Genomic DNA, 42,391 nt, shown 5'->3' with positions numbered 1-42,391 from the left:
TGGCAACAGCATCGATACCAAACCCAACAGTACCTGGGGTATAACCGGATTTGAAATTAAGAATGAAGCCTTGAGCCCACTCTTCAGCCTTGGGTTTCTCGGTCCCACGAATATCTAAGTAGTTGCGTTGAAAGTAGTAATTTCTGGCTTGCAGTGTAGCGGTTGAATCTTTAAAAAAATCCGAATCCTCAGCCCATGCCAAGCCCGGCGCACAAAAATACAGTAACGCCGGCCACACGAGTGGCGCGCAATTTTTGTTGTTCACGATTTCACCCTTTTTATTTTTATAGAATGATCATTGCGTGCAGCTGAAAGCGACGATCAACCCGGCAACTGAGCACCGTTGAATAATTGATCGTCACTGGATTTCTAAATTACCGCGTCATACAACCAAGAGAGACCGGCATACGCCTGTTCAGGAGTACGGGTGCCGAGCATGTTGTTACGTAGTTCGGCCGCAACTCCCTCGGCGTGGTAGAACTCACCATGAACACGTGCCATGACCTGACAACGGCCCGTGCGAAGGTATCGGCGAGCCTGATAGGCTTTAAAAGCCGACTCAAAATCACCCTGACACTTTTCGATCTCCTGTGCGAGTACGACGCCATCCTCCATCGCCATACACGCCCCTTGTGCAAGGTATTGCAACATGGGATGCGCTGCATCGCCCAGAAGTGTGGTACGTCCCTGACTCCAGTTTTTCACGGGTTCACGATCGCACAATACCCACATCCGCCAGCTTTCAATTTTGGACAGGAGCGTTTGTACGGTGTCACACGTGCCGGCAAACCGACGGCGTAATTCTTCAGGGTCGCCCTCGGTGTTCCAACCCTCTACATAGCGGTCGCTGTGGAAGACTGCCACCAGGTTGAATAGTTTTCCACCTCGAAGCGGGTACTGGACCAGGTGGGACTTTGGCCCCCCCCAAAGAATCATCGAGTTGCGTCGAAACTCAAGCGGCACGTCCTCAATGGGCAACACCGCCCGGTACGCAATGTGCCCGGAGACCACAGGCGCACCGTCACCGACAATTTTCTCTCTGACTTTCGACCACAATCCATCTGCGCCAATCAGTGCGCAACCCCGAATGGTTTCACCTTGGTCAGTGGTCACGCATACGGACAGGCCATCATCTTCGTAGCCCACCACTTTTGTGGCGATCCTGAATTCGACATCAGCGGACTCGCGACACGCGGCCAGAAGAACCGAATGCAGGTCCGCACGATGCACCAAGGCGTAGGGATACTTGAAACGTTCCCGAAACGCTGCGCCTGTCGGGATGGTGGTAACCATCTCAGCGCTGACACTGTCCATGAAGATCAAATCATCGGGTAACACGGTCAGTTCGCGTACTTGATCAGCAACGCCGAGCGTCTCCAACACGCGAAAACCGTTAGGGCCCACCTGGATCCCCGCACCGACTTCGCGAAACTCTTCGGCCTGTTCGATCAAGAGCGTTTTGAAGCCCTTATGTGAGAGTGCCAGCGCTGCTGCCAGACCACCAATGCCCCCCCCAATGATTACAATTGGATCTTGTAGGCTCATGACGACACGACCTCGACAACAATTTCACCAATCCCTTCAATTCGTGCTTTGATCTGATCACCGTGAACAATGGGACCCACACCTTCGGGCGTTCCGGTGTACAACAAATCACCCGGCTCAAGTGTGTAATAGGTCGAGGCGAATTCGATCAGCTCTGCCACGTTCATGATCAAATCCCGAGTATTGGCGTGCTGGCGTTTCTCACCATTAACCTCCAGCAGCAACTCCAAGCCCTGTGGGTCGCTGAGCTCATCAGCCGTGACAAGCCATGGCCCCAACACCGAGTAAGTGTCCAACGATTTGCGCAAGCTTCGCTCTTCAGGCCCGCGGATCGTGATGTCCAGGCCAATGCTGTATCCGGCAACATAGGCCAGTGCGTCTTTCGCCTTCACATCCTTGGCACGCTTGCCAATAACAGCGACTAGCTCGATTTCGTGATCGGTACGGCGCTCTGGAAGATTAATCACAATCGGTTTACTGACACCGATCAGCGAGCTGGTAGCTTTCAGGAAGAGGCCCGTCTCCTGGATTTTTCGGACATTGGCACGTGTAAACGTCTCCGTGTCTGCGATGGCTTCATCAAGGTGAGCTTGATAGTTGACAGGCGCAGCCACAATTTTGCCTGGGTTACCGACGGGGCTAAGCAGCTCGACATCGCTTAACTTGAAGACCGCTGCGCTTCCCTTGGCAAGCGAGATTTCGGGGCGTAGCTCGGCCAGGTTAGCGATCAGCAGGTCATGGCGCGGAAACGGATAACGGGCAGGTGACAAAATACGCAGTGCTTGGGAAACGTCATAGACAATGTCGCCCTCAATCAGGCCCAAACGGTTATCGTTAAACAGACAAATTTTCATGGTTTTTCTCCTGGTGTAGTAGTTGCGCTCGGATTGATTTCGCTGCGCCAAAAACCGAGGTGTTCTTGCAACGGTCGATCGGAAAAGCTGAACAGTACGCATTGCTCGTCCGCCTCAAAACAACGCCATGCCCAACCCGGAACAACAAATACGTCGTCCTTGCAGGCTGTCCACGTTTGGTCACCGACCTGAACGCGCAGGCTGCCTTCAACCACGCAGCAAACAGCTCCGTCGGTTTCACGAAAGCTCGTGCCCTTGAACCCTGCTGGGAACATCTGCATAAAGGCACCCATCGAGCGAATCGGGGACAGCCCATTCGTTGGGTTGGTAAACATCAGTTTGAAACCGTTGCACGCGTCCCACTCATCGACGAGCGACAACTGTTCAAGCGCTGCACGCGTGCGCGAATAGGGGTAGTGAAAAAGTGGGCTGACGGGGCCGCCGTGGGTGTCGCCTACAGGTCTCAGGCCAGCGGCGAATCGCGCATTGGAGTCGCCTGTCGGGCGTGTCAGGGCCTGACGTAGATTCGGGTCATCAGCAGAGAAACCGGCGTTGAGCATTTGCACAACAGGCACATCCAGGCCGTCCAGCCACATCACAGGTTCCGTGCCCTGCGCACCATGGTCATGAAAAACGTTCGTGGGCGTGATGACAAAGTCACCCGGGTTCATTAGTACCTTTTCGCCATGCACCGTAGTGAACCCACCCTGGCCACTTAAAATCAGTCTTAGCGCAGACGCCGTATGGCGATGACTGGGGGCGACCTCCCCGGGCAGGATCATTTGAATACCCGCATAGAGGGATGACGTTATCTGCGACTTGCCCCGAAACTTAGGGTTTTCTAGGACAAGCACACGGCGCTCCGCATCTTCGGCGGAGATGACCTCACAGGCCATTTTCATATTTTGGCGAATGGTTTCGGCGCGCCAGATTACGGGGTCCGCCGTCTGCTTGGGCTCGCGCGGGGTAAGCCCGCGCAATACCTCCCAGAGGGGCGTCATGTTGTCATGGGCAATGTGATCTCTAAAGGCATTGTTACTCACAAATATCTCCTTACCTATCTATCGAACTTCGTTCAGCCGTGCATCGCTACGGTCTTGGTTTGCGGTCCGTGCGATGTGGCGACGGACGAGGGTCAGCGCGACAAAAAGAATCAACATCATGGCTGCTATAAAACCGAAGAACCGAGTGCCTGTGCTGGCAAGAATCCAGGGGCCGATGAAAGCGCTCAGCACCGCGCCCAGCCGTCCGAAAGCTGCGGGCAAACCGACGCCACTTGCACGCATTGAGGTAGGGAATATCTGCGCCGCCAGCACGAATAGGATTGCTTGTGTGCCCGGTACGCAGAGGCCGAGCAGCAGCAGGCTAACGGTGATGATAGGGAGCGAATTCGCAGCAGGTTGCAACGGCGTTACCATCAGCGCAGCGCAGCAGGCCAACGCCCCCGCCGCCATGCAGAGCATGGTTTTGCGCGAACCGAAGCGACTGAACAGCCAGCCGCCGCCCACCCCTCCAATCAGGCCACCGAGGCTGAACAACGCCATACTTGCGCTGGACATACTGACGCTGTAACCGGCCTCGACGAACAGGGAGGGGGACCAGGTAAACATGAGGTAGCTAGACAGAATCACGGTAAAGAAAGCGACCGCCAGAACCCGTGTGTCGCCGGCATATTCGCTGGCCATTAACGTTCGCACCGAAGCCTTCTTGACTGCAGCCGCTTCGCCGCTGTCCTCCAACGTGGTGGTCAATGACACCGCATGCCCCAGGTGGCGAATGATGTTCAGGCACGCTGCCGGCTTGATGCCGCGCGCCACCAGAAATCTCAGCGACTCTGGGACGCCAATGATCAGCGTCAGCGCGACGATCAACGGCGCACACCCCGCAATCACGAAAAAACTGCGCCAGCCAAGGGCAGGAAGAATTTGCGCCCCTAACAGGCCAACGACAATACCGCCAAAAGGCAACGCGCTCATCCCGATGGCGAGGGCAAGGCTGCGCCGGCGCAAAGGTGTGTACTCAGCCAGCATTGCCGTGACGTTAGGCATGGCTGCTCCCATGCCCAACGATGCAATCACTCGGCAGACGCCCAGAAAGACGATGTCATCGGCGAGCGCGCCCAATAACGTCATCAGGCCAAACGTTACGCTGGACGCGATGAGGGTCCATTTTCTGCCGATGCGGTCGCCCAACAGGCCCCCGAGGGCCGTCCCCAGTGCCATGGCCACGAAACTGAATCCAAGCACCGGTGCAAAGGCTGCGCGGCTGATACCCCATTCGGCTGAAATGGAGGACAGCGACAGGCTAAGCACCTGCGCGTCCACGCCATCGAACACCATGACGAGGGCGACCAAGAAGAGAATTCGCTTTTGATAGGACGTCCACTCTCCGTGATCGAGAATAGGGGCGATGTCGAGGACGGGGGACGATGGCTGCGCTAGCTGGCTCATGATGGAACCCTCACACCTTAAGGTGTTTTGTATTATTTGTTGTAATACGATAATTATGTTTTTTCCAAAAAGTGTCAACGCTTTTATCTTATGGCGCTATTTTTGTTTTTACTCACCTCGTGGTCGAGCTTGGCGGTAACATGCGGGCTCCGTCAAGCACACCTTTCTAAGGGGGCAGGGTTGATAAAGCAGCAGGTAACCGGCGCGTCAGCCATGCAAGTCTCAGGCGCAGAAGATCCCAAAGGCAGCTCCCAGGATCGCTTGATGCGCCTGCTCGAATTGTTCAGTGGAGACAGCAAATCTGATTGGTCTGTGGACGAAGCGGCGATCGAGTTAGGACTATCGGCGAGCCATACGTACCGTTACTTTCGAACCCTGTCGGGTGCCGGATACATCAGCGCCTTTACCCCGGGGCGCTACGTGCTGGGCCCAGCAATCATCGCGTTGGATAGAAAAATGCGGTTGGGTGATCCGATGATCCAGGCTGCAAGGTTGGTCATGGGTGACATGCTGAATGCGGCCCCCGCTGACAGCATCGCGATTTTATGCCGGTACTTCCAAGAGCACGTCATGTGCGTGCATGAGGAGTTCACCACCCGTTTCAAGCAAGACATCAGCTATGAGCGCGGCCTCCCAAGGCCCCTTTACCAAGGCGCAGCCTCAAAGGTCATCCTGGCGCACCTGCCATTGCGCCAGGTCAAACCCTACTACGAAGGCGTAACGGGCGAATTCGAGCGCTTTGGCCTTGGGGCCAATTGGGCGCAAGTCAAGCAGACACTGAGATCGCTGAGAAACGAGTCCGTAGTCATCACTTCAGGCGAATTGGGCAATAGCGCTGCGGGTATTTCAGCCGCCGTTTTTGACGATAAACGGGTGATCGGCAGCATCAGCATCGTGATACCCGTCGTCGATGCCTCCCCGGAAGTCAGAACACTGCTCGCGCCTATTGTTGCGAAGGCCGGGGCCGAGATGACGCAGAAAATGACGGTGTTGGCGTCTTCTGGATCATGAAATACACAACGCCGTCAGCTCTCTGGAAACAGCCAAGGCTCGGTGGCGCGTCGCTTGCTTTCGTATAAGCGCACGTCGTCGGCTTGAGCGAGCGTCAGGCTGATTTCATCGAGCCCCAACATCACGCATTTTTTGCGGAATGCATCGATCTCGAAACGGTAGATCACGCCCTCAGGCTGGGAAACGGTTTGGTCCGCTAGATTGATCTCAAGTTGCAACGCAGCATCACGGGCCGCGAGTGAGAACAGGTGATCCATTTCATCCTTGGTCAACACGATGGGCAGCACGCCGTTCTTAAGGCAGTTGCCATAAAAAATATCTGCGAAACTGGTGCTGAGCAGCGCTTTGAACCCGAAATCACGCAAGGCCCACGGCGCGTGCTCGCGGCTCGAACCACAACCGAAATTATCTCGGCACAGCAGGATTTGCGCTGACTTGAACCGGGGCTGGTTGAGCATGAACTGCTCGTTGAGCGGTCGTACCGAGCAGTCGTCCCCAGGTTGGCCTTGGTCTAGATAACGCCAGTTATCGAACAGGTAATCGCCATAGCCATATTTGCTGATCAATTTCATGAATTGCTTCGGCAAAATGGCGTCCGTGTCCACATTGATTCGATCAAGCGGCGCCGCTACTGCACAAAACTGCTTGAATGGTTTCACGGCCTTTCAACTCCTTATCTGGGCAGCGGTTATATCAACGAAATGTCCTGCCAGGGCCGCCGCTGCTGCAGTGACCGGGCTCACGAGGTGAGTTCTGCCACCCTGCCCCTGACGCCCCTCGAAATTGCGATTGGACGTAGATGCACAACGCTCCCCAGGGAGCAGCCGGTCCTCGTTCATTCCCAAGCACATCGAACAACCGGGCTCGCGCCATTCAAACCCAGCGTCGATGAATATCCTGTCCAAGCCCTCGGCTTCAGCCATGGCTTTGACCTGTCCTGATCCCGGCACCACCAATGCTTGTTTGATACGCGTGGATACTTTTTGACCGACTACAACCTGGGCAGCTGCCCGCAGGTCCTCGATGCGTGCATTGGTGCAGGAGCCTATGAAAATCTTGTCGAGTTCGATTGAAACGATGGCTGTGCCCGCTGTAATCCCCATATAGTCGAGCGCGCTGACCAAGGCCTGACGTTTAGCGGGGTCTACTTCGTCCGCGGGGTCGGGCACCTTTTCTAGAACATCGCACACCATTTGCGGAGAAGTTCCCCATGAAACTTGAGGGGCAACTTTTGCTGCATCCAGGTTCACCACCTGTTGGAAAATTGCCCCAGGGTCGCTGTGAAGCGTGCGCCAAAACGTAGCGGCGGCCTCCCAGCCTGCGTCTCGCGGCGCATGAGGTCGGCCGTGCAGGTAGGCCAGTGTGGTCTCGTCTACACCGATCAGCCCGACGCGAGCTCCGGCTTCGATTGCCATATTGCAAAGGGTCATCCGCGCTTCCATGGACATGCTACTGACCGTGCTGCCCGTGAACTCGATTGCATGACCGGTGGCCCCCGCAGTACCGATTTTGCGAATCAAGCTCAGGGCCAAGTCTTTTGCGGTCACGAACGGCTGCAATTCGCCGTCGATCTGAACCTTCATCGCCGCCATGGGTGAAACACGCAGGCACTGGGTGGCGAGAACGTGCTCGATCTCGGAAGTGCCGATGCCAAATGCCAAGGCCGCGAAAGCACCATGGGTACTGGTATGAGAGTCGCCACAGACGATGGTCATTCCCGGAAGACTGGCGCCAGATTCAGGCGCGATGACATGCAAAATGCCCTGCCTTTGATCACCCATTTTAAAGTGGCGCAGGTTCAGGTCATCGCAGTTACGCTCAAGCGTCTGAACCTGAATTTTCGCTACCGGATCCTGAATGCCCAGAGCCAAGTCCCTAGTCGGCACATTGTGGTCCGAGGTGGCGATGATCGTGCCGCTTCGCCAAGGGTTCAGCCCCGCTGCCGATAAACCTTCAAAAGCCTGGGGGCTGGTGACTTCATTGATCAACTGCAGATCGATGTAAAGCATCGCCGAACCGTCCGGGTCATGACGTACGACGTGCGTTTCCCAGAGTTTTTGCAGCAGCGTTTTGGGCACTGGAGGCTCCTCTTGTCAGATCGATCATTACGGACCTGCCTGGCCGGATTGTAGGCAAGCTTGCTCAGACAATATAGAGCGCTTTTATCGTAATGCGCTATTTTTGATTTTTAAAGAGTGGCAAAGTACTATGTGTTGTCCAACTGTACTGTTCAGATTTGTAAAATCTGAACAGCGAAAGCGCCCGCTTAAACGATTCCTGATCTCGGCTTTTGATAGCGATGTCTGATAGGCAGTGCGCTATCCCCCCTCAATACTCATCCGTTCAAGAGCGATCCGCAGTGGGTAAATATGACAACTAAAAGCTTTGACGTGCTGATTGTAGGAAGTGGTGCAGCCGGATGCGTGGTGGCCAGTTATCTGGCCGAGAACAGTCGGGCCAGCATTGCCGTGATCGAAGCCGGCGGCAAGGATTCCGACCCGCTGATCCATATTCCAGCCGGCTTCGGCACCATCCTGGCCAAGGATAAACACGTGTGGACCCATTCCACCGTCGCCCAGCATGGTACTGAGCGACGCTTTCGCTCCGGCAAGGTGTTGGGGGGAGGCACGTCGGTAAATGCCATGGCGTATGTGCGTGGCCAAAAACGCGACTTCGATGCGTGGGACGAAGCCACCGCAGGCGACGGGGACTGGAATCACGCCAGCATGTGGCGTGCCTTCATCGAGCAAGAAAAAAACGACACGTTCCATGATGAACATCATGGCACCCAAGGCAATCTGGCCGTGCAGCTGCCCAAAGGGATCAACGAACTGAACCAGTATTGCCTGAAGGCATTTCAGGAATACGGCCTGCCCTACAATCCGGATTACAACGGCGCCAGCCAGATCGGTGTGTCACCGGTGCAATCGAACATCGAGAACAGTCGCCGTTGCAGTGCCGTAGTCGCGCACCTGCGCCGTCATCTGGAGAGTGGCCGCGTCACCTTGCTGGCGAACACAACGGTCACTCGGGTGCTGATCGATAGCCACCGCGCGGTAGGGGTCGAAATACTCCAGGGCGGGACTACGCAGCAAATCCAGGGCAAGCAGGTCATACTCAGCGCCGGGGCGGTACACAGCCCGAAGATTCTCATGCATTCCGGCATAGGCCCCAAGACCCAGTTGCAGGAATTCGGCATTGAGGTGATGGTCGATTCCCCCGGCGTGGGCGAAAACCTACATGACCACCCTATCGTACCGCTCAGCGCCTATGTGAAAGGGAACTTGGGCTATCAAAGCGTTGCCCAGGGCCTTGGGACGCTGAAGGCAGGGATCCGCTACATCCTGACCAAAGACGGCCCGGCCGCAGGCAGCGGTATCGAGACGGTCAGCTATTGGGATCCCCTGAACTTACAGGGCGACCCTACCGTTCAGTGCTATCACGTACCAATCATTTCCAAAGACGGCTTGAGCCCTACCGGTACGCGCCCCGGCGTGACCTTCGAGTTAGTGGTGCTTCAGCCTAAAAGCCGCGGCTGGGTACGTTTGGCTGACGCTGACCCTACCTCTATGCCGCTGATCAACCCAAATTTCATCGGCCACGAATACGATTTGAAAGTGGCCGTTGAGTCGGTGAAAGCCATGCGCCATGTCCTGACTCAGGAATCGCTAGCGCCGGTGATCGACGAAGAGGTCTCACCGGGTCCCAGCGTGCAATCCGATGAGCAGATTGGCGAATGGGTCAAACGCGTCGCCACCACCATGTGGCACCCGGTCGGCACCTGTCGCATGGGCAAGGACGAAGGTGCCGTCGTTGATGGTCGCCTGCGTGTGAAAGGCGTGGAGCATCTGCGTGTCATCGATGCCTCGATCATGCCCAACATTACTAGCGGCAACACCAACGCGCCCACTCAGGCGCTGGCCCTGCACGCTGCCAAAATGCTCTGTGAAGATTACTTTCGCTGATCTGCGTGACGCTCATAAACATCCACTGAATTCGATAAGGTGACAACCCATGAACTATCCAAGCTCCGAGTCCATCGATGCAGTATTCGAGTCGCAGCGTGCCTATTTCGCCTCCCGCCAAACCCACCCCATCGAGTTTCGCAAACACAGCCTGGAGCGCCTGAAACAGGCAGTGCTCAATCACAAAGAGGCGCTGTACGTCGCACTGGACGAAGATTTAGGAAAACCCAAGGCCGATGTGGACCTCGCGGAGATCGGCGCAGTCCTCCACGAAATCGATTTCGCCCTCGCCCACCTTGACGAGTGGGCGACACCAGAAACGGTACCCACCGCAGACCTGATTGCGCCGTCCCAGTGCTATGTCACGCAAGAGCCCTTTGGCGTTACTTACATCATCGGGCCGTTTAACTACCCCGTAAACCTGACGCTGACGCCGCTGATAGGCGCAATCATTGGCGGCAACACTTGCATCCTTAAGCCCTCCGAAACCACCCCCAACACTTCACTGGTCCTCGAGAAAATCATTCAGGAAGCGTTCTCTCCCAACTACATAGCTGTGGTTCAGGGTGGACGCGATGAGAATACTCACCTGCTGAGCTTGCCGTTCGATTTCATCTTTTTCACGGGCAGCCCTAACGTCGGCAAGATAGTGATGCAGGCAGCCGCCGCGCACCTCACACCAGTGATCCTGGAACTAGGCGGCAAGTGCCCTTTGATTGCCCTGGCCGATGCCGATGTCGATCTGGTGGTGTCGCAGCTGATGTTTGGCAAGTTCATCAACAGCGGCCAGACCTGCATCGCACCGGATTACTTGTACGTCCACAGCAGCATCAAGGATGAACTGCTAACTCGCCTGACGCAGCGCATTCAGCAGGACCTGCCCGACATAGGTTCCACGGGAAAAGTCGTCACGAGCCAACAAGTATCGCGTCTTCAAAACTTGTTGAGCAAGAGCGCGGGCAAGGTGCTGGTCGGCGGCGATGCAGACCCAGAACGGCGCGTATTCAGCGCCACCGTGGTCGACCAAGTGCAATGGGACGATGCGCTGATGGCCGAAGAGCTGTTTGGGCCCATTTTGCCGGTGCTGACTTTTGATTCGGTGGATAATGCAGTCGATCTCATCAATCAACATCACTCCAAACCACTGGCCGTGTATGTGTTCACAGGCCACACAGCCAATGCCAACCCCGTCATCGACCACATTCAAGCCGGCGATGCTCAGGTCAACGGCGTGCTGGTGCACGCGTTTTCGCCATACCTGCCGTTCGGTGGGGTGGGCGGTTCAGGGATGGGCGAATATCACGGCCGATACAGCTACCTGGCATTTACCCACAAAAAGTCTGTACGGATAGTTGAGTCTGGCAAGCCGGTATAAATAAAACACCAACTCCGCGAACCTGAGGCAGGTCAACGGCAGGTATTCTTTGCAATCCTGCCTTGATCGCGCGACCACATAAACCGTGACGAGCTCAACATAAACAACTGCATGCACCTCAGTACCAACACTCCATAAGAATTCGTACTCACAACCCGGAGACAGCAATAACACCAAAGGCTAGCATTCTATTAACCCTTAATAAGACACCCCTATTAGCCTTCGGGAGATACATCATGTGGAACAATAGCAGCCCCTTTTTACAAGGTATTCGCCAACCCCTCTCCAACGAAATCATCGCCAATGAACTTCGCATAGAAGGTACTGTGCCGCCTGAACTTGAGGGCGTGCTTTTTCGAACCGGATCCAACCAGCGTTGGGAGCCTGCTCGCCCTGACCGATACCACTGGTTCGACGGAGATGGCATGGTTCATGGGTTTTATATCAGCAACGGCGCTGTCAACTACCGCAATAAATGGGTGCGCACCGAGGGTTTCAAGGAAGAAGAAGCAGCCGGTAGATCGCTCTACAACGGTATTTACGGGTCTTACGAAGTAGCTCAACCACAGCTTGAAAAGGGGCCGGCTGCCGTCAAGCAAGTAGCCAACGTCAATGTCGTGGAAATCGACGGACGCGTATTGGCTCTGCAAGAGGCGGGTAGACACTATTATGAACTTGACCGAAACACCCTGGAAACCATTGGTACCTTTGATTTCCACGGCGCAATTGATGCACTGGTTACCGCGCATATCCATACCGACGCCGCAAAAAATGAACTACTATTGTATACGGTCGAACCCGAAACCCGCCGATTCGTCTGTGCACTGGCTGACAAACAAGGGAACATCCTGAAACAGCACGTCGTTACACTTGACGCCCCCGCCTATATTCACGACTTCATGTTCACTGAAAATCATTTTGTCTTCTTCTTTGGGCCCATCAACTGGCGTCCAGAATCACCCGACCGAGTTCCTGCAGGCAAATCTGCGTGGACGTTTGACCCAAAGCAGAGCAATCGAACCCTGGTGGTCCATCGGCAGACCGGTGCAACTCAATGGTTCACCGATGAAGCTTACCAAACCACACACTTCGTCAACGCCTACGAGGAAGATGGCAAAATAATCGTCGACGGCTGCGTCAGTGACCTCCAGTTTGTCGATGATATAAAAGTCGAGAATTTCTTTCCGTTTCCTTTTCCTGACGCTGGACGCTCGCCGTTCACACCTCCCGCGCTGTACCGCTGGACCCTGGATCTCGATGCCGGTCAGATGACACGAGCACGGGTCGGAAATTTCTCCGTCGAATTTCCTAGGATCAATGAAAAACTCCTGGGTGCAAAACACCAATACGGCTACTTTGCCGGTGTACACCAGCCCAAAAGTGACAGCCACGATTTCAATTGCCTGATAAAGCACGATTTTATTTCAGGCAAAACCGAGTACCAAACACTGGAAGGTGACAGGGACGTGTCCCCTGCCGAGCCGATATTCGTGGCCAAACCCGATGCGGTGAGTGAAGACGATGGTTGGTTGCTGGTCGTCTGGTGGGATCCCCAGACAAACAAAAGCGAACTGGTGATCCACGACGCGAGCGACTTCACGGGCGCACCATTGGCACGGGTAAAGCTGGATCATCATATACCGCTGGGTTTTCATGGGAACTGGATCCCATAACCCACCGGTAGAGGTCTAGCCGAGCGTTCTGGCAACAGCAACGCACAACTGACTGCCCTGCAAATAACGTATCGCTGCAGGGCAGTCTTTGTATGAAGGAACGCCCCTTTCAAGGGGCATTCATGCCATACGATCAGTCCACTAAAACCCTGACCTTAAAACGGATAAGCGCGACGTTTGTGTTGCACCGAGTTCCAGTGATCGCTGGTCAGCTCCGCGATGATCCAATCGCTGTTGAATCGCCCGATACCACTGTTTTTCTCGCCGCCAAACATGTTGTTCGGATCATCATTGACCGAGATGTCGTTGATGTGAGTCATGCCGGCTCCAGCGCATGTGCCTCGTCACGCGCAGTGATGATCGGCGCTACAGGACAAAATTGCTCAGCCTGGGCCAAGTCACTCATATTATCGACATTGACGAACACATGAGGCGGCAGTACCTACCCGTGTGCAGCGCCACCGAGCAACAACTCGATGCTTTCGGCTTTCGCCGCCTCGATCCGGGCCACTGCGCCCTCCAACTGGCGACGGTTGATCAGCGGGCCAATGACTGTATCTGCAAGGTCAGGATCGCCGACTTTCAACTGGCGAACGCGCTCGACAAACGCTTCGACGAAATCCTTTTGCAACGAGGCGTCGACGATAATCCGGTTACTGCTCATGCAGATTTGACCTTGGTGCAGGAAGCGCCCCACAACGGCGGCGTGCACCGCCAGATCGAGGTCCGCGTCATCAAGCACCACACACGGAGCATTCCCACCCAACTCCAACCCGACTCGCTTGAGCGTCGGGCCTGTGACTGCCAACGCGCCCAATGTGCCGCCCGACCCGAGTCGATCCCGTGAAGAAGATGAATTTTGGAATCGGGTGCAGGGTAAAGGCATCACCCAAATCAGCCACGTCTCCCACGACCACGTTCAAAACTCCCGGCGGAAAACCGGCCTCTTCGTAAATTTTCGCCAACAACAAACCACCGGTCACCGGCGTATCGTCGGCAGGCTTCACGACGACGGCGTTACCGAGTGCCAGCGCCGGTGCGATAGACCGATTGGAAAGGTGCATCGGCCAGTTCCAGGGACTGATAACCCCGACCACACCCAATGGTTTACGGTAAACGCGGCTTTCTTTGTCGGGGGTGTCGATTGGCAGAATGCGGCCGACGACTCTCGAAGGCATGGCCGCGGCCGTGATCATGGTCGAACGTACCGCTGACCACTCGATTTCGGCTTTGGTACGCGTGCTGCCTGACTCACGAATCAATCAGTCGACAATTTCTTCGTGCCTGGCTTCCAGTACGCTAACGGCGCGCATGAACAAGGCTGAGCGCTCATTAGGTAACGTCTGCGCCCATGCTTTCTGCGCGGTTGCTGCCGCCTGGTAGGCGTCGTCGAGGTCGCTAACATCACCCAGCGAAAGCTCGGTCAGCAGGGCGTTGTCATAAGGGTTGCGGTTCTCCAGGACCTTGCGCGTACTTCCGGAACGCCAGGCCCCGGCGATGTATTGGCCAGTAAAGTTTTGCCACGGTGTTGGGCGGTCAGACATGGGTGTTCTCCGGTTGATTCAAAGTAGGTCAGCGCCAGTATTCTTCTTGCTTGCCAGCCTGGAAGTCGCGAGGTTTTCCAATTGCTGGTGCAGTGCAAGGGTGTGATGTTCATCAGTTCGGTGGTGAGCGAAAAGCTGAGCAATCGCTGCGCATTCGAACGCAGCAATGAGCAGTGGAGAGGCCTTTTTTTCGAGGCTGATCAGACTTGTCAGAAGACCCCTGACTTGATCATAAATTCGTGCCTGAGCAGGTGGGGCAGGTGTATCCGAGATCTTCAGTGCGAGCCGCGCAATGCGCTTGCACAGGCGCTTGCGCTGGGAGCCTGGCGATGAAGGAACCAACCATCGGTAGGTCAGCACGGCAGTGAACACCCCGCCCAGAATTGCCAACATCTGCAACAGGGTATGTTCAAGGGAGGTGTCTACCTGCAATCCAGGTTGAGCGATTAACAAAAAGGTCATGTTCAGGTCGATGGCCAGTTTTGCTGTACCGGGCCGAGCCATGAGCAACGCTCCGATCATCAAAAACGGTGCGATAACCAAGGCCAGCTCCCACACCGTTCCCACTTCAGGTAACAGCCAAAAACGGCAGGTCACGCCAAGAACGGCTCCAGCGGTCGAGCCAACAAGTACGTCTTTTAACGCCGCACTGGCGTGGCTATGGCTGGAGAACAGCGAGGCGAACAACACGGCCGTCATGACCATCATTGGACCGTCTGACCAACCCAGGCCCCACCACATTGCGGTGGCGATGGACATCGCAATCAAGGGTCTGGAGCCCGCGAGGCATGTTGCGTGCCAGTCGCGCTGTTGAGTTGATTGCAACGCTTCCCTGCCTGGCGTTTCACAAGCATTCAACGCTGCAAAGACGCGTTGTAATTTTTCAACGAACAGCGTGCCTGCGGCAAGGTTTTCAGTGTTTTTGTGGACCTCATTGATCACCGCGAGCACCATTGCAGCTGCCGATTCAGGATGAGTTGCTACCAACAGGTCAGAGGGAAATCGGAGTTTTTCGCCAACATCGAAATGGCTACTTACGAGCAAATCGACAAGCGCGCCCAGCGTGTCGCGAGTGCGAAAGACCCGTAAACGCATTGTTCGAGAACCTGTAGCAATTTCATCCAGGCACAGATCAAGCGCCGCTAGTTCCTGCAACAGCGCACTAAAACTTTTGGCATCGTGTGCAGTGCCTGCCTGCAACCTTTTGAGGCTGTAGTGAACGCTGGCCACAATCAGCGCATCGAGTCGGTTGTACACGGATTCCAGGGACGCGGACTTGCCTGTAAACGTCCATGAAAAACAAGCTGAAGCCAACACGCCGATGACGGTGCAATAGATTCTGCCAAGGGCTAGGTCCACATCGAGCACGGGGTCTTGAATACCAAACAGCGCGACGATCGCTGCGGTGTAGCCTGCCAGCACAAAACCGTAATTTCGAAAATGTCGAAACAGGTTTCCATACCCGGCGCACGCTGCGATCCAGGCTGCCAGTACGAGCATTAGCCAGTGCTGCTGATCAAAGAACACCGTCAGCAAAAGTCCGCCTGCCATGGCTCCCACCACCGTACCGATCAGCCGCGCGCCGATGCGTTCGATCAAGAGGCCTCGCGTAGGTTGCGCCACCAGCCAGACTGTCATCGCAGCCCACCAAGGATGGTGCAGGTCCAGCATTTGAGCGATGACCAGCGCCAAGAGAGCTGCCGTGGTTGTGTGCAGACTGAAAATCAGTGCTGACCGAGAAGGCCACTGAAGCTCGGGCTGCATGCCAAAACGGCCTATCAAGCGACCGAATGATTGAGTGATCCACTTATTCATTTGATGAACTGACATCCGCAGCCTGATAAGGGAAACGCAGCCGCACGCGGCTCTCATTGCCATGGTGCATGCCGACGAGAAACCAAAATATCATATTTCCTGCTATTTAGGATTTTGGTTTATTTTATCTTTACAGGATTTTTGCTTCGTAATAGATTTAGCCTCAGTCAAGGGCACCTGCCTGCCCAGACAATAAAAACAATAAGAGGCCAGTTCATGCATACGCCTACACCCAGCAATATCCTCTGCGACGTCGTTGACGCCCTCCCTGTCAGCCGGTTGCAATGGGAGGGGCTCGCCCTCTGCGTACTGGTCGCAGTGCTAGACGGATTCGACACCCAGATCGTCGGTTTTCTGGTGACTGCCATGGCATCAACCTTGAACGTAACGCCCCAAGCCTTGGCACCGGTGTTCGCGGCGGGTTTATTTGGTTTGATGCTCGGCGCACTGCTACTGGCCCCTATGGCGGATCGCTTGGGGCGCAAGAGAATTCTGGTGTTGTCGATCCTGCTGTTCGGCACATTCGCGTTACTGACCGCTTTTGTTAACAACGTCTCGCAGTTGCTCGTCGTGCGCTTTCTGACCGGCATAGGCCTCGGCGGGGCAATTCCCAACCTGGTGGCGCTGATCTCTGAATACAGCCCGCGACGTTACTCGCGCAGTGCCGTGACGCTGCTGTTCTGTGGCATGCCACTGGGCGCCATGCTGGCTGGCTTGACGGTCGACCAACTGCTCGCTACCTGGGGGTGGGAAAACCTTTTCCTGATCGGTGGCGCGCTGCCGTTGCTGGTCGCCGGCGTTGTGGTGTGGCGGCTTCCAGAGTCGGTTGAGTTCCTCAGTCGCCAACCCGGCAGTCGTGCTGCCCTCAGCGCTATCATTAAACGGCTCGCACCCAACCTCGCAGAACTGCCCGCCAGTCTTGGCCAACTACGCCAACAGGCAACCTCCTCTACCTCCCTGAGTCGTCTTTTCACAGCCGGCATGTGGCGCCGCACCCTGCTGCTTTGGCTGCCGTATGCCATGAACTTGCTGATTTTGTACTTCATTATGAGCTGGATCCCGACGCTGTTAGTGGCAGCCCATGCACCGCTGAGCATGGGCATTCGCGCCATCATTCTCTTCAGCCTGGGAGGTGTGATCGGCTCGGTCGTACAAGGCTGGCTGATGAACCGCTGGGGGTCGGTCAACGTATTGACCATCGAATTCATGGGCTACCTGACAATCGTGCTGGCGCTCAGCCAATTGCCTGTTTCTATTTATTCGCTTTTCCCCGCAATGTTGTTGCTGGGCATTTTGGTGCAAGGCGCGCAGGCAGGTCTTAACGCTTTGGCCGCCGAGTTGTACCCACAGGAAATACGCTCCACAGGCATCGGCTGGGCACTTGGCGTCGGGCGAGTGGGTTCCATTACAGGGCCCGTTTGCGGCGGCTTGATGTTGGCAGCCGGCTGGGTTTTGACAGAGATCCTCAGCGCAGCGTTGGTTCCGGGAATCATCGCGCTGACGGCGATTACCTTGCTACGACTTGACCCCGCGAGCAAACAACAACCCACACCCTCACAGTCTGTTACACATCATTGATGCAACCAGAGGCATACCCATGAAAATCGCAAGCTTCGTTTACCAAAACCGTTCCACGTACGGCATTGTTAAAGGTGACCACGTCATTGACCTGGAATCACTCAAGTCTCACCTGGGTGCGGACCTCAAAGAAGCCATCGCGCGCAATCGACTGAGCGAACTGGGGGCTGATGCGCTGAAAGACCTGCCTCGCCTGGCATTGAGTGAAATCACCTTTTTGCCGGTCATTGCCAACCCAGGCAAAGTGCTCTGCATCGGGATCAACTACGCCACGCATGTGCGCGAGACTGGTCGGGACATGCCGACCTACCCGATGATTTTCACCCGCTTTGCCGACAGCCAGACCGCACACCTGCAGCCCATCGTTCGCCCAACCGTGTCCCACAAGCTTGACTTCGAAGGTGAACTGGCCGTGGTGATCGGCAAGACCGCTCGCCACGTCAAACCGGAGGACGCCTTGGACTACGTCGCCGGCTATGCCTGCTACAACGACGGCAGCGTACGTGACTGGCAGAAGCACACGATCCAGTTTGTTCCAGGGAAGAACTTCCCGGCCACCGGTGGATTCGGCCCATGGATGGTCACCAGCGATGAAATCGTCGACCCGCAGGACCTGGAACTGACGACTCGTTTGAACGGCGAAGTGATGCAACACACGCGCACCAGCGACATGATTTTCGATGTGCGCAAGTTGATCGAGTACTGCACCGCGTTCACTGAACTGGCCCCTGGAGACGTAATCGTCAGCGGCACCACCGGCGGCGTTGGTGCATTCCGCGAGCCACCAGTCTGGATGAAGCCGGGCGATATCGTCGAAATCGAAATCGAGCGCATTGGTATCCTGCGCAACAGTATTGTAGACGAGAGCTGACATGCAAAAACCGTTTGATTCCGAAGACACCACCGAGCACCTGGCAGACAGCAAAGGCTCCAGCCTGGAGCGGATGCTGCGAATTCTCGACCTGTTCACCGAGCACCATCCCATCTGGACGGTCGACGGGATGGGAAATGCGCTGGGGTTCACACGCTCCACTGCCTACCGTTATGTACGCGAACTGGCCGAGGCCAATTTGCTGTTTCAGGTGGAGGCCGGTCGCTATGCGCTGGGCGCGAGAATCATCACCTGGGATCGCCAACTGCGCGTCAGTGATCCGTTGGTACGCGCGGCGCACTCCCTGGAGTCGACCTTTCCGCAATGGGGTGCCGAGCAAGCCTGGTTGGTGTGTCGGCTGTTCAAGGATCAAGTGGTCTGTATCCATCAAACCGGCAACCTTTCCAACCAAGTGAGCTACTCGCGAGGATCGCCAAGACCTTTGTTCATGGGAGCGACCTCTAAAGCGATCCTCGCCAACATGGGCTCACGGCATCAAAGCCAACTGTTTCTGGAAAACCCGAGTGACATCGAGTCCAGCAACCTTGGCAAGACTTGGGAGGTGTTCCGGCGCTCGCTCCAACGCTTGCGCCGCCAGGGATATGTGCTGAGCACCAGCGAAGTCGATGCTGACGTCTTTGGCCTCGCGGCCCCCATATTCGATGGCGACGGCAAAGTGGTGGGCAGCATCAGCTGCGTGCGCCCGACCTCGCAACGCGATAGCGAACAGGATGAAGTGCAAGGCCAGCAAATCCTCGCCCTTGCCGACAATCTTTCACAACTCATGACCGCGCTGGCGCACAGACCAGAAGTACTGGACTGACCAGCCCGGCGGTCACCGAGGGAATAAAAATGACAACCCTTACACCCGTGAATACTGACGTACTGATTATCGGTGCCGGCCCGACAGGACTCACGTTGGCCAACCTCCTCGGACAGGCCGGCGTGCGTACGACCATTCTTGATCGTAAAGCCGGCACCGTGACTGAACCGCGTGCCGTTTCGATCGACGATGAGTCGCTGCGAACCATGCAGGCAGCCGGGCTGGATGAAGCCGTGTTGGCTGACGTCGTCAAAGGCTACGGCGTTCACTACTTCGACAAGCCAGGGGGACGTTGCTTTGGCAAGGTCGAACCTGTCGGCAAGCAATACGGCTACCCCAAACGCAATGCGTTCAGGCAACCCCTGTTCGAACGCACGCTGATGCAAGGTATGGAGCGTTTCCCTAGCCTGACTCCGCTTTTCTGCCATGAACTGATCGACTTCACACAGAACGCCTCAGGCGTTCTCGCTCGAATACAAAATGCGGCCGGTGACACGGTTGAGGTGCACGCCCAGTACATGGTTGCCTGTGATGGCGGCAGAAGCCCGGTTCGAAAACAACTGGGTATCGATATGGTGGGTTCCAGCTTCAAGTCCCGATGGTTGGTCGTGGATCTGGATCAGGACGATGACCCGTTCTGGCAGACTCGTGTGTATTGCGACGCGCAGCGACCTGTCGTAGAAGTGCCCGGCCCTCATCAGACACGTCGCTTCGAGTTCATGCTCAAAGACGACGAGACTGATGAGCAAATGCTCAGCGACGCTAGCCTTGGCAACTTGCTGCGGCCGTTCCGGGGTGAAAAAGCTTATTCGCTGGTGCGCAAAGTGGTCTACACCTTCCACGCCAGGGTTGCCTCTCGCTGGCAGGAAGGTCGTGTTTTTCTCGCCGGTGACGCTGCGCACCTGACCCCACCCTATGCGGGCCAAGGCATGAACAGTGGTGTGCGTGATGCGCATAACATCGCCTGGAAACTTGTGGCGGTACTCCGGGGACAAATGGCGAAAAGCGCCCTCGAGACCTATGAAAGCGAACGCCGCGATCATGCCTGGGCGCTGATCAAGCTGGCGCTGAATCTCGGGGTGGTCATGGCGCCGGCTTCAGCCTTGCGCGCCAAACTCATTACCAGCACCTTCCGCGTGATCGGGCTGATCCCGCCTCTGCGCGATTACTTTCTGCAAATGAAGTTTAAACCAAAGCCTCGTTTTACCCAGGGCCTGGTGTTATCCCAAGGTAAGGCCGGCAACCTGCGCGCCGGGACCATGCTGCCGCAGCCGACTCTTTTCGACTCTCACGGCTGCGCGCAACTGTTGGATGAGCACATCGGCCCGGGCTTTGCCTTGATTCAATATGGCGATCTGCGCAGCCAACGCATGGATCAACTGCAGCACCCGCTCTGGACCCACCTGGATGCCAAGCGCATCGTGATCATTCCACAAGACGCTCCGCTTCCGCCCCCTTTGGCGGGACTCACGATCGTACATGATCGCAACGGTGAGTTAAGCGCACTGTTTGCCGAGGCCAGCACCTTCCTGCTGCTACGTCCCGACCGCTATGTCGCCGCCATATTTGACCAGGCTCAGGAGTCAGAAACAGCTCTGGCTCTTCAGTCCTTGTTGGGCATTGCACAGGCTACGACAGTCGCCGTCGCGGCTGCCAATACCGCCCATTCCCCAGTTACTCTTTGATCGCGGAGTTTTCCATGACGACCCTCCAGACTTCGACCCCTGCTCAACTGTGCTACCTGCACCTGGCAAGCAAAGAACCTCAACGCCAGGTAGATTTTTATACGCGAATGATGGACATGCGCGCATCGCCACAAGCAGATGGCAGCCAGGTGATGCGGGGGCCGAAACGAGCGGCAATCATTTCGCCAGCCGACCATAGCGGCCTGCTGGCCGCTGCCTTCAACCTCCACTCCAACGCCAAACTGGAAGCGCTGCGTCAGAACCTGATTGAGCGTGAATGCCAGATGGATCCGGTGACCTCGCCTTTACTTGAGCCAGGCGCGTTTGCCATTCGGGATCCACAGGGTCGCCAGACAATATTCGGCGTAGTACTTCCCGATACAAGTGCTGAACTGCAAGGCATGCCGTCGAGGTTGCAGCACGTTGTGTTCCAAACCACCGAGCTTGAGACGATTATCGACTTTTACGTCAACACCGTTGGCTTCACCATTTCCGACAACGTGGTCGACCAGGAAACCGGCCAGCTCATGGTGTGTTTCCTGCGCTCCGACGACGAGCATCACTCCCTCGCCTTTTTCCGTGGGTCGAAGAATGAATGGGACCACCATTGTTACGAAACCAATGAGTGGAATGACATTCGTGATTGGGGCGACCGGTTTGCCAAGGAGCGCATCAGCATTTTCTTCGGCCCTGGCCGTCATGGTCCGGGCAACAATCTGTTTTTCATGGTGGTCGATGCCGATCGGAACCGACTGGAATTCTCGGCCGAACTTGAACTGGCGCCAGCAGACCGTGAAGCCGGCGTATGGCCGCAGAGTGAGCACACTCTTAACTCCTGGGGCCGCGCCTGGATGCGCACCTGATTTTGCAGGGAAGTCAATCCATTAAATTGATCGAGTCGCCTAAATGAACAACCAGAACGCACCCGCTCCATTTGCCATTCAAGGTCATCAATACATTAACGGCCGCTGGCAGCCAGGTCGCTCAACCAAACGCCTGGACAACCGCAACCCCTTCAACAACGAGTTGCTGTTGGACATGCCGCTCGCCTCGGTCGCCGATCTGGATGAAGCCTATCTGGCCGCCGAAAAGGCACAGCTGGAGTGGGCTGCGCTACACGCCGGCCAACGGGTTATGTTGCTTGAAAAGCTTGCCGTTATCGTTGCGCAGCGCAGTGAAGAAATTATCGACTGGCTCATCAAAGAGTCGGGCAGCACTCGAATCAAGGCTGGCATCGAGTGGCAAAGCACGCTGAACCTGGTCCGAGAATGCGCGAGCATGCCGATGCAAGTAGAGGGTCGGATCTTGACCAGCTACAAGCCCGGCGAACAGAGCTTTGTGTTCCGTGATCCACTTGGCGTTGTGGGGGTGATCAGCCCATGGAATTTTCCGCTTTATCTAAGCATGCGCTCCGTTATTCCGGCCTTGGCATTAGGTAATACCGTAGTGCTGAAACCTGCGAGTGATACCGCTGTCAGCGGCGGATTGTTGATCGCCTACCTACTGGAGGCGGCGGGCTTCCCTGCGGGCACCATCAACGTTGTTGTGGGCGCCGGATCGGAAATCGGTGACGCCTTCGTGGAACATCGAGTACCCAGGCTGATCTCGTTCACCGGTTCTACGGACGTGGGGCGCAATGTCGGGCGCATCGCCACGGGTGGCAAGCACATCAAACGCGTTGCTCTTGAACTCGGTGGTAACGCGCCACTGGTGGTGCTGAATGATGCCGACGTTGAAGTGGCAGCTCACGCAGCCGTGGTCGGCCGTTTCCTGCATCAAGGGCAGATATGCATGAGCGTCAACCGAGTGATTGTTGATCGCACCTTATACCCGGCGTTTGCAGAACTTGTGGTGGAGAGGGTCAGCAAGCTGAAAGTGGGTAACCCTAATGATGCGGACACCGTGATTGGGCCTGTCGTCAATCAATCGCAATTGAATGGCCTGTTACGCAAGATTGATCAGGCACACAGCGCTGGCCTGACTAAACTGTTCGGCGCTTCAGCCAACGGTCTGTTGCTCCCACCGCATGTTTTCGGCAACGTAAAAGCCGATGACGCCCTGGCGGTAGATGAAACATTTGGCCCACTGTTACCAATGCTCATAGCCGACGATGAAGCGCACGCCCTGCGACTTGCGAATGCCAGCGAGTATGGGTTGTCCAGTGCGGTATTCACCCAAGACATGGCGCGCGGGTTGCAGTTCGCTCGTGGCATCGTCGCCGGCATGACGCACATCAACGACATCACCGTCGATGACCAGCCAAACGCGCCCTTCGGAGGTGAAAAGAACTCCGGGCTCGGGCGTTTCAACGGTCATTATGCCGTCGATGAATTCACTCGCGCACACTGGGTGACCTGGCAGCCAGGTGGTCACCACTACCCTTTTTAATGCACCACGCAGTCAGCCCCTGTCGGGGCTGATTGTCATGCAGGGCAACAAGGTGAGTTGGCGTTACTCGTCGCCGCCCAAAGCCGCTACCTGAGCCTCTATGGACTTGATGCTTTGTTTGTCGGCTGCATTTTGCGGTGTAACGCCATCGCCCAAAGCGGCATGAAAAGGGCAACCGACAAATTTAGGATCATTCTTGTACGTTTCGACGTAATGCTCGGGGAATTGCTTGTCCAGCGCCTGGATGCCCTTTCGCACTTCGGCTTTATCTCCACTGGACATGTTCATCCGCTCTTCGATATAGGCTTCAGTCGGATCGTCGGCATTCATTTCCATCATGCCCATCATGTAGCCGGCCAGTTGCGGCAAAAGCTGGGCCGCGGCGGGGTCAGGGCGGTCGACCTGCATGGTGTCGAGCGTGGTGGTCAATGACATGGCGCGCAGTAACTGATGGCCAAACCAATGCAACTCCTTGGGGAAGAAGCGGAAGACAAACTGCTCATGAATCGCCGTGATAATGAGATTGCCACGTTCAAGCTTGGGTTTTGGAGCATTTTCGAAGGCTTCGCAAAATTCCACGAGCGCGTCGAAACTATCCGGGTAACCAGTGATCGGCTGATCGTTTTCAGCACGGAAGAGTTTGCACATGTCACGCCAGAACAAGTGCGCGGCAATCTTCTCGTTCTCGGAGAGGCCCGGGGCGCCCATCTTCAACTTCAGACGGTGCATTGTGATGGCGGTGAATGCACAGACGTACACGTAATCGTCATTATAAGAAAAGGCACCGGGATACTGCTTGGCCCAATGCGCATGAAGATTATTAATACCTTCAACCGACTTGATGGTGCGGCTGTCTTCAGGACCGTAGAACCACCACAGCGCATTGGCGCTGCCGGTCTGCTCTACACGCGAGGTGGACCGTGAAACGACTTTGCCACCGTCTTCACGCCAGACCGCTCTGGAGCCCCAATCGGTGACGACAAAATTAGGGAAGGTCAACGCGTAGATGAAGTTCTGCATGAAGTCGTTCAGCCCGTAGCTGTTCGATAAACGCCAGATTTCAATGTAATCCTTGCTTGGGTCGAGGCTTTGGATTTTGGCTCGAATCCACTTTTTAGGGGCAGACATGTAGATCCTCTCTTCGCTTGAGTGCACATAGTGAATACGAAAATAGAGGCCTCTGATCAGCGGCCTTCAGTCGTCAGACAGAAGCGCTCATGGCGCAACGTCTGGGTGCTCTCGATTTAAAAACACCACCACTTACGATAGGGCCTCGCCCCGGGCCAGTCTCCGGTCTGTCCATCCAAGCTCGACGGCGTTTTTGGTATTGCAGTATCACCGCGACGCTATACTGCAATCACAGTGCGCTGGATCCCCACGGGCGGCTGCGTGATGCGTACATAAATAATCATTACGACTCACAGGGAGTACCGTTTGACTACTGATCTCTATTCTCACCTGCAGCCAAAAGGCTCGGTCGAGGACGCTTTTTCCAAGGCGGTGATTGGTCAGCATCATCTGACCAATGCTGTGTTGAAGATGGGTGAAGGTGCGGTGGCCTGGGCGCTTGAGGAGGCCGCCAGTTCCCTCAAGCGCTTGCAGGACGAATTTCAAACGGTGCCTGACTTGCCGACGCCAGAGATACGCCTCAACCTTGAAACGCTCATCCTCGATATATTCATGAGTTCGTTATCGAGAAACAGTGAGCACTTTACGCTGAAATTGATCCCTTCAATGGCGCGACAAGCTGCACGTCGCGAAGTACCGTTCAGCAGCATCGTCAAAAACATGCGAGCCAACCAGACTATCTGGGTCAATCATTTTTTCACCGCGTCGGCGTCCAGGACTTTTGCACCCTCAACGGTTCAACGGTTAGTCACCAACGGTGCATGCGTGGTGGATGAAATCATCGAGCACTTTGTGCTGTGCTACCTGGACGAGCGTCAGGTGCTGATGGAAAGTCAAATCGCGAGACGCCGCGCCCTTGTGGAAAAGTTGATCGGCAATGCGGGCGCGCTTCAACCATTCGAGCTAAAGCAAATCAAAAAAGATCATGGCCTGGATCTTGAGCATTTCCATGTCGGTATCATTATTTCTGATCTCAACACCAAGCTCAGCTCAGACTTGGGTGAGTTACAACGCAATTTACAAGATGCAATCATCGGCGATACACCGCTGGTAGTTTCCTTCACTCAGCATTTGACATGGGCTTGGGTCAGTACACCGCGCGCCCCTACTCCGACCCAACTGAAACGACTTGAAGAAACACTGGGGCAATTAAGTGGAACTCAATGTGCACTGGGTGAACCAGCGAAGGGCCCTGCTGGGTTCAGGCGTACTCATCTTCAAGCCAGAGATGTCAGTAGCGTTGCAATCCTTTCCCCAATCAAAGGCGTCATGCGCTGGGCTGACCATGTCCTGACGATCCTGGTCGGTCAGGATCTTGAAAAGGCCGCGTGGTATGTCGACTCCGTGCTCGGACCTCTGGCAAACAAATCAGAGAAAGCCGGCGGCTACCGCCAAACACTCAGCGCTTACTTGCAGTCAGGCAACAGCTTGCTCCACGGTGCTGAAGCGCTAGGTATTCACCGCAACACGCTAGTGTATCGACTGCAACAGATAGAACTACTGCTGGGTTGTCCTATCAAGCAACGAGAGCTCGAAATACGCTGCGCCTTGCACCTGATCACCCAGTACGAGGGCCGTGTCCTCAAGCATGAAAGGGAATAGAAACAGGTAAACAGTGAGATTGATGTATCCCAGTCGATAGACCATCAACGCACGTTTCAAGCGCTCGAGGGCCGCCGTACTGCAATACCAAAACCAATCATTATTTTGGTTTTCCGGCCTAATGACTGCGCTCGGTACTTCTTCTAACTTGTAAGCCATCCGCAGGAAGCGCAATGACCATGCGCCCAGTGAGATGACAACAAAAATAAGAGGAAAACCCGATGACCCGCAAATGGATCGCCGCGCGTATTGATCAGCTCGACCCTGCTACCGACTATGACGAGATCTGGAAACTCTCTGCGGCTTATCGGCCAACCGACTTCATCATGAATCTTGTGTACGCCGTCACTTTCCCTCACTTCTTCGTAAGGGAACTGGACGCGTTGCCTCTCATTGACAACGGTGACGGGAAAATTCTAAAAAACTCATTCAGACGCTCCGATGACACATCCTGGAAGATGCAGGTTTGGTGGCATTACGGTTCACACCACGACAAGACCCGCGAAAACGTTGAGTCGATAAACAAAATACACTCCCACTACGCTCAGCGATTTGGCGAGAGCTTCAGCCGCAACGACACCTACGTCTACACGCTTTGCTATGAAGCAGCCGGCATGCATCGCCTGATGCAACGCGTAGGTATGGCGGGCATGAGCGAAAAAGAGAAGCTCGCCGCTGTTAAATACTGGCACCAGATGTCAACCATTTTTCGCAACGCCGGGACGGGCGAAGCGATTACAGGCTTCCCTGATTCCTTTGATGGAATCATGGCCTTCATGGATCGCTGGGAAAGTGAGGATGTTCCCAAACACGACATGGGCCCACCGGCGGCGCGAGCAATAATCCAACAGTTCGCCGATCGTTATTTTCCAAAGTTCTCACACTCTCTGGTATTTGCCTGGGTGATCAGTCTTTATCCCGATCATCTGATCCGCGCCTACGAACTCAAACGACCCTCACCGTTGGCCAGGAAAGCATTGCGTTTGTTTACTGCCGGTTTTCTGTGGATGGGGGAAAAGGTGATCCCTGATCCGAAGGACACCTTCACGGAACGCCGGCAAGTGGCGCATGCCGCCAAGCGCGCTGCGGGTGCATCTAAAACACCAGATCAGCAGAGCGAGCAGGCGAAAGTCGCGGGTTGCCCTTTCCATCGATTCAGAGCAAAGCCCTCAGCGTCTGATGCCGCGAGCCCAGGTACCACGCAAGCAAAAAAATAATGTGCCAAAAGCACATTGGTACCAGATTGCTTGATGCAAAAGCACTCTGGGAATTACCAAATAGCGCCAAAAAAAATAACAATAGAGCCAACAACGATGAACACAATAAAAAAAATTTGTCCAGCCTTGCTAGTCCTCGCCACTCTCTCGTCCCTAGAAACTGTAGCCGCCAACGGCCCTCCACCGCCTAGCGTTGGGGAGCCGAACGGGATCAATCTGGGAGGCACCAGTTTTTACGATGGATTTGCCGGCCTGCCCGGCTTTTCGTTCCAGCAATACTTGAAGTACACCAGCGCCAGTTCGATTCGAAATAACTCGGGTAAGGAAATCAAAGACTTTGATAACCCGAAGATCAATGTCACCAGCCTGATCAACCAACTCAGCTATTACTCGCCCAACACTATTGGCGCGGGCGCACACCTGGGCTGGAACATCATTGTGCCGATCGTTTCACTCGACGGTGACTTTGGTAGCAACGGTCCACAACTCAAGGACAACGCCACTGGAGTTGGCGACGTCACCACCGGCCCGCTGGTGCAGTTCGATCCTATTGTCGATGAGCATGGACGACCTATTTTCGTCCAGCGCCTGGCACTGGATGTGTTGTTACCCGTCGGTAAATACGATGAACACAAGGACCTCAACCAAGGATCTAACTTCTACTCGATCAATCCTTACTGGGCGGCGACCTGGATGCCCGCACCCCGCTGGGAAGTGAGCTGGCGCTTGCACTATCTGCAAAACTTTAAAAACAAGGACCCAGCCAGCAGTTCAGTGCAACTGTTCGAAGGTCAGCCTGTGCGTGATACCCAGGCAGGCAAAGCGGCATGGATTAACTTTACTGCCTCCTATGAAGTGATACCCAACGTCTCAGTTGGCCTCAATGGGTATTACTTCAAACAAATAAGTGATGATGAGGTCAATGGTCACCGCCTCGCCGACTCTCGCGAAAAAGTGCTTGGGATTGGCCCTGGGGTGTTCTGGAAAGTAGGCGATGGTGATGGTGTCTGGTTCAACACTTATCGTGAGACCGAAGTAGAGAACCGCGCACGCAACGACTACGTCGTGCAGGTACGTTACGCGCACACCTTTTGAGGTCAAGAGCATTATCCTCGATGTAGCGATACGTCGAGGTGGCGCTCAACTCTTCCCCGCCACGGACGCGTTGGCTTCCAAGTTAACCGTTCGTCGAAATAAATATTGGATATGGAAGTGGGTCGACAAATGGAAGGTGGGCCTCAACGAGCTGAACGGCAATCTGCAGGTAACTCCTACCGAGCACAATAGCCGTTCGTGTGTCTTTTGCGTTTGTCCGGCTGCACTGAAGATTAGCGCTACCGAGAACATATCCGTCGTTCACACCGAGATCGCCTATGACTTGTGCTACCTCAGTAATGCTTAATTCTACACAAATTTCAGATCCGCGTTTCGCCGATTATCTCGCCTACTCCGCAATGCCGCGAGTCGCATCAGGATGAAATTAACCCTGCATCGTTTCTGCTGAAAGACCACGCCAATAAAACGAGATCCATGATGCAATATTCGCTCGCAGGCAAAATGATGATGACGCTCACACTGGTCATGCTTTGCGTTTCACTCGCTGTCGCGACGCTCAACTATCAATTCACGTCTCGGGAGTTGAGCAGACAGCAACTCAGGCAAGCCACTACGTTACTTGAGCTTGCGGCACAATCCCTAAGCGAACCGCTCGCGAGTGGTAATCAGGCTCAGATCGAAAACTTGCTGAATGAACTGTTGCGCGCCCCCGATGTTAATGGACTAACGGTGCGCGATTCCCGTACGCAACGTTCAACTTCTGTCAGTCAGAAAAACGCGGCTAATGTCTCCTTCCGGCTCAACACACAGGTAATGCATCATGGTCAGGCGCTGGCTATGCTGGATATTGAGTTCAACAACCAGGCGCTGAGAACGACCCTGAAAACTGTATTACTGCAAAACTTGGCAGTCACCGCAGTTTTGTTGCTCGCTACCTTGGGGACTGTGTGGCTATTGACCCGGCGTCACATTCTGCGACCAGTCAAAGAGGTCAGCCTTTGCCTGGCGCAGATAGCACGAGGTGAAGCTGACTTGAGTAAACGCCTAGATGCCAGTTGCCCTGATGAAATTGGTGAGTTGGCTGGCAACTTCAACCTAGTGCTTGAACGGCTATCGAACCTGATTGCGGATGTCGGGCTCGTCTCTAGCGCTCTCGATCAGCATGCCGGTGAAATGGACATAACAACTGGTCACACCTCGCACGCTACCGCCCAGCAGGTTCAGCAGGTCGAATCCGTAGCCGCTTCCGTGCAGCAACTCGCTCGATCCGCCATCCAGGTTGCCAGACACGCCTCGAGCACTAGCGCACAAACACGCGAGTCGGCAGCCCATGTCTGCGAAGGGAACGCCATGATGGACGCCAGCCAGCAAATGGTCGAACGCCTGGGGACACAGATAGCCCATACCGCTCTGAAACTGGGTGACTTGATGCGAGACAGCGAGGGGATCGGTGCGATGGTGGTCACTATTCGCGGGATCGCCGAGCAGACCAACCTTCTCGCCCTGAACGCCGCCATCGAAGCCGCACGAGCCGGTGAGCAAGGACGAGGATTTGCCGTGGTCGCTGACGAAGTCCGTGCCCTGGCGCTAAAAACCCGCCAGTCGACCGAAGTCATTGAAAATATTGTCACCCAGTTACAGGGCGCAGCGCATCAGGCACGAGAAGCCATGGAGGGTTGCCAGAATGCGCTGCAGGATGCGGTGGGCACCTCACGGCAAGTCGGTGAGTTCCTGACGCGAATCAGCGAAAACATTCAGGGCATCAATGAAATGAACCAACACATTGCTTTGGCTGCTCAGGAGCAGAGTACTGTCGCGGAAACGGTGAACGAAAATATCATCACCATTCACCGACTGAGTGATGGAGTCTCCCACTATGTCAATGACCTGGCTGATGGAGCACGACTCCTGAATAAGCAAAGTCAGTTGCTGCACCACAGAATAAGCTCTTTCAAAGTCTAGCGATGCATAGGTTATTGGGAGAAGCACCGTGGTGCTGTGCGTCTAAATCGTCAATTGAAACAAGCGTAAGAACTCGATAACCAGAGTGCATTAGGTGCTTAATGCTCGGATCTCTCACGAAAAAAAGGATATCGATTTACCAACAAATAAAACCGAATCAAGGGACAGTTGCCGCACGGAAGCCCAGCTAGTAAAGGCCATAAAAACGTAGTTAGCGGATCTGCTCCCTCGAATATGAGGCTGCTCCTATGTATGAACCCGACAGCTACAACGTTTTTGCAAAAATTTTTTATCGGCCCATTGACGCAGCTATACGCTGGTGCAATCTCATGGCTCATGAAACCCAAATACTAGAATCGGCTTGGGACTGTCCTGCGCTCCTGTCAAAATACTTCCCCCAATGGCCGTGCCTACAGGCAAATACCGAAAAAATTATAGATGCCATTCGCCATGGCGACCTGGCCTATGGCTGCTTCGGCGTGTCGGTCACGATTGGCACGCCCATCGATTGCAGTCAGATAACTATCCGCCATACTGACCTCAGAGTTTGGATGGCGCGCTACTACCCTGACCAAAGACCAAGCTTTCTTTTCGAACAGTCCTTCAACCAACAAGGAGCTATCAGCCCTGGCACCTATCTGGCCTTACAAGCCGACCGAGATGCAATGCAATTGCGGATAAAAAATATAGAAGCGTCTTATCAACAACTACTCGATGAGCTTGAGGCAATGGGGTTGGAAAGAGAAAATATCCATCAGTTACTAAAGTCCAACAGTAAACTCAGTGACCGCAGTGAAATCGGCTACCTGAAAGTCATAGGGGCGTTGCTTGAACTAATCTTAGGACACTCGCCATCAGGTAAACCGCACTCAGTATTTGATAGTCAATCCTCCATCGTCAATTCCATCTCAGCTCATCGCAAAGACGATCCTGGCCTGAGCAAACGCACGCTGGATGCAAAGTTCGCCGCAGCCAATCGCATACTCAAAAAAGGTATCTGAGTGGAGCAATTGCACTGCAATACCTCTGATTGCAGTGCAATGACTCTCCCCCACTTCTGCTATTCAATTCAGGTCACTTCCCACCACGCGCCAATCGGCGCCAGGAGTGACCAGCATGTCCAGCCAATCCTTACCCATCGTTGAAGCACCTCAACTGCAGGTAGAACGCCACATCATGCGACGTGACGAGGTGGAGCGAAAAACCGGCTTCAAACGCGCGCACATCTACAACCTGATGAAGGAAGGTAAATTCCCTCAGGCTAAACGCATTGGATTGCGGGCAGTCGGTTGGGACTCGCTAGAAATCGAGCAGTGGGTCGTTGAACGCTTAGGCAAACAGGCCTGATGCCATGCGTGTGGTATCGGTGGTTTCCACCAAAGGCGGGGTGGGCAAAACCACAGTAGCCGCCAATCTCGGCGGCCTACTGGCTGACGCAGGCCTACGCGTCCTGCTACTGGATCTGGATAGCCAACCCACCCTCTCCAGCTATTACGCCTTGAGCCAGAAGGCTGATGTCGGTGCGTACGAGTTCATCGCACTCAACCTAGCTATGCCTGCCCAGATTATTTCCAGGACAGTGATTGCAGGGCTCGATCTGATCGTCTCCAACGACGATCAAGGTCGACTGAGTACCTTGCTGCTGCACGCCCCTGACGGGCGATTACGCCTACGCAATCTGCTCGACAACTTCCGCGCCCGTTACGACCTGCTTTTGATCGACACCCAAGGTGCGCGTAGCGTGCTGCTGGAGATGGCCATCCTGGCCTCCGACCTTGCCCTCTCTCCCATCACCCCGGAAATGCTCGCCGCCCGCGAACTGCAGCGTGGCACCTTGAAGCTACTCAGCGAACTCGAACCTTTCCGCCACCTGGGCATTCCACCCCCACCCTTACGACTGCTCCTGAACCAGGTGAATGCCATTCGAGTGGACACCCGGATGATCATCCGTGGCCTGCGCGAGACCTTCGCAGGGGCTAACAACATCTCGGTTCTAGACACCGCAATTCCGGAGCGAGTGGCGTACCTCAACGCCGCCTCCCTTGGCCTACCGGTCCACCGAGTCGAGACACGCCAGTCACGGGAACGACGCTCGCCATCCGCGATGGAAACCATGCAAGCGCTGGCCATCGAGTTGTTTCCGGAATGGCGCGAAGCGATTTCTAGGGTGGGCAGGTGCACGGAGGTTAAATGACACCATTCACCATGCCGGCACTTCTCGCCCAATCATTGTGTTTGCTCGACCTTATAGCCAACAGCGTTTGGCAAGGAGTCTTCTGATGTTGGATCAACTTCCCATCATCGCTCCACCATTCACTCGACCACACCACCCATCTGGCGATGAATACTGCACTGTCGTCTTTCGCCTGCAGGGTGGACGCTCGGCCATGGGTTGGCTCCTCGCAGAGCTTTCCAGACATTTCGAAGGTTCGGGGACTGCCAAGATCGTCAAGTTCGAGGTCGGTGACCATTTGCGTAACCGGCGTTAACTGAGGTTGTTCCGATGAAGAAGCTCAGTCAGGCGCAGATCACCGACAAGCTGCACCAGGACCACTTCCCTCGAGGTCCAGAACTGGAGCGGCTATCCGATCCACTTACTGACACGCCTATGCTGGTCACTCTGGAGCAGTTGCGGCCCTACGAACACAACCCTCGATTCATTCGTAATCCGCTGTATGACGATATCAAGGCTTCGATCCGTGAACGCGGGCTGGATCAACCACCGCCGATTACCCGTCGCCCGGGAGAAACCTATTTCATCATCCGCAACGGCGGTAATACGCGCTTGGCGATTCTCGGCGAGCTGTGGCAGGAAACTCGCGACGAGCGTTTCTTTCGGATTCACTGCCTGTTCCGACCTTGGAGCAATGAAACCAACGCCCTACTCGGCCATTTGGCGGAAAGCGATCTGCACGGCCAACTCACGTTCATCGAACGGGCTCTGGCGGTAGCCAAACTCAAAACCATGCTTGAATCGGATGGCCCACAGCTCTCACAACGGGAGCTGGCTCGACGTCTTGCCGCTGGGGGCTATCCGATTTCACAGTCGCACATCAGCCGGATGCTGGACACCCTCGAACACTTATTACCCGCCATTCCACAAACTCTGTATGCCGGGTTGGGTAAGCCTCAGATAGAGCGTCTGATCGGTCTACGTAGTCAGGCTGAGCGAATCTGGAACCGTTATCCAACTGCCACAGTTGCATTTGCAGAGTTCTGGCTGGAATCCATGGGTTACTTCGATTGCGATCCTGAATCCTTTGATCTTGAGAAGATCCAGGATGAATTACTCGAACGCATGAGCCGCTTGCTCGGACAGTCCTACCGTATGCTGGCCCTGGAGCTGAGCGATACCCAACGGGTCGTATCCACGCCTGGGGCTGTCACTACCAGGCCCTCAGAGAACATCTATTCGCCAAGCGAACATGAAGCCGCGGCAGAACCGCCCTCCTCCGACACTGAATCACAATCAACCCAGGTCGAGAGCAGGATAGAGTCAGTTTCAGAAGAACTGCTCGCAGAACCCGAAACAAATGTTTCACCAGCGGTCAATCCTCGATCACGCGTTCAACAGATTCGTGAGCAAATCGATCGCGAGATAGCCACCAAAGCGACGTCTCCAGTCGAAACCTGCCCAATCGACGACCTCTGGACGATCACACCAACGCTGGATACACCCGAACAACTGCGTTTAGCCATTGCCGGACTGGCGCGAGAAATGGCGGCCTATGCCGGATACCCCGAGAGCATCATCGGTCAGCCGCTTGGCTTGGGCTTCGCCCTGAACATCGAGCGAGTTGATCTTGCAGCGCCTCACGCAACCGGCGTTCACCTACTGCTCATGGCCCTGCTGCGCGCTCAAGACGACGTCAACTGGGAAGATCGTAAGCAACTGCCGTCAGCGCTGTTCGGCCAATTGTTGCTGGGGATCTATCAACTCCCGCTCACAAATCGTCCCGCCGTGGACGTGGGACTGGAGCGGCTGCCCGACAGGCTGTTAATCAAACTGTATCGCCTGATCCGCCTGGCCCGGCGTCTGATCGACTTAACGATTCCCCCTGAAGATAGCTCACCGAAGGAGCTGCCATGAACCTGTCCTTCAATGTGCTCAACCAGGCCATGCTGACCCAGATACTGCATGAGCTGCGCCAGGGTAACCTGCAGCGCTGCAAGGCACTCGGACTGGGTGAGGACGACATCTACCTGTTGCAATCCTTACCGCCCACTACGTTGTCGCGCCTGGCCCATGCAACCATCCCCTGGGTTGAGATCAAGATTGACTCGCCGGTGCTGCATCGGTTGATCGAGCAAGCCGAACGTGACGAGCAGAACGAGCGCTTGATCAACCGCGCGCTCAAGCTCGGCGCCAGCAGCACCATCATGTACCAATGCTTTGGCTTGGCGCATTCGGAAACCGCCCTGCGTCGACGTCTGCTCAAGATAGAAACCCGAAAAGGTCGCCCTCAGAATTTGAGCGAGGCGCAGGAGCATGCGCTCTGGCAGCGTTGGTGCCAACTACGCGCTCAGGACAGTACCGAGGACCAGCTCGACGCCATGATGATGCTGGCGGAGGAGCAACAAGTCAGCTTGACCATCGTCTGGCAACAAATCGACCAGTACAGCAACGGCACATGAACACAGCCCCTTCCAGTCGTTGGCAGCGTGTCCTGCAGCAATGCACCCAGCATCTGAGTGAACGCTGGCCCGTACGCCCTACCACTGAACAACCCTCCAACCAGGCCCTGCAAGCTGGCTTTCTATTCAGTGGCCAATCTCACGAAGTCGTGCCACGTCGGCTGCTGTTGGATAGTCGGTTGACGCCGTTGGAACGCAATGCCTGGCAGGTGTTTCGACTCATGCTGCAAGGCCAGGGCGTGGTCACGCCGCGCTATGAGGATTTGCAGCCTTACCTGTCGAGCGTGCCCTACGGTGCGTCAGCCTCCCGTGAAACCATTGCTCGGGTGTTGACGATGCTCAGGTTGACGCGCTGGCTCAGTTTGGTGAGTCGCGGACGCGATCAGCTCAGCGGACGTCTTCAAGGTTTTCTGTATGTTCTGCACGATGAGCCGTTAACCCCCGCCGAAGCCATGGAACTGGATCAGGATTACCTGGCGCTGGTCGGGCATGCCCTCGGTCATGCGACGAAGGCGGTGCGTATTGTCGCTCAGCACGTTGTGGAGGAAGTCCGCCAGGACACGAATATCGATCGTGATCGGTTACCGACGCGGCTCGACAGCTGGGGCGAACACTGGACGCAGCAAGGATTGGATCAGCCAGCCGTTGATGCCTTCCACGATTCCGAACGGGAGGAAGATCACCGCGTTCGGAATCGTGCAGGCCCTCGTTCGGATTCCGAACCGGGCCTGAACGTCAATGTTTCAGACACCGTTCGGAATCCGAACGCCGCCTGTACTGTATTAAAAGAAAGTATTTGTACAGTACCGCGCGCGACCGCAGCGGTGGATAACCTGCACTGGCCCGCTGCGCTGCACCTGAGCCCAAGCGAGCGTCAGGCCGTCGCCGTGGCGCTGAACAAACTCAAACCAGCGGATCGGCAGGCGGTGCTCAACGAAGCGGGAGCACGTTGTGCGGCCGGTGGAATCCGCAAGCCAGCGGCGTATCTGATGGGCCTGATCCAGCGCGCACTGAAAGGTGACTTTCGTCCTTGGGCAGGTCAGGCCGAACCTTCACCCATTGCAGAATCACCTCCACCCGCTCCCTCGCGGCCATCTCGACAACAGGGCGAACCCGCGTCTGCCCTCGCACAAGCGTGCCTGAATGAGCTGCGCCAACTGCGTGGCAAACGCGGTGGACCTCAGTAGATTTGATGCCAGTGGCATCAAATCCATGGTGTTCCACTCTACGAACACATCGGACCAAACTATGAAACTCTTAGGGAAAAGCCGGGACATCTCTTTCGATGAACGTAGACGTCAGTAGATTTGATGCCGGTGGCATCAAATCTACTGACGTCTCCATAATTAGCCCTCTTAAACCAAACCGAACAGACCGCATTCAGTTTTTTGGCTGTCCTTGACCCTCATCTGCCGCAACGTTTCCGTCCAAGCGAATGCGAGGACAACGCCGTGGCCGATCATTACCAACTCAACCTGGGTTCATTGCGCAGCAGCATCACCCTGACCCTGCACACTCACCACGCCGCCCGTATCTGGCAAGGGCGGACCGCACGCGAAGGCGTTCACTCGATCATGGGCATGGCCGGCTACATCAGTGTCACCAACCTGATCAAACAAACCGCGGCTCAGGACGATCCCTATGCCGACTGGGCCATCGTACAACTCGAAGAAAAACTGATGCAGGCCAAGGCTGGGATGCTGGAACTGACCCAACAGCTGGATCGGATCAGACAGGACCTGCCGACACAGATCGACATGGGCGACAACCTCAACATCCACCCCGTCACCTTGCCGTTGTACATCGGCAGCCAGCTGGGTTTTCTGGCGGTCTACCTGCTGACCGACTACGACACCCTGGTGCGTCGTACCCTATTGGCCCATCACACAGCCTTGATCGGCCGCGTCGACATGGAAGCCTGGATCGATGACGGCGCCCATCTGCTGCGCAGCCTGTTCGGCCAGGCGCAGCGCTATCGGCATTCTGGCGTCACCCGTGATGACATGGCAGCGAACAATGCCCGTGCTCTGGCGGCCATCGAGAAGATGGGTTTGCCCCCCATGGACATTCTTGAGGGTCATCGCCGCTCCCAGTTCGCGCCACCGATCATTCGTCGTGGTGCTGTGGCAGTGGATGACGCGGACGCATTGGCAGAGGAAGCGAGAGAGCCATCTGCGACGGTGGATGAGCCGGAGGACGAAGCATGAATCTCATGATCCCGGCTCAACCAATGCCCTTCGAAGCGTTAACACCGGATGCCTATCGACAGCTCGAACACGCTGCCTCCCTAAAAGGCCTTTTAAAACCTTTTAAGGGTAAGGGGGAGTTGGACCACCTGGCGCAGGTGGCGAGGGAAATCGAGGCGCAGTTATGTCACCTGATGGAAGCTGTTGTGCAGCAAGCCGGACAGCCCCCGTACTCACTGCTGGATATTCGATTGGTGCTGCAGAACACCAGCGCGGGCAGCACCTTTTTGCGTTGGCGAACCCGTGACTTCGCCCGCATGGGGGTTGCGGTCTGGGAACGCCAGGTCCGCAACAAGACCCAACCGCAGGCCGTACGCGAGGGGTTGCACCGTTTCGAATGCAACCGTATTGCACTGAACCTGCAGATGAGCGTGGTGCATTCGCTTTACCGCCAGGCCTCGACCTGCGCGATCAAAATGGCCAGTGCCGAACGGCTGCTGCGCCAGTTCACAACCGCAGCGGAGATATCACGATGAGTACTTTTTTCGTCGGCGAAGGCAACATCGGCAGTGCGCCAGAGTTCCAGGAATTCGCCTCAGGCAATGACGAGCCACGGCGTTTGCTACGGCTGAATGTGTACTTCGACAACCCCGTGCCACGCGAGGGCGGCTACGAAGATCGAGGCGGCTATTGGGCGCCGGTTGAGCTCTGGCACCGCGAGGCTGAACACTGGAGCACGCTGTACCAGAAAGGTATGCGTGTGCTGGTCGAGGGCCGCACGATACGAGATGAGTGGGAGGACAGCGAAGACAACGCGCGGGTGACCTTCAAGATCGAGGCCCGTCGAGTCGGCATCCTGCCTCATCGAGTGCACAGCGTGGTCATGCGGGAGCGATCCAATGAACCGGCAGCATCTGCGAAACACGTCGGGCAAAATACAGAGCAAGCCAGCTCACCTGCGTCGAAGCCAAAAAAGCGCACAGGGCCGCCACCTCCGGAATGACGAGCATTAGGCATAAAAATTGCGCCTTTGCGCGAAGTTGCTGGCGTATTACTACTCGCTGCTCGTGAAGACCCACACTGTCGTCCACGCTAAAACGGGGTAACAGCATCGGATCGTCAAGGCAGTCCTCACCGACTAATATGAGGTACCTGCGAGTCAGGTTTCTCATATCTCGTAGCTGCTGTTTCCAACAACTCTGCTCCGGACCCCATCCGGAGCAGTCTTATGCGCCTCTTCCTCTGCGAGAAACCTTCCCAAGGTCGTGACATCGCCAAAGTTCTCGGAGCCAGCCGGCGCAGCGATGGCTGCCTAATCGCACCCGAGACAACCGTCACCTGGTGTATCGGTCACCTGCTGGAGACAGCACCGCCTGAAGCTTATGGTGAACACTTCAAGAGTTGGTCGTTAGATCATCTACCGATCATTCCCGCGCAGTGGCAGGTCGAGGTCAAACCCAAGACTGCGGCACAGTTCAAAGTCATCAAGCGCCTGCTCAGTAAAGCCACCACCGTCGTCATCGCGACCGACGCCGACCGCGAAGGTGAAATGATTGCCCGCGAGTTACTGGAACTCTGCAAGTATCGAGGCCCCGTTCAGCGCCTCTGGTTGTCGGCACTCAACGAGGCGTCGATTCGCAAAGCATTGTCCTCGCTGAAGTCTGGTCAGGAGACCTTCCCGCTCTATCACTCAGCCCTCGCCCGCAGCCGTGCTGACTGGCTGATCGGCATGAACCTCAGTCGTTTGTTTACCCTCCTCGGTCGGCGGGCAGGCTACGACGGCGTGCTGTCGGTTGGACGCGTACAGACACCCACTTTACGCCTAGTGGTCGATCGGGATCGTGCGATTGCCAGTTTCGTTCCGGTGCCCTACTGGAACGTTGAAGTGCACTTATCGTCGAGGGGTCAGCGATTCATCGCATCGTGGTTACCGCCAAGCTCAGGACAGGACGAAGCGGGTCGTTGCCTGCAACAGGCGCTTGCCAGTCAAACGGTCCAAGCGATCTCTTGCAGCAAGACCGCCACAGTACTCTCGCTGCAGACTGAGCATTTCCGCGAAGCGGCGCCCCTGCCCTTCGACTTGAGCACGCTGCAAGAAGTCTGCTCGCGCAAGTTGGGACTCGGCGTTCAGGAAGTCCTGAATATCGCCCAGGCTCTGTATGAAACCTACAAAGCAACCACCTACCCGCGCAGTGATTGCCGCTATTTGCCAGAGAGTATGTTCGACGAGGTATCTGGGGTATTCGATGCCCTGCTCAAAACCGATCCCACCCTGCGGCCCGCATTCGGAAGACTCGATCGATCACTGCACTCCCGCGTGTGGAACGATGCCAAGGTCACCGCGCACCACGGCATCATTCCCACCACCGAGCCGGCGAACCTTGCGCGGATGTCCGAACAAGAACGCCAAGTCTACGAACTGATTCGTAGCCACTACCTCGCGCAATTTCTTCCGTCTCATGAGTTTGATCGAACCCAGGTCGAACTGGAATGTGGCGAAAAACGATTGACCGCTGTTGGCAAACAGATCCTGGTCCAGGGCTGGAAAGGCTTGCTCTCCGAAAACACCGAGGAGGACGAACCCAGTCACAAGTCCCAAGTCTTACCCGTCTTGCAACAGGGCACGCAGTGCGCAGTGGACGACGTCGAACTCAAGTCCATGCGCACCGCCGCCCCCAAACCACTCACCGAGGGCGATCTGATCAAGGCGATGAAAAACGTCGCCAAGCTGGTCAACGACCCACGCCTGAAACAGAAACTTCGGGACACTACCGGTATCGGTACCGAAGCCACGCGAGCCGGCATCATCAAGGGGTTGATTGATCGCGGTTACTTGCTGAAGAAAAAACGCGCCTTAATGGCCTCCGCAGCGGCCCATACCCTGATTGAGGCGGTACCCGCCGCAATCGCAGATCCGGGCATGACCGCGATATGGGAACAGGCCCTGGACGAAATCGAAACGGGACGCCTGACCCTTGATGCGTTCGTCGCCAAGCAGGCGAACTGGATTGCACAATTGGTCGAACACTGTGGCGCACTCACCTTGGCGGTACCTGTCGAAGCCGGCCCGGCCTGCCCCATTTGCAATGCCTCGATGCGTAGACGTAAAGGAAAATCAGGGCAGTTCTGGTCATGCTCCCACTACCCAGATTGCAAGGGCACTGTGTCGATCAGTAAAGATACGCGTCGCTCATGATGTTCCATGGGACGATCATTATGAGAACGGTGCGTTCTCTGCCTTGACGTCGTCCCACCCTCTCTGCTGTAGTGCCTCAGGATCATCGCCAATGGCGACCCAAGACCGATTTGCTCCGGGTAGCTCGGTCGAACTCGTCGAGTTCGGAGCCTTCTCTTCTGCGGGATTTCATTCCCGTTTTGTGCTTGACCTGATCGTGGTGGCGGATGACCACTGTTGCCTCTACCCGGCAACAGCGGTCATCCGCTTCGGCGATCGTATTCAGTCCCGGAGCCCGCCGGGGAAACACTGGGCACCTTTTGTGCGCGGATGCGTGCCAGCATGTTCCGACCCAGGCCACGACAAGGGTCGGTTGGCGAATCATGGCGCAGTTCAACCAAGTGTTGCGAGGCGCTGGTCGACTGCGTAAGACCGTCAAAGGTGGTTTTTTTCTTCCTCGACTGGCATCCCGTCAGGCCCACTCTTCACTTTCTTCAGTCCAGTGACTGCCACTGTATTCCGGCTATAAAAAATCGGGTTGCAGCGTCTTGACGCTCCCCTGTGACAGGCTTATACAAAGGGCGTGGTTTGCTGTCGTTGACAGCCCAGCCCAGGTAGCTTGAACCTTCAAGGCTACGCCACGTTCGTGGTGGTTTACCCAAGTGCGATCAGCGTTCGGAAGCTCGCACGGTTACCGCCTCAGCGGTGATGAATGCCCACTACCCCATGTCTGCTAACCACTACCGCAGACGTTCCTCAGCTGCACCGTTATTCCGCCAGACGCATCGTTCTGATCGTCATCGGCTTGCCGGTGGTGAGTCGTTCATCGCTCTTCTTCACCTTACCCACCCTGACGGGGGCTCACTTCCCCATCAGGGACTGTGCGTCGCCGTTTCCCCTTGAAACAGGAGAACCACCATGGCCCACGCCAACCAATCCAAAGAAGCGACCACTTACTTCAACCTGCACACCGTCGGTATCGGCTACCTCAACCGTGTTCGTGAAGTCCAAGTCCGCCGCGGCCAACCATTCATTGCCTGCGATATCGCAGCCCTGCACGGTGCCACCGATGCGGTGGAGTACACCCGCTTCGACTGCAAAGTCGCTGGGGGTGAAGCTGAACGCTTGATTCGTCTCTATATGGACGCCGTCAACGCCGAGAAAAAGGTCTTGCTGTCGTTCCGTATCGGCGACCTGTGGATCGATCCGTTTCTCTATGAGAAAGGCGAGAAACAAGGCCAACCGGGCGCCAGCCTGAAAGGTCGTTTGCTGTTCATCGACTGGATCAAGATCAACGGCACGTTCGAATACAAAGCACCCGCCAGGCAGGAAGCAACAGCACCTGCTGAGCAAGCGCCAAACAGTGAACCATCCCCACCGTCGGCTGATGCCGAAGTTGAGGATACCGAAAACCCAATAGAGGCTCGGGTGGAACCTGAATCTCCACCCGCTCCGCGCACGGCCCGCCGTGATGCCACCCGTACCGTTCAGTCCGCCTGAACAGTCCACGATGTTCCTCATCAAGGCGCTCCGTCGAGCGCCTTTTCTTCAATCAGCACAGGGGACCATTATGGAATCCTTCTGGCTTTGCGACGACTGCCTGTTCGCTACAGCTTACGAGGACTACAGCACCTTATCGCTGTATTACTCGCAGGATGAGGTCGAACAACGCATCGCCGCGATACATCGTGAGCTAGTTCGGTTGATGCCCATCAGTGCCGACTTCGATCCCGAAGCCGGCTGGGGAATAAGAACCTTTTCTCCATCGCCTTGCGACGGCTGTGGTTCACATCTACACGGTCAACGCCACCGATTCACTCGGCTGTAAACAGCGCGCCATCTGCTAACGCCCA

36 protein-coding genes and 2 pseudogenes are annotated in these 42,391 nt (G+C 55.8%); 28 read left to right on the top strand and 10 right to left on the bottom strand.

The window, feature by feature from the left end:
* The 5 genes from ORL50_RS09780 to ORL50_RS09760 all read right to left on the bottom strand — a co-directional run.
* A partial coding sequence (locus ORL50_RS09780) for an OprD family outer membrane porin (protein ID WP_416236015.1) occupies positions 1–265 on the bottom strand: 265 nt, incomplete at its 3' end.
* Positions 266–369: 104 nt separating this feature from the next.
* Positions 370–1,545, bottom strand: a complete 1,176-nt coding sequence (locus ORL50_RS09775; protein ID WP_077748053.1) for a 3-hydroxybenzoate 6-monooxygenase — start codon at positions 1,543–1,545, stop codon at positions 370–372.
* Complete coding sequence (locus tag ORL50_RS09770) at positions 1,542–2,399, bottom strand: fumarylacetoacetate hydrolase family protein (protein ID WP_020300858.1); 858 nt, start codon at positions 2,397–2,399, stop codon at positions 1,542–1,544. Before ORL50_RS09770 ends, ORL50_RS09775 begins: the two co-directional genes overlap by 4 nt.
* Positions 2,396–3,442: a cupin domain-containing protein gene (locus ORL50_RS09765; RefSeq protein WP_020300859.1), complete on the bottom strand. Its 1,047-nt coding sequence runs from the start codon at positions 3,440–3,442 to the stop codon at positions 2,396–2,398. The genes ORL50_RS09770 and ORL50_RS09765 overlap by 4 nt, the downstream gene beginning before the upstream one ends.
* A gap of 18 nt (positions 3,443–3,460) precedes the next feature.
* Entirely contained in the window at positions 3,461–4,849 is a 1,389-nt protein-coding gene (locus ORL50_RS09760) for an MFS transporter (RefSeq protein WP_020300860.1), read from the bottom strand.
* A gap of 264 nt (positions 4,850–5,113) precedes the next feature.
* Here ORL50_RS09760 and ORL50_RS09755 point away from each other — a divergent pair, with 264 nt between their 5' ends.
* A complete protein-coding gene (locus tag ORL50_RS09755) occupies positions 5,114–5,860 on the top strand; it encodes an IclR family transcriptional regulator (RefSeq protein ID WP_032904489.1) in 747 nt (248 codons plus the stop codon).
* A gap of 14 nt (positions 5,861–5,874) precedes the next feature.
* Here the strand turns inward: ORL50_RS09755 and leuD are convergent, their stop codons facing one another.
* Positions 5,875–6,519 (bottom strand): 3-isopropylmalate dehydratase small subunit, encoded by a 645-nt coding sequence (gene leuD / locus ORL50_RS09750; protein ID WP_020300862.1) that lies wholly within the window; start codon positions 6,517–6,519, stop codon positions 5,875–5,877.
* A gap of 6 nt (positions 6,520–6,525) precedes the next feature.
* Positions 6,526–7,938: a 3-isopropylmalate dehydratase large subunit gene (leuC, locus tag ORL50_RS09745; RefSeq protein ID WP_020300863.1), complete on the bottom strand. Its 1,413-nt coding sequence runs from the start codon at positions 7,936–7,938 to the stop codon at positions 6,526–6,528.
* A gap of 291 nt (positions 7,939–8,229) precedes the next feature.
* Between leuC and ORL50_RS09740 the strand changes: the two genes are divergently transcribed.
* The 3 genes from ORL50_RS09740 (at position 8,230) to ORL50_RS09730 (ending at position 12,873) form a co-directional block, all read left to right on the top strand.
* A complete protein-coding gene (locus tag ORL50_RS09740; protein ID WP_032904492.1) occupies positions 8,230–9,825 on the top strand; it encodes a GMC family oxidoreductase in 1,596 nt (531 codons plus the stop codon).
* A gap of 49 nt (positions 9,826–9,874) precedes the next feature.
* Positions 9,875–11,200, top strand: coding sequence for an NAD(P)-dependent benzaldehyde dehydrogenase MdlD (mdlD, locus tag ORL50_RS09735; protein WP_020300865.1), 1,326 nt, complete (start codon positions 9,875–9,877; stop codon positions 11,198–11,200).
* A gap of 236 nt (positions 11,201–11,436) precedes the next feature.
* Positions 11,437–12,873 carry a carotenoid oxygenase family protein gene (locus ORL50_RS09730; protein WP_106118106.1) on the top strand — a complete coding sequence of 479 codons (1,437 nt, stop codon included), beginning with the start codon at positions 11,437–11,439 and terminating at the stop codon, positions 12,871–12,873.
* A 155-nt stretch (positions 12,874–13,028) separates the two neighbouring features.
* Here the strand turns inward: ORL50_RS09730 and ORL50_RS09725 are convergent.
* A pseudogene (locus tag ORL50_RS09725) lies at positions 13,029–14,417 on the bottom strand (aldehyde dehydrogenase family protein).
* A gap of 18 nt (positions 14,418–14,435) precedes the next feature.
* Entirely contained in the window at positions 14,436–16,232 is a 1,797-nt protein-coding gene (locus tag ORL50_RS09720) for an FUSC family protein (RefSeq protein WP_020300869.1), read from the bottom strand.
* Between the two features lie 216 nt (positions 16,233–16,448).
* Between ORL50_RS09720 and ORL50_RS09715 the strand changes: the two genes are divergently transcribed.
* From ORL50_RS09715 to ORL50_RS09690, 6 genes are read left to right on the top strand one after another with little or no spacing between them, the layout of a single operon-like run.
* Complete coding sequence (locus ORL50_RS09715; RefSeq protein WP_020300870.1) at positions 16,449–17,810, top strand: MFS transporter; 1,362 nt, start codon at positions 16,449–16,451, stop codon at positions 17,808–17,810.
* 19 nt (positions 17,811–17,829) lie between these two features.
* Positions 17,830–18,681 (top strand): fumarylacetoacetate hydrolase family protein, encoded by an 852-nt coding sequence (locus tag ORL50_RS09710; protein ID WP_020300871.1) that lies wholly within the window; start codon positions 17,830–17,832, stop codon positions 18,679–18,681.
* Position 18,682: 1 nt separating this feature from the next.
* Positions 18,683–19,504 carry an IclR family transcriptional regulator gene (locus ORL50_RS09705; RefSeq protein WP_020300872.1) on the top strand — a complete coding sequence of 274 codons (822 nt, stop codon included), beginning with the start codon at positions 18,683–18,685 and terminating at the stop codon, positions 19,502–19,504.
* 29 nt (positions 19,505–19,533) lie between these two features.
* Positions 19,534–21,189, top strand: a complete 1,656-nt coding sequence (locus tag ORL50_RS09700) for a bifunctional 3-(3-hydroxy-phenyl)propionate/3-hydroxycinnamic acid hydroxylase (RefSeq protein ID WP_169868539.1) — start codon at positions 19,534–19,536, stop codon at positions 21,187–21,189.
* Between the two features lie 14 nt (positions 21,190–21,203).
* Positions 21,204–22,052, top strand: a complete 849-nt coding sequence (locus tag ORL50_RS09695; protein ID WP_020300874.1) for a VOC family protein — start codon at positions 21,204–21,206, stop codon at positions 22,050–22,052.
* Positions 22,053–22,095: 43 nt separating this feature from the next.
* On the top strand, positions 22,096–23,577 hold the full coding sequence (locus ORL50_RS09690) for an aldehyde dehydrogenase family protein (protein WP_047531102.1): 1,482 nt from the start codon (positions 22,096–22,098) through the stop codon (positions 23,575–23,577).
* Positions 23,578–23,640: 63 nt separating this feature from the next.
* Here the strand turns inward: ORL50_RS09690 and ORL50_RS09685 are convergent, their stop codons facing one another.
* Complete coding sequence (locus ORL50_RS09685) at positions 23,641–24,705, bottom strand: hypothetical protein (protein WP_266013210.1); 1,065 nt, start codon at positions 24,703–24,705, stop codon at positions 23,641–23,643.
* A 306-nt stretch (positions 24,706–25,011) separates the two neighbouring features.
* On the opposite strand from ORL50_RS09685, the gene ORL50_RS09680 reads away from it, so the two are divergent.
* From ORL50_RS09680 to ORL50_RS09600, 18 genes and pseudogenes are all read left to right on the top strand, one after another.
* The gene (locus ORL50_RS09680) at positions 25,012–26,307 is read left to right on the top strand and encodes a PucR family transcriptional regulator (RefSeq protein WP_020300877.1); all 1,296 of its coding nucleotides are present in this window, start codon (positions 25,012–25,014) and stop codon (positions 26,305–26,307) included.
* A gap of 221 nt (positions 26,308–26,528) precedes the next feature.
* The gene (locus ORL50_RS09675; RefSeq protein WP_090406428.1) at positions 26,529–27,524 is read left to right on the top strand and encodes a hypothetical protein; all 996 of its coding nucleotides are present in this window, start codon (positions 26,529–26,531) and stop codon (positions 27,522–27,524) included.
* Between the two features lie 96 nt (positions 27,525–27,620).
* Complete coding sequence (locus tag ORL50_RS09670) at positions 27,621–28,619, top strand: SphA family protein (protein WP_032904495.1); 999 nt, start codon at positions 27,621–27,623, stop codon at positions 28,617–28,619.
* 435 nt (positions 28,620–29,054) lie between these two features.
* Positions 29,055–29,684: pseudogene (locus ORL50_RS29070) on the top strand (HAMP domain-containing protein); the annotation flags it as partial.
* Positions 29,685–29,753: 69 nt separating this feature from the next.
* Positions 29,754–30,542 (top strand): methyl-accepting chemotaxis protein, encoded by a 789-nt coding sequence (locus ORL50_RS29065; protein ID WP_371101270.1) that lies wholly within the window; start codon positions 29,754–29,756, stop codon positions 30,540–30,542.
* Between the two features lie 248 nt (positions 30,543–30,790).
* On the top strand, positions 30,791–31,543 hold the full coding sequence (locus tag ORL50_RS09660) for a hypothetical protein (RefSeq protein ID WP_032903637.1): 753 nt from the start codon (positions 30,791–30,793) through the stop codon (positions 31,541–31,543).
* A gap of 115 nt (positions 31,544–31,658) precedes the next feature.
* Complete coding sequence (locus ORL50_RS09655) at positions 31,659–31,889, top strand: AlpA family transcriptional regulator (protein ID WP_020300882.1); 231 nt, start codon at positions 31,659–31,661, stop codon at positions 31,887–31,889.
* 4 nt (positions 31,890–31,893) lie between these two features.
* The gene (locus ORL50_RS09650) at positions 31,894–32,736 is read left to right on the top strand and encodes a ParA family protein (protein WP_020300883.1); all 843 of its coding nucleotides are present in this window, start codon (positions 31,894–31,896) and stop codon (positions 32,734–32,736) included.
* An 85-nt stretch (positions 32,737–32,821) separates the two neighbouring features.
* Complete coding sequence (locus ORL50_RS09645; protein ID WP_076964377.1) at positions 32,822–33,031, top strand: hypothetical protein; 210 nt, start codon at positions 32,822–32,824, stop codon at positions 33,029–33,031.
* Positions 33,032–33,045: 14 nt separating this feature from the next.
* On the top strand, positions 33,046–34,632 hold the full coding sequence (locus ORL50_RS09640; protein ID WP_020300884.1) for a ParB family protein: 1,587 nt from the start codon (positions 33,046–33,048) through the stop codon (positions 34,630–34,632).
* Positions 34,629–35,177, top strand: coding sequence for a DUF2857 domain-containing protein (locus ORL50_RS09635; RefSeq protein ID WP_032903632.1), 549 nt, complete (start codon positions 34,629–34,631; stop codon positions 35,175–35,177). Before ORL50_RS09640 ends, ORL50_RS09635 begins: the two co-directional genes overlap by 4 nt.
* Entirely contained in the window at positions 35,174–36,364 is a 1,191-nt protein-coding gene (locus ORL50_RS09630; RefSeq protein WP_020300886.1) for an STY4528 family pathogenicity island replication protein, read from the top strand. The genes ORL50_RS09635 and ORL50_RS09630 overlap by 4 nt, the downstream gene beginning before the upstream one ends.
* Positions 36,365–36,628: 264 nt before the next feature.
* On the top strand, positions 36,629–37,384 hold the full coding sequence (locus tag ORL50_RS09625) for a PFL_4669 family integrating conjugative element protein (protein ID WP_020300887.1): 756 nt from the start codon (positions 36,629–36,631) through the stop codon (positions 37,382–37,384).
* Positions 37,381–37,899, top strand: coding sequence for a DUF3158 family protein (locus tag ORL50_RS09620; RefSeq protein WP_032903630.1), 519 nt, complete (start codon positions 37,381–37,383; stop codon positions 37,897–37,899). The genes ORL50_RS09625 and ORL50_RS09620 overlap by 4 nt, the downstream gene beginning before the upstream one ends.
* A complete protein-coding gene (locus tag ORL50_RS09615) occupies positions 37,896–38,366 on the top strand; it encodes a single-stranded DNA-binding protein (RefSeq protein ID WP_020300889.1) in 471 nt (156 codons plus the stop codon). The genes ORL50_RS09620 and ORL50_RS09615 overlap by 4 nt, the downstream gene beginning before the upstream one ends.
* A gap of 225 nt (positions 38,367–38,591) precedes the next feature.
* Positions 38,592–40,559 (top strand): DNA topoisomerase III, encoded by a 1,968-nt coding sequence (locus tag ORL50_RS09610; protein ID WP_020300890.1) that lies wholly within the window; start codon positions 38,592–38,594, stop codon positions 40,557–40,559.
* 897 nt (positions 40,560–41,456) lie between these two features.
* A complete protein-coding gene (locus ORL50_RS09605; RefSeq protein WP_020300891.1) occupies positions 41,457–42,038 on the top strand; it encodes an STY4534 family ICE replication protein in 582 nt (193 codons plus the stop codon).
* A 70-nt stretch (positions 42,039–42,108) separates the two neighbouring features.
* Positions 42,109–42,366, top strand: a complete 258-nt coding sequence (locus ORL50_RS09600; RefSeq protein WP_032903653.1) for a hypothetical protein — start codon at positions 42,109–42,111, stop codon at positions 42,364–42,366.
* Positions 42,367–42,391 lie beyond the last annotated feature (25 nt).

The sequence above is a fragment of the Pseudomonas sp. RIT-562 genome (assembly GCF_026241895.1).
GTDB lineage: Bacteria > Pseudomonadota > Gammaproteobacteria > Pseudomonadales > Pseudomonadaceae > Aquipseudomonas > Aquipseudomonas mandelii_F.
This window is presented reverse-complemented; position numbering and strand designations above follow the sequence as displayed.

Coding starts and splice junctions, on each gene's coding strand:
- mdlD (WP_020300865.1), top strand. CDS start 9,875: ATGAACTATCCAAGCTCCGAGTCCATCGATGCAGTATTCGAGTCGCAG.
- ORL50_RS09690 (WP_047531102.1), top strand. CDS start 22,096: ATGAACAACCAGAACGCACCCGCTCCATTTGCCATTCAAGGTCATCAA.
- ORL50_RS09730 (WP_106118106.1), top strand. CDS start 11,437: ATGTGGAACAATAGCAGCCCCTTTTTACAAGGTATTCGCCAACCCCTC.
- ORL50_RS09620 (WP_032903630.1), top strand. CDS start 37,381: ATGAATCTCATGATCCCGGCTCAACCAATGCCCTTCGAAGCGTTAACA.
- ORL50_RS09655 (WP_020300882.1), top strand. CDS start 31,659: ATGTCCAGCCAATCCTTACCCATCGTTGAAGCACCTCAACTGCAGGTA.
- ORL50_RS09635 (WP_032903632.1), top strand. CDS start 34,629: ATGAACCTGTCCTTCAATGTGCTCAACCAGGCCATGCTGACCCAGATA.
- ORL50_RS09615 (WP_020300889.1), top strand. CDS start 37,896: ATGAGTACTTTTTTCGTCGGCGAAGGCAACATCGGCAGTGCGCCAGAG.
- ORL50_RS09660 (WP_032903637.1), top strand. CDS start 30,791: ATGTATGAACCCGACAGCTACAACGTTTTTGCAAAAATTTTTTATCGG.
- ORL50_RS29065 (WP_371101270.1), top strand. CDS start 29,754: ATGGACATAACAACTGGTCACACCTCGCACGCTACCGCCCAGCAGGTT.
- ORL50_RS09705 (WP_020300872.1), top strand. CDS start 18,683: ATGCAAAAACCGTTTGATTCCGAAGACACCACCGAGCACCTGGCAGAC.
- ORL50_RS09630 (WP_020300886.1), top strand. CDS start 35,174: ATGAACACAGCCCCTTCCAGTCGTTGGCAGCGTGTCCTGCAGCAATGC.
- ORL50_RS09760 (WP_020300860.1), bottom strand. CDS start 4,849: ATGAGCCAGCTAGCGCAGCCATCGTCCCCCGTCCTCGACATCGCCCCT.
- ORL50_RS09685 (WP_266013210.1), bottom strand. CDS start 24,705: ATGTCTGCCCCTAAAAAGTGGATTCGAGCCAAAATCCAAAGCCTCGAC.
- ORL50_RS09755 (WP_032904489.1), top strand. CDS start 5,114: ATGCGCCTGCTCGAATTGTTCAGTGGAGACAGCAAATCTGATTGGTCT.
- ORL50_RS09700 (WP_169868539.1), top strand. CDS start 19,534: ATGACAACCCTTACACCCGTGAATACTGACGTACTGATTATCGGTGCC.
- ORL50_RS09710 (WP_020300871.1), top strand. CDS start 17,830: ATGAAAATCGCAAGCTTCGTTTACCAAAACCGTTCCACGTACGGCATT.
- ORL50_RS09645 (WP_076964377.1), top strand. CDS start 32,822: ATGTTGGATCAACTTCCCATCATCGCTCCACCATTCACTCGACCACAC.
- ORL50_RS09770 (WP_020300858.1), bottom strand. CDS start 2,399: ATGAAAATTTGTCTGTTTAACGATAACCGTTTGGGCCTGATTGAGGGC.
- ORL50_RS09640 (WP_020300884.1), top strand. CDS start 33,046: ATGAAGAAGCTCAGTCAGGCGCAGATCACCGACAAGCTGCACCAGGAC.
- ORL50_RS09650 (WP_020300883.1), top strand. CDS start 31,894: ATGCGTGTGGTATCGGTGGTTTCCACCAAAGGCGGGGTGGGCAAAACC.
- ORL50_RS09610 (WP_020300890.1), top strand. CDS start 38,592: ATGCGCCTCTTCCTCTGCGAGAAACCTTCCCAAGGTCGTGACATCGCC.
- ORL50_RS09715 (WP_020300870.1), top strand. CDS start 16,449: ATGCATACGCCTACACCCAGCAATATCCTCTGCGACGTCGTTGACGCC.
- ORL50_RS09695 (WP_020300874.1), top strand. CDS start 21,204: ATGACGACCCTCCAGACTTCGACCCCTGCTCAACTGTGCTACCTGCAC.
- ORL50_RS09675 (WP_090406428.1), top strand. CDS start 26,529: ATGACCCGCAAATGGATCGCCGCGCGTATTGATCAGCTCGACCCTGCT.
- ORL50_RS09720 (WP_020300869.1), bottom strand. CDS start 16,232: ATGAATAAGTGGATCACTCAATCATTCGGTCGCTTGATAGGCCGTTTT.
- ORL50_RS09600 (WP_032903653.1), top strand. CDS start 42,109: ATGGAATCCTTCTGGCTTTGCGACGACTGCCTGTTCGCTACAGCTTAC.
- ORL50_RS09775 (WP_077748053.1), bottom strand. CDS start 1,545: ATGAGCCTACAAGATCCAATTGTAATCATTGGGGGGGGCATTGGTGGT.
- ORL50_RS09605 (WP_020300891.1), top strand. CDS start 41,457: ATGGCCCACGCCAACCAATCCAAAGAAGCGACCACTTACTTCAACCTG.
- ORL50_RS09740 (WP_032904492.1), top strand. CDS start 8,230: ATGACAACTAAAAGCTTTGACGTGCTGATTGTAGGAAGTGGTGCAGCC.
- ORL50_RS09670 (WP_032904495.1), top strand. CDS start 27,621: ATGAACACAATAAAAAAAATTTGTCCAGCCTTGCTAGTCCTCGCCACT.